Source organism: Vibrio mediterranei (assembly GCF_900088415.1).
Taxonomy (GTDB): domain Bacteria; phylum Pseudomonadota; class Gammaproteobacteria; order Enterobacterales; family Vibrionaceae; genus Vibrio; species Vibrio mediterranei.
The window spans coordinates 461,370-517,434 of sequence record NZ_FLLQ01000004.1 but is presented as its reverse complement, the minus strand read 5'-3'; the positions used below and the strand labels follow the sequence as shown (position 1 = coordinate 517,434).

Below are 56,065 nucleotides of genomic sequence, written 5' to 3'. Positions count from 1 at the left end.
CTTTTAGTTGGTGCAGGCGAAACCATTGAACTGGTGGCCAAGCACTTGGAAGGTCACGGTTGCAAGAACATGATTGTGGCTAACCGAACCAAAGAGCGAGCGGAAATATTAGCGAATCAGTTTGGCGCACAAGTTATTGCACTTAATGAAATACCTGATGTACTACCTAAAGCAGATATTGTCATTAGCTCAACTGCGAGCCCGCTGCCTATTATAGGTAAAGGGATGGTTGAATCAGCGATAAAACAACGTCGCTATCAACCTATGCTGCTTATCGACATCGCCGTCCCACGAGATATTGAATCGCAAGTGGGCGAGTTGAGTGACGCGTATCTATATACGGTTGATGATTTGCAATCTATCGTCGATAGCAATATTGAGCAACGTAAAGTCGAAGCGATTCAAGCAGAAGCGATTGTTAGTGAAGAAAGTGCGCAATTCATGACATGGATGCGTTCACTGCAAGCGGTTGATAGCATCAGACAATACCGAAAACACGCAAACGACACCCGACAAGATATACTGTCAAAAAGTTTACAAGCGTTAGCAGCAGGGGGAGACCCTGAGAAAGTTCTGCTTGAGCTGAGTAATAAATTAACAAACAAGCTTATTCATGCGCCGACAAAAGCGCTACAAGATGCCGCTGAGCAGGGAGATCCTGCTAAACTGATGGTCATCCGACAAAGTTTGGGTTTAGACCAAACTAAATAAGCCTTACCCTGAGAAAAGACTGCAATTATGAAAGCCTCCATTTTAGTTAAATTGGAAACTCTTGTTGAACGATATGAAGAAGTTCAGCATCTACTTGGCGATCCTGAGATCATTGGAGACCAAGACAAATTCCGCGCTCTTTCAAGAGAGTACTCGCAACTTGAAGAAGTGACCAAGTGTTTCCAAGCCTATCAGCAAGCGCAAGAAGATCTTGAAGCGGCTGAAGATATGGCAAACGAAGATGACGCAGAAATGCGTGAAATGGCACAAGAAGAAATTAAAGAAGCGAAAGCGACTATTGAGCGCCTAGCGGATGAGCTACAGGTGCTTCTTCTACCTAAAGACCCAAACGATGAGCGTAACTGTTTCTTAGAAATCCGCGCTGGTGCAGGTGGTGATGAAGCAGGTATTTTCGCAGGTGACTTATTCCGTATGTACAGCAAATACGCGGAGAAGAAAGGCTGGCGTATCGAAGTGATGAGCTCAAATGAATCAGAGCAAGGTGGCTATAAAGAAATGATCGCTAAAGTATCTGGTGATGGTGCTTATGGCGTGCTTAAGTTTGAATCTGGCGGCCACCGTGTTCAACGAGTTCCAGCAACAGAATCTCAAGGTCGTGTTCACACTTCAGCATGTACTGTTGCGGTTATGGCTGAAATTCCTGAAGCAGAGATCCCAGAGATCAAAGCGGCTGATCTTAAAATTGATACGTTCCGTGCATCAGGCGCGGGTGGTCAGCACGTTAACACTACTGACTCAGCTATTCGTATTACTCACTTACCAACAGGGACTGTGGTTGAGTGTCAAGACGAGCGCTCTCAGCATAAGAACAAAGCGAAGGCGATGTCTGTTCTTGCGGCGCGTATTATTGCCGCAGAAGAAGCAAAACGTGCAGCTGAAGTGTCAGATACCCGTCGTAACCTGTTAGGTTCAGGCGATCGTAGTGACCGTATCCGCACTTATAACTACCCACAAGGTCGTGTATCAGATCATCGCATCAACTTGACGTTATATCGTCTGTCTGAAGTCATGGAAGGTGACTTGCAGTCTCTTGTTGATCCGGTACTGCAAGAACACCAAGCAGACCAACTTGCGGCTCTAGCGGAGCACAACTAATCCATGTCATTGGATATGTCTATTGAAGCGGTGCTCAAACGAGCATCGCTTATTCTTTCTGGGTCTGGTAGCGAATCACCATCATTAGATGCGGCGGTCCTGTTGTGTCATGTTCTGGAAAAACCACGTAGTTATCTACTTACTTGGCCTGAAAAAGCATTAACGTCTAATGAAGCAGAGCAGTTCGAGGCGCTGTTAAATCGTCGTATCGCAGGCGAACCCGTGGCGTATATTCTTGGTGAACGAGAGTTTTGGTCGCTACCTTTAAATGTCGCTCCAAGCACGCTTATCCCAAGACCTGATACAGAACGCTTAGTTGAGCTCGCACTTGATAAGGCTCTCGTGAATGATGGTGATATTTTAGACTTAGGTACGGGTACCGGAGCAATCGCGTTGGCACTGGCTTCAGAACTGAAAACACGCTCAGTAATGGGAGTTGATTTTCAAACGGAAGCGGTAGAGCTCGCTCGAAGCAACGCGACAAAACTCAATATTACCAATTGTCAGTTTGCGCAGGGAAGTTGGTTCGAACCTGTCGATCTTGTGCACAAATTTAGCGTAATTGTTTCCAATCCCCCTTACATTGACGAAAATGATCCCCATCTATCTCAAGGTGATGTTCGATTTGAGCCATCAACGGCATTAGTCGCTGAGAATAATGGGCTGGCGGATATTGAGACCATCACGGCTCAAGCGCCCACTCATTTGCTTGAGGGCGGCTGGTTGTTGTTTGAGCATGGCTTTGAGCAAGGGCAAGCTGTAAGAGAAATCTTGGCAAGCAATGGCTTTTGTCATGTTGTCACTGAACAAGATTACGCCGGCAATGATCGTGTGACACTTGGGCAATGGAACCCATAACAGAAATACAATAAAGAGAAAGAGAGAAGCAGCATGTATGAAGGATTAAAGCATTTTCACTTGATGACCATCGCCATATCGGTGGTGTTGCTATCAGTACGATTTGGCTTACTGGTCGCTAACTCCCCGAAGGTGAATCATCCGTTTTTGAAACGCTTCCCTCACATTAATGATTCACTACTGTTGTTATCAGGCTTTGGTTTGATTGCAATCACAGGTTTTGTCCCATTTACGGCTGCAGCGCCGTGGATGACCGAAAAAGTCACCTGCATTATGGCTTATTTTGCGTTGGCGTTTTTCACGATTAAATTAGCAAAGAACAACTTATTAAGAACATGTGCGTTCTTAGGCGCATTGGGATGGTTAATGATGGCAGCTAAGATTGCCATGCTGAAAACACCATTCCTTATGGGGTAAGTAATGATTGAACTGTTTGACGAAGATTTTGATGCTATTGAGTTGGTTGAAGGAGCACTGATCTTAAACAAAGCGGTGGATCCAAATACTCAAGATCATTGGGCGGAATTAGAGCTAGCTCGTTTACTAGAAGAAGCCGAGCAGCAATTGTTCCATTTGCGCGATGATAAGCAGCGCTTAGACTCGCTGCTAAGACTGTTTTACACCGAGTGGCAGTTTAGTGGGGACCATGATGCGTATTTTTCCTCTGAAAATGCGTTTATCGATAAAGTCCTTGAGCGACGCAAAGGCATACCGGTTAGCCTAGGAGCTATCTTGCTCTACTTAGGGAGAAAGCTCGGTCTTCCTTTAGAAGCCGTAACATTCCCAACGCAGTTTTTGATTAAAGTCTGTTGGCCAAATGAAGCACCAAGTTACATCAACCCTTACGATGGGGAATATGTTAGCAAGAAGCGTTTACACGCTTGGCTAATTGGTAACGATGGTCCGTTGGTGAAGTTAGAGGCAAAACATTTAACGACAGTTGATAACCCAACGGTAATTGGTCGCTGGCTAGCTCTACTTAAAAGTGCACTATTGCGAGAAGAGAAGTACACGCTTGCATTGCAATGTACAGATCTGGCTTTGACTTTTGTTCCCGATGACCCTTATGAGATTCGAGATAGAGGCTATATTTATCAACAACTGGATTGTCATCAAATCGCGGCAACTGATTTTCAGTATTTCATCGATCAGTGCCCAGATGATCCGGCAATAGAATTACTGAAAACGCAGGTTTCGGCGATCAGTCGCTCACCTGTCACTCTTCACTAAATATTGAGATAACAAACATGGAAATGAAAACGGTACACGTAGGTGATATCCCGGTAGCAAATGATAAGCCGTTCACGCTTTTTGCTGGAATGAATGTGCTGGAATCACGTGATTTAGCGATGCAAATCTGTGAGCACTATGTGAAGGTGACAGAAAAGCTAGGTATTCCATACGTATTTAAAGCGTCGTTTGATAAAGCGAACCGTAGCTCAGTGCATTCTTATCGTGGTCCTGGCCTTGAAGAAGGCATGAAGATTTTCCAAGAGCTAAAAGACACCTTTGGCGTGAAAATCATTACGGATGTTCATACAGAAGAGCAAGCACAACCTGTTGCTGACGTGGTAGATGTTATTCAGCTACCAGCCTTCTTAGCTCGTCAGACTGACCTTGTTGAAGCGATGGCAAAAACAAATGCGGTTATCAACGTTAAGAAGCCTCAGTTTATGAGCCCTGGGCAAGTAGGTAACATTGTTGATAAGTTCGCTGAGTGTGGTAACGATAAAATCATTCTTTGTGAACGTGGCTCATGTCATGGTTACGATAACCTTGTGGTCGACATGCTTGGCTTTGGCGTGATGAAAAAAGCTTCTAACGGTAGCCCAATCATTTTCGATGTGACGCACTCACTACAAATGCGTGATCCATCGGGTGCGGCATCTGGTGGTCGTCGTGAACAAACGGTCGAGCTTGCAAAAGCGGGACTTGCGACGGGAATTGCGGGTCTATTTATTGAAGCGCACCCGAATCCAGATAAAGCACTATGTGACGGTCCGTCAGCACTACCTTTAGATAAGCTAGAACCATTCTTAGCGCAAATGAAAGCGTTGGATGATCTTATCAAAGGTTTTAAGCACATCGACATTAAATAAGCGTGCTTATTTCTGATATAGAAGCCAGTCATTTAGACTGGCTTCTTTTTTATGTTCACTAAATATGTTGAGCAATCGTTTCTTCTCAGAATTACAACCTCGTAACAGCTGAATCCCTCGCCATACATCAGTGCTTTAATTAACCTTATGTAGAATCACAAATTTATTCTGATGAGTTTATAACCTGATACTCAGCAACTTGTGACATAGATTACATAAAAGTGAAATGAGAATGTTATGTTCGTAGGGTTAATTTAAACTATCGCATATTTTGTCGATGTTTCTCTTTATGTCTATTCGTTACAAATCGGCAAATGTGTGGCGTTTATACAACGCTATAGGCAGTGGATCCCCAAAATTCAAAGGTATGAAAATGAAAAAAAGCCTTATGTTTAAGTCCGTACTAAGTGCGGCTATCATCGCGTCACTAGCAGGATGCGCAACCCAACCAGAGCAAGAATGGAATGCTGATGAGACTTATAAGCTCACTATTCTTCATACTAACGATCACCACGGTCGCTTCTGGGAAAACAAATATGGTGAGTACGGTATGGCAGCGCGTAAGACGCTGATTGACCAAATTCGTGCTGACGTTGAAGCGGATGGTGGCAGCGTACTGCTTCTATCTGGCGGTGATATCAACACTGGGGTTCCAGAGTCTGATTTACAAGATGCTGAGCCTGACTTTAAAGGTATGAGCATGATTGGTTACGATGCTATGGCACTTGGTAACCATGAATTCGACAACCCGCTAGAAGTGCTATTTAAGCAAAAAGAGTGGGCTAACTTCCCAATGCTGTCTGCAAACATTTATGACAAGAAAACAGGTGAACGCCTGTTTGATGCATACCACATTTTCAACAAGCAGGGCATTAAGATCGCTGTTATTGGTCTAACAACGGAAGACACTGCGAAGATCGGTAACCCTGAATACATCGGTGGTATCGAGTTCCGCGATCCGAAAGTAGAAGCAAAGAAACTGATCGCTGAGCTAAAAGAGACAGAGAAACCTGATCTAATTTTCGCAGTTACCCACATGGGTCACTACGAAAATGGTAAGCGTGGTGTAAACGCCCCAGGTGATGTTGCGCTTGCTCGTTACCTTGATGAAGGCGACTTAGACATGATTGTGGGTGGTCACTCACAAGAGCCGGTTTGTATGGAAGGTCCTAACGTCGTTAAGAAGAACTTCAAGCCAAGTGATGAATGTAAGCCTGACATCCAAAACGGCACTTGGATTGTGCAAGCGTACGAGTGGGGTAAGTACGTTGGCCGTGCCGACTACGAATTCAAAAATGGTGAGCTAGATATGGTCAGCTATGACCTTATCCCTGTAAACCTTAAGAAGAAAGTTAAGATCGATGGCAAGAAGCAACGTGTTCTTGTTGAAGATGAAATCAAGAAAGATGCAGAAATGGTGGCATTCTTAACGCCATTCCAGGAAAAAGGCCAAGAGCAACTAGGTGCGAAAATTGCTGAAACGAACGGTAAGCTAGAGGGTGACCGTAATGTTGTTCGCTTCCAGCAAACTAACCTAGGTCGTCTGATTGGTACGGCTCACATGGAACGTGCTAAAGCTGACTTTGCCGTCATGAACTCTGGTGGTGTACGTGACTCTATCGCTGAAGGTGATGTGACTTACAAAGATGTACTTATCGTACAGCCATTTGGCAACATTATTACTTACACCGATATGACAGGTGCTGAAGTTGTCGATTACTTGAACGTAGTAGCAACGAAACCTGTAGATTCTGGTGCTTATGCTCAATTCGCTGGCATTTCAATGACAGTGGGTAAAGATGCAGTATCGAATGTTGTTATCAATGGTAAGCCTCTAGACCCTAAAGCAACATACCGTTTCACTGTACCAAGCTTTAACGCAGCTGGTGGTGACGGTTATCCGAAGCTTACAGGTCACCCTGGTCACGTAAACACTGGCTTTGTGGATGCGGAAGTACTTAAAGAGTACCTAGAAGCAAACAGCCCAATCGATGTGAATAAGTATCAGCCTAAAGGCGAAATCATCTATAAGAACTAGACTTTTATTCCGGTTTAGTAGATAAAATAGAGCGGCGCCATTCGGCGCCGCTTTTCTATATTGACGACTCTAATCTCAAGAGTCGACGTTAACGGTAGCGACTATCAAGGATACGTTATGACACCGGCTATTAACCTTGCCAAAAAGAAAAAAATCACTCATACCGTTCATCAATATGACCATGACCCAAGGCATGAAAGTTATGGTTTAGAGGCGGTAGAAGCGTTAGGACAAGATCCTGAATCCGTATTTAAAACTCTACTGTTCGCCATTAATGGAGAACCGAAAAACCTCGCTGTAGCGGTGATACCTGTTGAAGAAAAGCTAAACCTAAAACTCGCAGCAAAGGCGGCTGGTGGGAAAAAAGCAGAGATGGCAGATAAAGATATCGCACAAAAAACCACGGGTTATGTGTTGGGAGGCATCAGCCCTCTTGGTCAAAAGAAGTTGTTACCGACCTTTATTCATATCTCAGCGGAAGCGAGAGCACAAATGTGCGTCAGTGCTGGAAAAAGAGGTTTGGAGATTGAGTTAGCACCGAGTGATTTGGCGATGCTAACGCGAGCGAAGTTTGTCAATTTATGTGAGGCCTAAGCAGGCCTCATTTGCACTGACTATTTCTTGAGAGATAGGGTACCGCCAACGCGCGTTCTCGGCTTACTTGGCTTAGATGAATCTGGTTTAGCAGCGACCGGTTTACGGTTTTGCGTCTTACCATGGTGATTACGAGCCTTATCTGAACGTCCTTGCTCTTGCTTGTGACGTTTGTTTTTATTCGGGCTACGACGAAACTCATCTGCACCGTGTCCAGAGAAGGTTTTCATTTTTTCACGCTTTGCTTCTGCTCGAGCGTCATGCAGCTTAGCATCGGTAGCCTTAGTGATATGACGACCTTTAGCATCTTTGCGTGATGCTTCTTCCGTGCTCACTGAACCTTCACAAAGGCGGTGAATCTCAGCCACTTCCTGGTCAGTTAAGTAGCGCCATTTGCCATTGGGAATTCCATCAATCGAGATGTTCATAATGCGGACTCGGCGAAGTTTTAACACTTCGAAACCCAGTGCTTCACACATACGGCGAATTTGACGGTTTAACCCTTGAGTTAGGGTAATACGGAAAGAAAATTTGGTTTCTTGCTCGACACGACAAGGCAGAGTTACAGTGTCCAGAATCGCAACACCTGAGCCCATCTTTTTCAAGAAATCACGAGTAACAGGTTTGTCGACACGTACTACATACTCTTTCTCGTGATTGTTACCCGCACGGAGAATCTTGTTAACGATGTCGCCATCGTTAGTTAAAAAGATAAGACCATCGGACGGTTTATCTAGTCGACCAATTGGGAAGATACGTTTGTGATGGCCAACGAAATCAACGATGTTGCCCGGAACATCACGTTCGGTTGTACATGTGATACCCGTTGGTTTGTTCAACGCAATATAGACTGGCTTCTCTTTGCTGCGAACTGGTTTACCGTCGATTTCAACATTGTCTCCTGACAACACTTTGGTTCCCATCTCAGGAATTTTGCCGTTAATAGTGACACGTTGTTGTTCGATCAGCTTGTCAGCTTCACGACGAGAACAAAAGCCAGTTTCACTAATGTATTTGTTAAGGCGTTTTCCTTCAGCAGCGTTAGGCATGCGCAGTATTCACTCTATATTGGTCAGACACAAAATTAAGGTCGCGTATTTTATACTCAACTGAGCGGTAAGTCACTTAACTCGTACGTTTTTGATGACGCTCTCGATTCTCAAGCTTCTTTTCTTGGCTCTTTCTTAGCATAACGTAGACCGCACCACTTCCTCCATGGAACCGCTGCGCACTATGAACGCACTGAACATCTTTTATCTGAGTTAGCCAATGTGCAAGATAACTCTTCATTAATGCTGGTGGGTTAGAGCGTTCGCCGCGCCCATGTACAATAAGCACAGTGCGGATGTCCATACGCATACACTGTTGCAGAAACTTCACCACTTCATCGCGTGCTTCTTTAAGCGTTCTCCGGTGCAAGTCGAGTTTTGCTTGCAGCGGATATTTACCCAGTCTCAGTTTGCGATAGACACCTTCCTGCATGCCATCACGCTTAAACTCAATTAAGTCGTCTGGTTTGATCATCGGAGCATAATCAATTGAAAGGTACTCAGGGTCTTGCTCAGAAAGCCAAAGCGCTGCTTCTCGCTTGGCCAAATGCGCGTCAGACACTTGGTGGGTCTTTTTAAGTTCAACGGTGTCGCTGTGAATCGGCTTCACATCGCCCATCATCTGTTGGAATAGATCTAGATCATCGTCTTGAGACATAACTTCATCTCGGATAAGCCATTTTAACTGGAGTATATACGAATATTAGCAAGAGGTGAGAGCAATAAAAAACCGGAGTGAACAGGCGATCCACTCCGGTGCATAGCGGTTTTCTATTCGAAATAGAAGCTAAGCGATTCTAGTGAGGAGATTTGTCATTCATTACTTTGTAGATGAAGAAACCACCGTAAAACAGCATCAAGCCCAGCGCTGCAAAGATAACTAGCATTGAAGATAAGCCCACTGCATTACCAAATAGGAGATCAAGCCAAAAGTCCATGTTTCCTCCAAAGTATTGACGACAGGGATAAGTTAACTTTTGGTGTTAAAATGAACACTGATCTGGATCAATTGTACTTTGAGTGTTAATAACCTGTATGTCACTGTGTGTATTTGGTCACATTTTTCGTGCTTCTGGCGATATGATGAGCAATCAAACTCAAATGCAAAGAAAGTTGTTATAAAAGCCTTGCTTCAAATGAATTTATCATTAATATACGCATCCGTTGTTGAGCAAAACTCAAGACAACAATCTCGGTGAATAGCGCAGCTTGGTAGCGCATCTGGTTTGGGACCAGAGGGTCGGGGGTTCGAATCCCTCTTCACCGACCACTTTCAAAAAGCCTCGCTTTCAAAGCGGGGCTTTTTACTTTCTAAGCATAATTTTAGTAGTGGAGAAGAACCCATGCGGGTCAGGGGCTGGATGGCCAGTCCCATCGAATCCCTCTTCACCGACCACTTTTCAAAAAGCCTCGCTTTCATAGCGGGGCTTTTTACTTTCTAAGCATAGTTTTAGTAGTGGAGAAGAACCCATGCGGGTCAAGGGCTGGACGGCCAGTCCCATCGAATCCCTCTTAACCGACCATTTTCAAGGAGCTTCGCTTTCATAGCGGGGCTTTTTACTTTCAAAAGAACCTCGCTTTTTAGCGAGGTTCTTTGCATTTCTGAGTATCAAACACTTCTTTAAGCTAATCTAGCTTTGCTGCCGAGTTTTACTACGACACCTTCCAAGCCAAGTACGGCAAAGATAATAGCGAAGAACGCGACAACGCCACCAAATGCTCCTGTAAAGGCCACATGCTGACCGAACAGCATAGCGATAATGCCCATGGCGAGAAACTTCGAGCCCACTAAGATGATGTAAGACGAAATACCACGTTTTAGCTTTGGTAGAGTTTTGTGCTTAAGAAAGTACGACGCCATAACTTTTTCAAGCGAGATAGCACCTTTAAGCATGCCGGTTAACACCACTGATGCGTATACTGCCACTTCAAGGCTTGCAATGAACACCCAGTCCCAAGAAGCATTGAGTACTAGCATTACGACAGTAGTGATAATAGAGCTGATGGTGATATCTTTAAGTACTTTCATTTTGAATCCTCGTTATGATTTCTGCTGACCCGATTAAGGTATCAATCACTGCGATTCACTATTTACCATTTTACGCCAATGAGAATTACACTCACTTAAAGTAGGGATGTTTGACCTTAATTATACTGTGGGTATAATTAAGGTAGTTTCGCTCCTAATTTAAATCCCCTTGAAGGGGGACTCCCTGAGAGCACCAAGATTTCTCATTTTAGATTTGTTCTACCACTGTGACACGGATCATTAGAGCAGAGATTGACTGATGGTTTGTCGTACTTATTACAAGGTTTTGTGTCTACGAGGTTTTTCAGTCGCTAGATAGCGTCAATAAACTGCGTGTTACCTTTCTTACACGGCGATAACGTCGTGTGCTTTCGAGTGCGAGTTCAGTGGAGTTTTTTCATCGATCTGAAAGAGATAGCTCTATATGAATGTAATTATCAACGGTCAAACGTATCTTCTGCGCGAAAACAAGAGCATCCTAGATGTCGCAAAAGATATTCAAGTTGATGTCCCTTCTCTTTGCTCCATCAGTAAGCACGACGACAAGCAGTCATGCGACCTTTGTGTCGTGGAAGTGGTGGGGAAAGGTATTGTTAAGGCGTGTGAGACAAAAATCCAAGATGGCATGACCATCGTTACTCAGTCCGCTCAAATTAACAACCTTAGAAGACAGGCACTCAATAAAATATTTGCGGATCACAATGCCGACTGTGAAGCACCCTGCAAAGTCGCATGTCCTGCACATGTCGATATTCAAACCTACCTACACCATATCGCACAAGGCGATCATCACGAAGCCGTAAAAATCATCAAAGACACGCTACCTATGCCGATTTCCATTGGTCGTGTGTGTCCTGCTTTTTGTGAACATGAATGTCGTCGTACCTTGGTTGACGAACCGCTCGCAATTCGCCAGCTGAAACGTCACGCTGCGGATATTGATTTATCGCTAGCCGAGCAATTTGAGCCGCCGAAACTCCCTTACAACGGCCACCGAGTCGCCATTGTCGGTGCAGGGCCAGGTGGATTGGCATGTGGTTATTACCTTAGCTACCAAGGTTTTGCTGTCGACATTTTTGAATCTATGCCAGAGGCTGGTGGCTGGCTTCGCTATGGCATTCCAGAGTACCGTTTACCGAAAGATATTCTGGATAAAGAAATTGAGCTGATGTGCCGTGGTGGGATGAGAATCCATACCAACACACTTCTTGGTAAAGATATTGCTCTTGATGAGCTGACAGACAACTATGAGGCGGTCTGCCTTGCTGTTGGAGCAACCAAAGCGGTCAATATGCCATATCCGGGCTCTGACTTAGAGGGCTGTGTACTTGGTGTTGATTTCCTAAAAGACCATATGACGGACAAAACCTTCACCATTGGCAAGAAGGTGGCCGTTATCGGTGGTGGTAATACCGCGATTGATTGTGCGCGAACTGCCATTCGCGAAGGTGCGGAGACGACCATCATTTATCGTCGCACTCGAAATGAGATGCCAGCCGAACTGCATGAAATTGAAGCGGCAGAGCTAGAAGGGGTTAAGTTTAAGTTTTTGACCAACCCTAAATGCAACCTTGCCGATTCACAGGGGCGTGTTGAGCATATTGAGTTAGAGATAATGGAGTTGGGTGAGCCTGATAGCTCTGGTCGACGTCGCCCTGTCTCCACTGGTAAAACTGAGACTGTCGCTTTTGATACTGTTATCTCAGCGTTATCGCAAAAACCGGACGTCGAGTTTCTTAAATCCGCCAAACATCCTTTGCCTTTGACCGATTGGGGTACTGCGTCTTCTGACGGTGATTCGATGCACCATGGTTACAATGTATACAGTATTGGTGATTTCAGGCGTGGACCAGCGACGGCCATTGAAGCTATCGCTGATGGCAAGAAAGCTGCCGATGCTATTGAGCGTTACATTCTTCAAGGTCACTTTAAACCTGAACCTAGAGCGTTTAATAGTCACAAGGCAGAGCGTTTGAGCGAAGTTCGCCAAACAGAATATCTGCAAGAAAAAGCCAAAGCACGAGCTAAAGCAGAGCAGTTGTCGGTAGAAGCCTGCCAAACAACCTATCAAGAGGTTGAACTAGGTATGTCGGATGAGAAGGCTATTGCTGAGGCTGCGCGCTGTTTAGAGTGCGGCTGTCAAGCAAACACTCAATGTGACCTTCGCGATTACGCCACCGAGTACAAAGTGGATTATCGAGAGATAAACATTAACCAGCGCAAAATGTTCCCAGTGGACAAAACCAGCGAGTTTATTGTTTTCGATGCAAACCGTTGTATTAGTTGTGGCTCCTGTGTTCATGCGTGTCAGACCGAATCGGTTCACGGTATTTTAAACTTTTCAGAAACTTCACACCGTCCTTCTTTCCCTAACGCTGCCACTATGGGCGACAGCAACTGCGTTCAATGTGGTGCGTGTGTTCAGGTGTGTCCAACGGGAGCACTGTCTGATAAGCGAGATAAATCCCACGGTCGAATCGAGATGCTGACACCGGTAAAAACCATTTGTACTTATTGTGGAGTGGGTTGTCGTGTTGAGCTGTACGTGGATGCGGCGAACAATAAAATTCGTTACGTCAAAGGGGATAAAACGTCTCCAGTAAACCAAGGTATGCTGTGTGTGAAAGGCCGCTTTGGCTTTGATTTCATCCAAAGTGAAGAGCGACTTTCTACGCCACTGATTAGAAAAGCAGGCGAATTGGTACCGGCCTCTTGGGATGAAACCGTGCAGTACGTCGCTGATAAGCTGAGTAAAATTAAGTCTATGTATGGCAGTGACAGCTTGGCCGGTTTCTCATCGGCAAAGACCACCAACGAAGATAACTACGCCTTCCAAAAACTGTTCCGTCGTGAGATTGGCACCAACAATATCGACCACTGTGCGCGGTTGTGTCACTCCTCGACAGTAACAGGTTTGGAAGCAGCGTTTGGTAGTGGCGCGATGACCAACGATATTCCAAGTATTAAACACTCGGACGTTATCTTTATTATTGGTTCAGACACCAGTGCTGCTCACCCAATCATTGCTTCTCATATCAAACAAGCAGTTGCGGACGGGGCAACCTTGATTGTGGCCGATCCAAAACGTATCGATATGGTCGATCATGCCAAATTGTATGTTCGTCATCGTCCAGGCACAGACGTTATGTTGCTTAACTCAATCATGCATGTGATCGATAAAAATGGCTGGCAGGATGATGCCTATATCGAAGAGCGCACCGAAGGTTACAGCGATTTGGTTGAAGAGATTCGTAAAGAGTCTTACTCACCGGCTAACGCTGCGTTGGTGACTGGCGTGGCTGCGTTCGATATCGAGCGATTGGCAGAGCTTATTGGTACGGCCAAAGTGACTTCCGTGTTCTACTCGATGGGAATCACGCAGCACACGACAGGTCACGACAACGTGCGCTCGATAGCTAATCTACAAATGCTTTGCGGCAACGTCGGGGTTGAAGGTGGCGGCATTAACCCTCTACGTGGTCAATCAAACGTTCAAGGCTCATGTGATATGGGGGCTCTGCCAACGGATTATCCAGGCTATCAGAAGGTCACTAATCCAGAGGTTCAGGCCAAATTCGCTAAGGCTTGGAATAGCGAGACCTTACCTACAGAGAAAGGTAAAACGCTGACGGAAATCATTGATGGTGCCTGTGATGGTGACATTAAGGCGTTGTATGTCATGGGAGAGAACCCTGTGCTCAGTGACCCAGACCAAGCACACGCCATTCATGGATTGAAGTCGCTCGACTTCTTAGTGGTTCAGGACATATTCCTAACGGAAACCGCGCAACTCGCGGATGTGGTTCTGCCGTCTTACTCGTTTGCAGAGAAGGCTGGACACTTTACCAATACAGAACGACGAGTTCAGCGTTTAGTGCCTGCGGTTCAAGCTCCGGGTGAAGCGAAAGAAGACTGGCGCATTATTCAAGAAATCGCCAATGCTATGGGCAGTGATTGGGCTTACCAAACGGTTCAGGATATTACTGAGGAAATCGCCGATGTAACACCGCAATATCATGGTATTCGTTGGCAGTCGATAGGTGGTAATGGTCTGCAATGGCCGTGTAATGAGGTTAAGCCATTTGGTACGCGCATCATGCACAAAGACCAGTTCGTTCGCGGTAAAGGGGCGATGAAAGCTATTCCATTCGAATATGCCGCAGAGCTCCCTGATGACGAATACCCGTTAATATTGACGACGGGGCGTCTTCTAGAACAGTTCCACACTGGTACTATGACTCGTAAAACTAAAGGGTTAGACAATCTTGCGGGACCACGCATTATGGTGAGTGTGGAAGAAGCAGAGCGATTAGGTATTACTAATGGTGAGACCGTGAAACTGGTGTCACGCCGTGGTGAAATTAGTGCGCCTGCTTTTGTCACTAAGCGAATGCAACAAGGTGTGGTATTTGTGCCGTTCCACTTTGCCGAGTCTGCAGCGAACAAGCTAACCAATACCGCTACGGATCCTTACGCCAAAATACCTGAGTTTAAAGTGTCGGCTGTCAGACTAGAGACGGTTACTCAGCCGGTTCATTAGGATCAGACCAAACCTTAGGGATATCGAAACGAGGCAAGCCATTTGGCTTGCTTCTTTGTCCTTGGCGCCATGCTTTCAGTTGGTTAACGTAGGTAAGAATGTGAGCGATGGCCACAAACAATTGATTAGGCACCATTTGGTCAACTTGGGTCGTATTGTAAATAGCTCGAGTAAGCTCAGCACTTTCCACCACTTCAACACTGTGTTTCGCTGCCAATTCACGAATGTATACCGCCACTTCATCTTTGCCTTTCGCAACAACAAAAGGTGCTTCGGCCTGAGTCAAATCATAAATCAAGGCGACGGCATATTGCGTAGGGTTAGTGAGCACCACATTGGCTTTTGGCACTCTTTCATTGGCACCTCGTTTGGCATTTTGAGTTTGGATTTGTCGGATTCGCGCCTTCACTTCCGGGCGCCCCTCTTGCTCCTTATGCTCATCTTTTACCTCTTGTTTAGTCATCTTCATTTGCTTAGTAAATTCATGACGCTGATAGGGGAAGTCAAAAAGGCCAAATATCAGAACAATAAGCAGCAAGTAACCAAGGTACTCTATGGTAATCGTAGCGACAGTGAACACCACAGTATCAAAGTGGGCACTTACCAGGTTAGTGATGACGGAGATATAGCTGGAAATCACCCAGTACAACAAACTGAAAAACAGCGTTACCTTAAACACATTTTTAAACAGCTCCACCACTGACTGTGTTGAGAAAATACGCTTTATCCCTTTTATAGGACTGATTTTTTCAAGCTTGGGCGTTAGTAATGAAGGGCTGAAAATCCACCCTCCCAATAAAGTAGAGCCAAATATGGCGGCGATAATTTGGTAAATCAATAGCGGAAAAAACAACATCACCATGGAAAAAAGGGCGGTGCCTAACAGTTCGACCGAAGTCATCCAATGGCTGATGGTTTGAGTATCGAATTGAAAACTGACTAAGAACAGCTCAATAAATGTTTGCTTAATCATATCGATATTCAGGACGTAATAGGCCACCACGCTGATAAGGGTGATAGAAGAGACAAACTCTTTGGCACGCGGAACTTGTCCCTCTCTGCGAGCTTTGGAGAGTTTATGTTGGCTGGGCTGTTCACTTTTATCGCCCGAATCTTGATGCTCAGACATTAGGTAGCCTCAACATGTAATGCAGGTGTTGGTTAAGCTCCAGAACTAAATCAAAGTAGTGATCGCCAATACCCGTTAAGGATGCCATTAACGCAAATAAGCCCAGTAACATGGTCATTGGAAAACCAAGTGCGAACACGTTTAGGGAAGGGGCCGCTTTATTCATCAGACCAAAAGTGATGTTACTAAGCAGCATCACCACTATCGCGGGCACTGCCACTAGCAAACCTGTCGCAAACATCCACGACACCATTTTGAGTACATAATCGATACTGCTGAAGGGGAAAGTGGAGTCAAGCGGCCAATAGGTAAAGCTCTCTTTGAACACCAACAGCACCACCAAATGCGCATCAAGGGATAGGAACAGTAGCATTGAGGTGATAAACATAATCCGTCCAATAATGGCGATACTGATGCCATTAGCTGGATCATTCATCACCGCCATCGCTAGTCCCATCTGCATCGAAATAGCTTGTCCTGCAATAGAAAAAATAGTGAAGAAGATCATAACGGCGAAGCCAACGAGGAAACCAAAAATTAACTGATACAGAGAAAACAATAGGGTATCGATACTAAATGGATTAAAGGGTGGCACTTCGTGGACCAGCGGAGCCAGCAGTAACGAAAAGATAAAAGCAAACAGTAGCTTAACTCTTACAGGAATCGCGTTGTCACCAAAGAAAGGCGCAATAAGAAATAGGCCCGTTAAACGGACAAATGGCCACCATAAAATACCAAGCCATTGAGTGATTTCAGTAAATGTAAGCTGCATCACGATTACCCAACTTTGGTCGGAATCGCATCAAAGATAAACAGAAATAGGTCACTGATTTCCTGTAGCAGCCAATGCCCCGCCAAAATGATGGACAGTAAGGTCACTAGAAGCCTTGGAAGAAAACTCAGCGTCTGTTCGTTGACTTGGGTAACAGCTTGGAAGATGGCTACCACTAAGCCGACGATAAGGCTGGGCACAATCAGCACAGAGACCATCAGGATGATGACCCATATGGCTTGACTGACCAGCGTGACGGCTTCTTCTGGGCTCATCCGCTAATCCAAAAACTATTGGCAAGGCTACCCATCAGCAAGCCCCACCCGTCAACAATGACAAATACTAAGAGCTTAAAGGGTAAGGAAACAATGAGTGGCGAAAGCATCATCATACCCATGGACATCAGTACAGATGCGACAACGAGATCGATCACTAAAAACGGCAGAAACAGCATGAAACCAATCTGAAACGCCACCTTTAACTCACTCAGCAAATAAGCGGGTAGTAATATTAAGAAAGGGATTTCTTCATCAGAGGCGAGGGTTTTCTCTCCGGCTATTTTCGTCACTTGCTCGAGCGCTTTGCGTTGGGTTTGGTCCAGCATATAACGGCGCAGTGGTTTTTCTGCCGAGGCTAAGGCTTCCATTAGAGTGATATCGTCGGTGGAATAAGGAACATAAGCCGTGTCGTATATCTTGGTCCAGACAGGGCGCATAATCAGCAAAGTAAAGATAAGTGCAATACCAATTAAAACCTGATTAGGAGGCGTTTGCTGTAATCCTAAGGCTTGGCGTAAGATCGCTAACACAATAACGATTCTTGTGAAACTGGTGCACATGATGACAAACGCTGGCACAAAACTCAGCATCGTCATCAAAATCAGAATTTGCAGCTTAACGCTGTATTCAGTCCCTTCGGATGTGTTGGTTTCACTTAATATAGTCAGCCCCTCTGCTTGCGCAGGAGAGAACCAAAAAGTAAGCACCATCAGTAAAATTCGTATTGGCATTGTCGTCCTTGAGCTCGCCCAAACAGCTACTTGCTAGGTTTTTTTATAATGCTCAACAACCTAACGCCATATTGACCATTCTTTGAGACGATTTCACCAGTACCAAATGCAGTACCATTGATTTTTATATCGACCGGGTCACCTTCGTGTTTCTCTAGCATGACTACGCTGCCGGCTTTTAAATTAAGCAGCTCGTCTAGGATTAACGTTTTACGAGCAACTTCTACCGTGATGTCGACAGGAATGCTTTTCAGTAGAGAGACATTGCTGACATCATTTTGCTCAGCTTCGAATTCAATATCGTCTGCAAGGTCGTCCAAATCCAAATCGTCTAGATCTGGTAACTCTTCGTGTAAGTTGAGGTCGCTCATTGAATTGTCAATGGGCGGAGTTTGTTTATCACTAGCCATCGATTTCTACTCCTAACTCAGAGTTAATAGATTGAAGTTTGCCAAAAAAAGTTGGGTGCCCATTTACTTTGACCGTTAAGTTTTTACATAAGGTCATAGGCATAAAATCACCGGGTTGCAGTTTAGACAACTCGTGTAACGTGCACTGTCCGTGGAGCATTACACACCCCAGTTCAACCGGTTGATATCGCAAATTGTTTAAGATTTCCTCTCTATCGAAAGTTTCGTTACTTTCCATCATGTCGCGTAGCTTCTTAACGTATCTGTCATCCAACATAAACGTGATGTCAATTTGTTGATCATCGAAACTGAAGGTGATGGTAGTACCAATGTCCGAAGGCTGATGATCTGTATGCTCAACAGCGTAATGGCTGGCATCAGCGGTAAGGGTGTTAGTGATCGCCATAGTGAGTTTTTGAAACAATCTCAAGTGGGTTTGAGTGAGAGTTGTGTCACTACTGTTTCTCTTCGATTTTCGGGTAGGTGAAGGAGTATTCAAGTGTTTGTATAGCAGAATATCGGCAGCTTGTGGCTCGATAAAGAAAAAAACATGACCGAAATCTTCGATGTTTAGCACTGTTTTGATGCTGTTTTTAGGTGGTTTGTGTGCCTCTGAAAAACTGGCTTTAACGTGTCGACAAGAGAAGTTAAATTTAAAAATATCAACAACTTCATTAGAGAAATGCCCGGCGTGTTTGAGCAGGAATTTACGCATCTTAATACTCGGGTTGCCGAATTCGGTTAACGAACATTTTTTCATGTCAAGTCCCAATAATTACTATTTGTGAGCGTTCTCAAATTTGACACGCTAATTATTCCTAACTATAGGTTATAGCATTCTCATTTCAACTTGGGTTGAGTGAGAAATACACAAAACTATAACGACCTATTTTGCTTTAATTTGGGTCGATGATGGATGAGGCTAGGGCATGATTCACTTAGACGATGCACTTGGGGTTCACCCCAAGATAGTGCAGTTTCGTTTGGACAGAGCAGCGGTATTAAGCTCGAATATTGCCAATGTGGACACCCCAAATTACAAGGCAATGGATCTCAAGTTTGATGCAGTATTGAGTGGTATTGGTAACAGCAAAGATTGGTATATCGATACCTCAGCACAATATCGGATTCCAGTGCAAAGAACGCGAGATGGCAATACCGTTGAGCTCGAAAATGAACAGGCAAGATTCGCCAAAAATGTGATGGACTATCACCAAAGCTTGGCATTTTTGCAGTCGAAAATTAACGGTATCAAAACGGCCATCAAGGGCCAGTAAGTGAATTGATTAGGTAGGGACACCATGTCATTCTTAGGTATCTATGAAACGGCGGGCTCGGCAATGAGTGCTCAGACCGTCAGGCTTAACACTATCTCCAGTAACTTGGCGAACGCCGATTCTGTTTCTGGTGACCCTTCAAAAGTTTATAAACCACTCAAACCGATATTTTCAGCGGTTTATAACCATTTCAATGCACAAGAAACCCAACATCAAGGTGTGGTACCAATTCGTATCGCCGACGTTGTTGAAGTGTCCTCGATGATGGAGGGGCGCTATGAACCAAACAATCCTCTGTCAAATGACGAAGGTTATGTTTACTACTCAGGAATCAATGTCGTCAATGAGATGGCAGATATGATCTCGGCGACTCGTAGCTTCGAAGCCAGTGTCGAAGTGCTTGGTAACGTCAAGTCTATGCAGCAATCACTAATGGGACTGTGGCGCAGTTAGCAGTGCCCTGCTATTGCGAATCAGTGATTTCTAAGGAACGTACCTATGACGACTATATCCGGAGCGGCGCAGGTCAATAATATTGAGTCTGCTTCAACATTGCCCCCTCAAGAAAACCCGAACAGTGCAGGGGCGTTAAAGAATGAATTCATCACATTGATGGTGGCGCAGATTGAAAACCAAGATCCGTTGAACCCGACTGATGGGACGGAATACGTTGCGCAGTTGGCACAGTTTTCTCAAGTTGAGAGCACAGAGAACTTAGTTCAGCTGATGCAAAACAACACTACGATGCTCGATAACTTGCAAGTTCTGAGTACTGCAGCCTTGGTGGACAAAACAGTCACCGTCAAAAGTGACCAACTGTCAGCATCGGGTGAGGGAACACATACAGGTTATGTTCAACTGCAGGCCGCTTCCAATACTGTGACTGTCGAGTTAGTGAATCATCTTGGGCAAGTGAAAACTGTTGCGTTAGGCCCCAATAGCGCAGGGCGTGTTGATTTTGCTTTTGATGCCAAAGCGATGGGGCTGAATGGCTCGTACCAAATGAACGTGATATTGGACAGTGGACAAAATTACCAGCCAGCGATTTATCAGCATGGCAAGGTTGAACAGGTGACAACACCGCTTGTAGGTGGAACAAGTCACCTGCAAGTGCAAGGAGTGGGTATGGTGGCGTTTTACGACGTGGCAGCCTTCTCTAATTAAGTTGTATTTTCGCAAGTATTTTTGGTCTTTGACCTTTTTTAAGTTTTTGTAAGTAAGATGACGGCTGTCGTTCTCCGCTAAACAGAGAGTTAGCGGAGATAGCCTCTTTTGAATGAAGAGGATGACATTATGAGCTTTAGTATTGCACTGAGTGGGCTAAATGCCTCTAACTCAGAGCTCAACACTATTTCCAATAATATTGCTAATGTTTCAACAACAGGCTTTAAGGAGTCGAGAACCGAATTTGCGTCGGTTTACAGTGGGAGTGAAGCTGGTGGCGTTGAAGTAGTCGGTGTGTCGCAAAACTTTGAGAAAAGTGGCACGGTAACGGGCACTGGGCGTTCACTTGACATGGCTTTAAGTGGCAATGGGTTCTTCGTTTTAGAAGACAGCAAAGGGCAAACTCTCTATACCCGCTCGGGTATTTTCAATATGAATGCCGATGGTGTTATTACCGCCAATAGCGGTGCCGCGCTGCAAGGTTACTCGGTGGATGGTAATAATAATCTGCTCTTGGGTTCGGTTGGCACAGTACAAATCAGCACGGCTTCATTGCAAGCAAGAGAGACTGACAGCATCGAGTTTGTGGCTAATTTAGATGCGCGAGAGCAAGTCCCTGCTGCGGCATTTGATTACAGCGATTCTTCTACCTACAACCACTCTTACACTACCCCAGTTTATGATTCGTTGGGCAATCCACACACAGTAAGTCAGTACTTTGTGAAAGGAGCTTCCAATGACTGGGATGTCCACGTCTTAGTGGACGGTCAAGCAATAGATGGGACTGATGCTCTGGTTCCGGCTGGCTCTCCAACCACCACCGATAGTGCTAACTTTACCTTTAACGCAGATGGAACCATTGCATCTGGGGGGAACTATAGTGTGAGTTTTGACCCCGCTAATGGCGCAAACGGTGTGACAGTCAATATAGATTTATCGTCGGTTACTCAGTTTGGTAGTGACTTTGTGGTGTCCAAAAATAGCCCTAATGGCTATACCTCTGGTGATTATGCCAGTGTTCGAATGGAGAATGATGGACGTATTTTTGCCACCTACACCAATGGACAATCTCAACTGCAAGGCCAAGTGGTACTCGCAGACTTTGCCGCCCCTCAAAACCTGATCAAAACCAGTGATACTGCATGGCTACAAAGCTTTAGTTCCGGAACTCCAGTTTTAGGTACAGCAGGCAGTGGCGTATTCGGTGATTTAACCTCAGGGGCTTTGGAAGGCTCGAATGTGGATCTGACTTCTGAGTTGGTGGCTCTAATGACCGCACAGCGTAACTATCAAGCCAACACCAAATCTATCTCAACCTCAGATCAGTTAACACAAGCGCTATTCAACGTGGTGTAGGACTATGAATCCAATACTGTTTAGTGCAGCGAAAGGTGCTGAGCGAACCATGCTCGCTCAGCACGTTCGCGCCAACAACCTCTCTCATGCCGACACGGTCGGGTTTAAGGCTCTGATGGAACACTCCTCACCAATGCGTTTGGAAGGCTCAGGGTTTTTGACTTCCGTGACTTCTAGAACCAACTCGTCAATTAATAACTTTGCGCAAGGTGAAGATATTCGCACCGAGCGCCCTTTGGATGTCTCTATTAATGGCGATGGGTTTATTACCTTAGAAGGCTTGGATGGCGAACCGAATGAACTGTATACCCGAGCGGGAAATTTTCGATTGGATGGCAATGGTCAGCTTTATCTTGGTGAGCGCCGTGTTATGTCGGTCGAAGGCCCTATGGTTCTGCCCGATTTTGAGTTTATTACCGTCACTGCAAATGGCCTGATCTCAGTGACTCCAATTGGTGGAGAAGCCTCGGTCGAAGTAGGTGCGCTCAAGTTAGTCAAGCCTGAATACGATGAAATGACCATGCATGCCAGCGGCCACTTTGTTCCTAAAGGAGGCGACGTGTTAGCTGAAGACTTTACGGTTCAAGTACGTTCCGGGTATCTAGAGGCGAGCAACGTATCAAGCCTCGAAGAGCTGGTCAGCATTATGTCACTCACTCGACAATACGAAATGCAAATTGAAGTCATGGCGTCGGCCGATGAAATCGCTCAGATAGGGAATAAGCTGCTTAAAGCCTAAGGAAGAAAATTATGCACAGTGCTTTATGGATATCCAAAACAGGGATGGCTGCACAAGATGCGAAAATGACCGCCATTTCTAACAACCTAGCCAATATCAATACGGTCGGTTTTAAGCGAGATCGTGTGGTATTCGAAGACCTGTTTTACAGCGTCGATAAGCAGGCGGGTACAGAAACCACCGAGCTGAATGAACATCCCACAGGTATTCAGTTAGGAAATGGCGTTCGCGTAGTGGGGACAGAAAAAGTCTTTACTCAGGGAAGTGTTCAAAACACCAACCAACAATTTGACTTAGCCATACTTGGTGATGGTTTTTTCCAAATAGAGAACTCGGATGGCGAGCTTCTTTACACGCGAAATGGACAATTTCAAACCAATTCAGATGGACAGTTGGTCAATACACAAGGCTATCCACTCATCCCTGAAATTGTCATTCCGCCAGAAGCTACGTTAGTGAGTATTACTGCTGATGGCGTAGCAACCGCAACGATTCCGGGGCAAGTAAATCCAGAGGCGTTAGGCCAAATTACTATAGTGAAATTCATGAACCCAGCGGGACTCGCTGCGCAAGGCGGCAACTTGTTTGCTGAAACGGAAGGCTCTGGGGAAGCGGTAGAGCTAGTAGCAGGAACCGAGGGGTCAGGGCAATTAAAGCAAGGCGCACTTGAGGGCTCTAATGTGCAAGTGGTGGAGGAAATGGTCGACATGATTGCTACTCAGCGAGCTTATGAAATGAGCGCAAAAATGGTCAGTGCAGCCGATGAAATGCTGCAATACATAGCTCAGCAGTCATAGCGCCAAAGGGAGTCAGGCATGAAGGAAGCTGAGATGGAAAAGCAAAAAGCGAATAAAGCGGGGCTTGCAAAGTCTCATGCGATTGGAGTGCTTTATTACATCGCAGTAGTCGCACTTCTGGTCGTGAATATGATTGGTTGCGCAGGTCGCCAGGATGAATTTATCCCACCGTCTCCCAATGATGAAGCGTATGCTCCGCCGGAGCTAGACTATCAGGTCACTCGAGTTAGCAAGGGCAGTTTGTATACCGGAACGACGGCCATGACTTTGTTTCAAGACCGCCGCGCTTATCGAGTGGGAGATATCCTTACCGTAGTGCTTGATGAGAAAACAGAATCTGATAAAAGTGCTTCGACTCAATATGGTAAAGATTCCAGCGCGACGATTGCTGCGCCGACTCTTGGCACGACGACCTACGCTGAAGGCAGCGCCGCTCTTGATGCAACACGAGATTTTGATGGTGCCGCTGCATCTACACAGGGTAATAGCTTATCAGGCTCTATTACGGTGACAGTATATGATGTACTGCCTAACGGCGTGCTCAGAGTTCGAGGGGAGAAATGGCTGAAACTCAATCAAGGCGATGAATACATCCGACTGACGGGGAATGTGCGAGTTGATGACATTCAAGCCGACAATACACTTTCTTCTCAACGTATTGCAGACGCGCGTATCACATATGCAGGCAGAGGCACTTTTGCCGATACCAATACCGCTGGCTGGCTGACTCAATTCTTTAATTCACCTTGGATGCCGTTTTAATGATGACGTTGAAATGGCGTTACCTCATCCATTTGTTGTTGCCTTTGTGGCTACTTAGTTGGGCACCATCAACTTTGGCCGCAAGAGCGATTGCTGAAGTAGCGGAGGTCTACGGCGACAGACAAAACCAACTGATTGGATATGGCTTGGTGGTTGGGCTAGATGGTTCCGGCGATAAATCGCAAGTGAAGTTCACCCAGCAGTCTGTGGTGAATATGATCAAACAGTTTGGCGTGCAACTTGACGACAGCACTAACCCTAAACTGAAAAACGTTGCCGCGGTGAGTGTTACTGCCGCGGTCGAGCCACATCAAGGAGCGGGTCAAACCCTGACCGTAACGGTGTCTTCGTTAGGGGATGCCAAAAGCCTGCGCGGTGGGACTTTGTTACTTACTCCACTTCGAGGTATTGATGGTGAAGTTTATGCGGTGGCTCAAGGTAGCTTGGTAGTTGGCGGGTTTAATGCTACGGGTGAAAACGGCACCAGCGTGACTCGAAATACCCCGACCGTTGGCCGCATACCCAATGGTGCGACCTTAGAACGAGAAATCTCAACCGGTATTGACCGGGATCCGACGATTCGTTTGCAGCTCAAACAGCCTAATTACGAAACTGCACTGAACATTTCCAAAGCGATCAATCAGACATTTGGTGGGCAAGTTGCGAAGGCGCTCAATAAAGGCCAAGTTGAAGTGTCCGCACCTATTGATAGCGAAGACAGAGTGATGTTTGTTGCGATGATTCAAGAGTTGCAAGTCGAAGAAGGTCGTCGTTTGCCTAAGGTGGTGTTCAACTCGCGAACAGGCACTGTAGTGATCAGCCAGAATGTGACGGTTTCCGAGGCGGCGGTAAGCCAAGGTGGAATTACCGTGACAATTTTAGAATCCGAGTCGGTGTCACAGCCAGGAGGTGCGTTCAATACTGCGGGTGAAACAGCCATTGTCCAAAATACTCAAATCAGCGTCGATGAAGATGACGGTACAACGATGGTGTGGCCTCGCGGTACCAATCTGCAAGAAATCGTCGATGCGATTAATAATATTGGCGCTACTCCAGAAGCGTTGATGCAAATCTTACAAGCACTGGATGAAGTAGGTGCTATCAACGGTGATTTGGTGGTGATCTAATGCTTGATTCAAACGCACTGTTTTTAATAACCCAATTACCTAGCCAAGTTCCTTTCACAGTAAAGCAGCAGTGTGAAATTAAGCCTGGGGTAGAGAACGTTGCATCCACCAAAGCTGACGTATCCGTAGTGGCGTCGTCATTACATTCGCCGAGCCCTGCACAAGCGCAAACCGCGAGTTTTGAAACCTTGATGGTTGAAAGTTCGCAACGAGCAGGACTGGCCACTTTCTCTGAACAACGTTCGGTTCCTGCTCATATGCAGGCGAGCCAACATGTCGCGAACTTCTATTTAGACAATCATGCCTTAGCCCGAATGAAACACGATAATTCTGGAGCGGGATTGCTGGCTGCTTCGCAGCAATTTGAGGCGTTATTTCTGCAACAAATGCTCACTCGTATGCGCTCTGCTAGCGAGGCTATGAGTGATGAAAACAATCCGCTGTCCATGAAATCGGATGGCATGTTTCAAGGAATGCTCGATGCCCAGTTGGCGCAGCGTATTAGCCGCCAATCCTCATTTGGGCTCGCCGAGATGATATTCAAGCAATTGTCATCGCAAGTTCCCAACCGTCCTCTAGATAAGGAGAGTAAATAATGGGAATGGTCAATATTGGACTCAGTGGTGTACTTGCCAATCGTGTGGCGTTAAACACGACGGCGCAAAATACCGCCAACGTGAATACACCGGGTTATAGTCGTCAGATAGTCAGTTTAGAAGCAACATCGTCTGGAAATTTCGTCAACGGGATCAATTTGGGGGCGGGTGTTGAAGTGGGCGATATTATTCGGATTGCAGAGCAGTCTTCCATTAATCGTTTACGCGAAGCTACCGAATCGGCGCAATATTCACAAAGCTATTTTGACGGTTTATCTAATATTGAAAATCTGTTGGGTGCTGACGGTTTGAGTTTAACGCAGGGTCTGAATGGTTTTTTTGCCGCGATTGATGAAGCCAGTGTGACTCCAGAGAACATCGCATTTAGACAACAAGTGCTAACTAACGCAGATGCGTTAGCACAGCAATTCAACTCAGTTTCAGCTCAACTTAGTCAGCAAGAGGCGGCGCAAAGCGAACGATACGGAGCCATCGTTTCTCATGTAAACAGCCAACTTGAAAGTCTCGCAGCTCTAAATCAAAAACTTCAAGAAGACGCACTGCTCGGTAAAGGTGTAGCAGGACTACAAGATGAGATGGACAAGCAGCTTAACGAGCTCTCAAAGTCGCTGGATGTGCAAGTGATATACACCGCGGGAGGCGTTGAGTTATCTACGCCTAATGGACAGCCGCTAGTTATTGGTGGTTTTTCGGCTTCACTAACTCGCGACTTTTCGAGTGGTGACCCTTACAGCACCGATCTTTCAATTACTTTCCAGTCAATGACGACTGCGGTTGATGACTCGCTAGGTGGAGAACTTGGTGCGCTAGAAGCCTTAAAGCTGAGCCAATACGAGCCGATTAAAGCGACGTTGGCCGATCTCGCAAAAGGGCTCGCTGACGGGGTCAATAATGCCTTAAATACGGGCTTTGATCTTAATGGAGCCGCTGGGCAAAGCTTGTTTACTTACACGACGGGGAGTGAGGCGCACTCGCTTGCCATCGACCCTGCGATTAGCGCACAAGAGCTTGCGTTCTCTTCTAGTGCAACGCTTTCCGGCAACGGTGATGTTCTCAAAGATCTTTCCATGCTATCTCAGACGCCGTTAACCAATGGGTCGGTTGTTGGTAAAACGCCCTATAGCGCTTATTCGGGGTTGTTGGGAGACATCGGTATTTTTACCCGACAAGCTGAAAGTGAAGCGACAGCAGCACAAATTAGCGTGGAAGATGCGCAAGTCGCCAGAGATAGTGTCAGCGCGGTGAACTCGGATGAAGAAGCTGCGAACATGTTGCTTTATCTCAATGCCTATGAGGCAAATATGAAAGTGATAAGTACGGCCAATCAAATGTTTCAGACCTTGTTAAAAGCGTTTTAGGAGAGCAGTGATGCGAGTAACGGACTCACAATTTAATGCGGTTATGCAGCGTTCGCTAATGGATAACAACATTCGTCTTAATAAAGTGTTTGAGCAGATGTCGACTGGGTTGAAGCTTAACCATCTCTCAGATGACCCGATTGCGGCGGTGCGCCTTGAAGGACTAAAAAAGACGGTCTCTGATAATCAGCAATACCAGCGCAATATTGAGAATGTGCAGTCTCAGTTGACGCGCTATGAAACCAATGTGAATACGTTAGAAGAGCTGTCCCAACAAGTCAATGAGCTACTACTTCAAGGTAAGAATGGTACGTTGGATGCACAAAGTCGTGCTGGGATAGTGTTAGAGCTGAAATCGCTGAAAACAGAGATGCTCACCACGTTAAATCAAGCGAATGAAGGAAGCTATTTGTTTTCAGGTACAGACATAACAAACCAAGCCATATCGACAACACCGCCTTATACCTTAAACAGCAATTCAGATTATCGTGAAACCAAAGTTGGCGATGACCAATATGTACCAAGCAACTTAACCATCACGGATATTATCGGCACCAACGCTATTTTTACTGATTTGGACAATGCAATCGCTGAGTTGGAAGTTCCGACAGCTGGGTTTACGCCAGCATTAGATAGTGCGCTCGATACTAATCAAGCTTTGCATCAGAACTTGTTGGTGTCTTTGACAGATATTGGTAGCCAATATAACGCCTTGGATAGACTCAAAGAAACCAGCATTGATATGGTGTTTTTTGCCGAAACGGTGCGCTCAGAACTTGAGGAGTTGGATTATGCACAAGCTTCGGTGGAACTTAACCAAGGTATGATTGCTCTAGAAGCCACGCAAAAAACCTTCGCGCGCGTCGCCGGTATTTCTCTGTTTGATTTGATATGAGAAGCGATATGGTTAAACCTCGTCATACAAGACTACCGAATTGGTTCGGGGCTCGACTACTGTCTATGTCTGGGGCCTTGTACTTAATTCGTTTGATGATGGTTAGCTTGATAATAGCTAAAGTGATGATGCCTGCTCAGGTTCTAGCTCAGCGTTATATTGTTCCGTTTGATAGTGTGCAATGGCAATTTAATCAATCTGTTGACCAATGTGTCTTGCAATCTTTCGACCCTCATACCGGTTTTTCGGTACAGTTTGTTCTACTGGCTGCCAACCCTTTAAAAGTCAAAGTGGAGAAACGTGGCGTACGCTCACTCCCTTCTTCCACTTCGTTTAACACCACAGAGCCAGTCTGGGGTATTTCTAAATCCTATACCACAACCACCATTGAAAAGATCCAACAACAAGGTTCCGCTTTAGTCACGGCAGATGGTGCGACGCTGCTATTAGAAGACATGGCTAGTGGTGCCTGGTTCAACATTAATGCTATGGATTTTGATATCTATTTCCCGACCACGAATTTCAGACCCGCACTGGATGAATTTAACCATTGCCGCTTTGGTTTGCCTCCCGTGAACTTTCAACATGCACGTCGCGTTGAATTGCATTTTCAAAGTGGTGCTGTGGCCTTAACGGAACTGCAAAAACGTACCATTGATGACATAAGTTCTCTGGTAAAGCGTGACTCTAAAATCGTTAAGATTTTGATAGATGGTTATACCGACAATTCAGGGGATTCCGTGGCGAATCTGCAAATTTCTAAGCAGCGTGGGTCAGATGTGGCACAGTGGTTCGTTGAAAATGGGGTGTCGAAAAAGATGATAGAAATACGCGGACATGGGGACCGTTACCCTAAATATGACAACACCACTGAAGAAGGTCGTGACAAAAATCGTCGCGTAGAAATTCGATTGGTACGTAAGTGATGCTGCGATGGAGAGCGAGTAATGGAAAAAATCAGCGCAATGCAATTACAACAAGAGCTAATTGGCAAAATGCACAATCAGCAACAAATCGCGACCAATCCATTTTCCAATCAAACGGTGGTATCGGCAGCGGTAAAGGGCATTATTCATGACAATACTCAAGTCAACCCAGCTTCAGAGAGTGCATTGCAGTTCAGCCACGCATTTAAAGGGATCCTGGATACGGTGGACAAATACCAAGCTCACGCGTCTGACAAGATAACTGCCGTAGAATTAGGTAAAAGTGATGACCTTTTAGGCGCAACTGTCGCGTCGCAAAAAGCGCAATTGTCCTTTAACGCATTGATGCAAGTGCGAAACAAAATGGTGTCGAACTTCCAAGACATCATAAAAATGCCCATTTAGGCTAGGGAACGGCGATGGCTGCAGAATTAGAAACAAAACCAGCGTTAGCCAACAATATGGGGGCGGCGAAAGAGAAGCTCAACAAAGCTTCTGGCTGGCTTAATACATTTTGGCAAAGCTCGCAACGCAATGTCATTATTATCACCATATTCGCCACCATAACGGCGGCGATCATTGTCATTATGCTGTGGACATCAGCAGAGCGGTTTCGACCACTGTATAGCAAGTCAGCCAACTTCGATTCTAGTCAAGTTCTGCAGCTTCTTGACGAAGAATCAATACGTTACCAGCTCAGCCAAGATGATGGTCAAATATTGGTTCCAGAAGGTGATGTGGCCAAAATTCGCATGATTCTGGCGTCAAAAGGGTTAAAAGAACAACTGCCAAGTGGCTTTGATTCGCTCGATAGTTCAAAAAGCCTTGGTGAAAGCCAGTTTATGGAGAATGCCCGTTACCGTCATGCGTTAGAAGGGGAGTTAGCACGCAGTATAACCACTATGAGTGCGGTCAGCTTAGCTCGGGTGCATCTTGCTATTCCGAAAGAAAGCTTGTTTATGCGTGAAGACGGAGAGCAACCAAGAGCGTCTGTTATCGTCCACATTATCAATGGAATGGATCTCAAACCGACTCAAGTTGAATCAGTGATCAATTTGGTATCTGGGGCTGTCATTGGTCTTAAATCGGAACATGTGAGAGTCGTTGACCAGCATGGCCGCTTATTATCTAACGATGCTACCGTTGGTGACATCACAGTCACTACAGGCAAGCAATCTGACTATAAACGTAACCTAGAAAGAACCTTAGTTGCGCAAGCCACAGATATGCTGACCCCAATTCTAGGTGCCAGTAATTTCCGAGTTCAAATCGCTAGTGATATTGATTTCTCACGCATAGAAGAGACAGAAGAGATTTATGCTGATCCAGTCGTGCGAAAGGAAACTTTGCTTAACGATATTAATGAATCCTCAATGGCTCTGGGTATTCCGGGGGCCTTGAGTAACACGCCCCCAGTGACCGACGGCGAGCCTCAGCCGGAGCCAAACGCTAAGGTGAATCGCAGCGAAACGTCACGAGATTATGCGGTGAGTGGCAAAGTACGTCATATCCAACATCAACAGGGCGTGTTACAAAACCTGTCTGTTTCTATTGTCGTCAATGACTTGGCTAACGCCAATCAAACCTGGACACCGGAAGAGCTTACTAATGTCGAAAATGTGGTTCGCTCTGCAATAGGGTTTAGCGAAACGCGCGGTGACACCATACACATCACACATTTCCCGTTTGTGGTTGCCAGTATTCCAGATCAAGCCCCCGTAGCGTGGTTTGAAAACACCAATATAATGCAGCCACTCAAGTATCTATTGGGCGTGATGTTGAGTGGTTTAATGATCATGGTGGTCTTGCGCCCGCTGGCTCAATATTTAACCAAGTCCGCTGAGCAGGAGGAGCAAGAAGCCGAGAGCATGGAATACGATGATGTGATTACCAAAGAAGAGCGCGCTGCAGAAGCGGCCTTACAGTCGAAACTGGAATCACTAGGCATTGATGCTACGGGTATCAAAGCGTTGGATGACAATTTGCCATCGGCCGATAGCCCGCTAGAGGTGCAGATTAAGCACCTGAAACTTATCGCTAAAGAAGACCCAAATCGAGTAGCCGAGATTTTGCGAACGTGGATTCAGGCATAGCAAAGGATTATCAGAGGGGACGTGTATGGATGACAAGCAAACTTATCAGTCTGTGGATGGTGTCGCCATGTTGGTATTGAGCATGGGTGAAGACATTGGATCTGAAGTTCTCAAAGGATTCACCCATGAAGAGATCAAACAGATTACTCATGCGATGAGTAAAATGAAAGACATTAAGGCTAAAGATGCACTGGTTTCGTTGTCCGGCTTTTTTGATGATTTTAGAAAGCACTCCGGCATTCTGGGTGGGACACGACAATATATAACCAATGTATTAGAGAAGACGCTCAACGGTAACTTGGCGCGGGATTTGGTATCCGAAATCTATGGTGATGAGATTCGTTCGCACGCAGAAAAATTAGCTTGGATTCCGCCTGATTTGTTGGTCAACGACCTCAAGAAAGAACACATTAATTTGCAGGCGTTACTGATTGCTCATTTGCCACTTGAGTACAGCGCTAGAGTCATGGACGAATATGATGAACAAGAGTGCCACGAGTTGATTCTGCAAATATCCAAAACACAGGTTTTGACCTCTGGGTTAATGGAGACGCTAAAGGACCTTATCGATCGTTGCAAAATCAACTATCACAGCGGTGGTTCAGCAAGCTTACAAGGCTCTAAGGTGGTGGCAAATCTTATTAATCGCTATTCCGGCGATAAGAGCAACTTATTCCAATTCCTTCACGACCACGATGAAGAAGCTGCTGAACTGGTAGAAGAGGCGATGTTTGACTTCTTCACTCTGTTTAATCAAGACCTTGAAACTATCAACCTCATTAATGAAAGAGTCAGTCTTGAGCTATGGGCCTACGCCCTTAAAGGGACAAATAAAGATTGCCGCCTGTACATCATCAACTCTATGCCACAGCGGGTTTCTACCGAGCTAAAAGAAAATTTGGTACGTATCGGTGCTGTGCCCGTAAGTCAGGTAGAACAGGCTCGAAAAGAAGTGATCGACATTGTTAAGCAGATGCAGTCTGAAGAGATAATCAAGCTCAACTTTGCCAACGAGCCACGATTGACCTAGTGGGAGAGGTAGGATGAAGTTAACCGGGATTACACAGAGGAAAAACCAGGTCAATCCAGCGAGTGCGGGCAAGATAAAACGTCCTGAAAAGCTTTCGACACACCAACCCTCATCAGTCTTGTTACACCAGCAAATGATGCAGATGAACCTGCAAGAACGCCCCAAGCTTATCGCAGAGGTGTCCGATTCGCACAAGATGTATAGCCGCTTAATGATGGCCGGAGAAGTTCTAAGAACAGTCGCTAGTGAACTTATCAAACTTAGACAGATTGCTGAGTTGGCACATTACAGTCCAGATCAAGCCAACCAAATCGATACCATCAAGAAGAAGTTACTGTTTTGGAGTCAAAAGCGCTTGTTTGGTCACTATGTCGTGGATTCTAGCTTTGCTCCTATTCAAACCGATAATCCTCTCATTGAATTTACGATACCAGGGCTCGATTTCCAACGAGAGCGTTTGCGAGATGAGGTGGTGTCGCTCTACATCAATAATCGGCTGGTGGCGTTAGCCTTTGAGCGCACAGAAGACCGTGAAGTCTTGTTAGAGCAGTTTAAGATGATGTTTGCGTATGCCCATTTGCAGTTACGACTTAATCAACAACAAGAGTTTGTGATTGGAATGCGAGATGAGCATTGGCGTGCGTGGGACGGCCAAGTTTTCGTTTCCGGACAGGGTGGGCGTTACGCTGAGGGAGCTCCGATAGCTGTTCAAGCTCAAGCCAGTTATCCAGTACTAGACACTATTGGTCGTTTACTAGTGAATGAATCGGGTGCGATACAACATATCGAAGCACTGCTTGAGCGCGTCAATAAGTTGTATTTAGCGCTTTCGAAAGTACTAAAAACAAAAAAAGTACGAGCAAATCAACTCATTGCTTTTTGTACCCACCCTGAATTAGAGCAGTTTGGCAGCTTTAAACAGCATTTAGCAAATAACCCAGAGCTATCGTTGAAGTCCATTCATCGTGGTTTTAGCGGCCCTAGCCGAGACAACGTTATCAAGTTACTAAGAAAAAGGTGAAACAGACGTGAAATTTTGCCGTTATAGTTAATTAGTAGCGAGCAAAGTGAGTAACGGGATATGAGTCAAATCAAGATCGACAATGTGAAGCATATTGTTCCGCATTCCCAAGTTGATGTGGTTCAAAACAAAAAGGTTGAGCCAGACCAAAAGGTCAAGGTGAAGCAGATAAACCTGTCACAACATGAAGTGGACTTGTTGGAAAATGCGAAAAGTTTTTTTGATGGAGTTGAAGATATTGATAGCGCCAAGGTTGAACAAATCAAAGCGCAAATAGCATCGGGGGAATTAGTGTTTGATATGGATGAGCTAGCGAAAGTTATAGCGAGACTAGACCATGGGCAATAAAAGCACGCTGATAGGCTACATTACCTATGGTCAGCATATTTTGGAGTTTTCTCGCCAGCTATCTTCTGGGCTAGACGATATTCGCGCGGCGATACTCAATCGAGAATATCAAAAATTAGAGTCGCTTAACCAAACCATCACTTCACTAACTCATCGATTGGCTGAAGCCGACCTAAAGCGCTACGCAATGGCAAAGCGGCTAGGTTGTCAGGACAGGCAATACACCAAAGTGATACAGGCAAAACTACAAGGTGGGGTGCTGCAACGAGTTCAAGCTTTGGATAAGCAGATTGAACAATCAATTGGACAATGTAAGACCAAGCTGGAGCGCCAAGGTAATATCATGCTGATGCAGCACCAAGCGATGGAGGAAGCGCTTGGAAAACATAAGTTAAGGATTAATGTCTAAGACCGGATTATTACTCATATTGCTTATCGCGTACGGCTGCATCACTAATATGCAAGCTGCTGTTGCTTCGAGTTCTGAGTTCGAGCAACACCTTTCCACTCGTATTCATTCGCTGATAGAGCAGACAGTTCGCTACCGCTACCCGCAACAGTATCAACTCGATGTCAGCATTCGTTTTTCAAAAGCTATTCATCAACTCCAACCATGCTCAAAACCAGTAGCAATTCATCATCGTAGTGAGATTAAACTGGGAAAGCAGAAGTGGACATTACGATGTGAAGCTCAGAGGTGGAGCTTATCTGCAACTTCGTCAGCCAGCCTCACTATTTGGGCTGTGACAGCCGATAAAGCTTTGCGAAAAGGCCAGCGCTTATCTCCCTCCGACATCGCAATAAAGCCGATTACGCTTTACACCGATAAAAAGGTATTTTTTAAACCCAGTGAAGTCGTGGGAAGTAAGCTGAAGCGCTCGGTGAATAAGGGGGAACTGTTGACCACATCACGTTTGTATCTTGATTACGATGTGGAGAAAGGTCAGGCCGTTGATGTGGTTTACCAGTCACAGACGATACGGTTAGAGACGTTGGGGACGGCACTTGAAAGTGGTTTAGTAGGCGACACGGTATCGGTTCAAAACCAGCAGTCAGGGAAACTATTGCGAGGTGTGGTGATCAAGAAAAACCGAGTGAGAGTGTACTAACGAAAAAACCTAGAGCAAAGATGATGCTCTAGGTTTTTGTTATGCTTTTCTGAGTAGAACTAAAGCCACTACAGTGTGAGCAGGTAATTCACTAATTCGTTGTACTCCTCATAACTTTTAATACCCGTCGGCTGAACGATGTATTTGTTGTTAACCAATACGCCGGGTACGCCAGTTAATGTGCTCGCATCAAACTGCTTATCAAATTTCTTCTGCATTGAGTTGACGACAAAACTGTTGTACGCCGAGTCAAAGGCTTTGCCATCAATACCATTACTGACAAAGATCTGTTTGAGCTCTTGCTCGTCAACTGGTCTTTTGCCTATTTCGTGGATCTGATTAAACATCGCAGGAACCATCTTATCTTCTACCTTTAAGGCAACCATGGTGGCGTACGACTTTGCCATTGGTACTGCCATATCATTGCCCATAAACGCAACGTGCACTTTCTCAAATTTAACGCCATCAGCTAGCGCAGGCTTGAGGTTTTCTACTACAGATTCGAATTTGTAGCAGTGTGGACAATAAAATGAAAAGAACTCGGTTACTTTGGGTGTGGCTGACTTTTTAACATCCAGTACTTTGTAGTGAGTACCTTGCTCAAATTTAGCCGCATGAACCGATACGCTGAGTAGTAGCGCAGAAAAAAGGGTAAACAATGCCTTCATAGGGATAACTCCGAAAAAAATAGGGTGCGAAATCTCGCGTTAAATGCTGGGGAAACGGAGTTATGCGATAGGAGGGCGGAAAAGGATTTGAACTCTGCCAACTGCTTTGCCTATGTCATCAATTGACATTAAGGCGAGCGACGTGGTGCCCGAGTTAAGTACGACCAATGATTGTCCACAAGGAACTTTAAGCAAACAAAATGAGGCACAGCATTGATGTGGACTAGCCATTTCCACTTTGTTTGATAGTGTGTTGTTAGAGACAACTGAGTTGGTGTGGCTATCGAGCGTTGAGAGAGAATGTGAAAAGGCTTCGTTTGACTCGTTACCGATCGCGACAAAACTCACCATCAGCATAACGACTGATAGGAACAGAGCTAGTGTAACGGTAAAGCAGCGAGAAAACATGGTCATCAAACAACGATTAGGACGCGAGCATCATACCCTAGGAACATTAAAAATACAGGTTTACCATCACAGTTTGACGCTGCGCTAATAGTGCTCTGACTCTTTACCAGACAATGACATAGAATTCATTCACCGCTGAAATACATGGTTCTTTTCTCCTTATCATGCAGCCACAGCAACAATAATTAGGAGAATTCCATGAACAAGAAAGCAGTGGCGCTGGCCGTAATCGCGATGTTGGTAGTGTCTGGTTGCCAAAAAGAGCAAGAAGCTCCAACAGAAGCCAAAATAACTTTCGTAGAAGCGGTGACCAAGGCAGTAAAAACGCCGCATCAAGAGTGTAATGATGTAGTGGTGACGAGACAGGCTGAAGTTAAAGACGAGAATAAACTCTTAGGGACGCTAGGTGGGGCGGCCGCAGGTGCTGCATTAGGTAATCAAGTTGGTGGAGGTTCAGGAAAAACCGTCGCAACAGCAGTCGGTACCGTAGCGGGTGCTATGACAGGAAGAAAAATCCAAGAAAATGCTCAGAAGAATGACACCATAAGTACAACAGAAAGACGCTGCACAACAAAATACACTACGTCTACCAAAGTGGTCGGCTACGATGTCACTTATGAAGTCTCAGGTGCTCCAACGACTATCCGAATGGATAGTAAGCCAAAGACGGATACTTTTCCGATTGTTTCAGGGCAAGTTGTTATTCCTCAATAAACGTCTCCGCCCCCCAAAAAATGAGTTAATTGATGCCGAGTTATTAACGTAACTCGGTTTTTTTTGACTCTACTCAACATCGCCAAGTACGTTTAACCCATACTCATTCGGAATTTCATTGTAGCTAAGCACGATAAGCTCTTTGGCAAAAGCCTTAGCTAATTTGGCCACCATAGGTCGTGTGGTGGGCGGAACAACGATAACGGGTGGCAGATTTTGGCTTTGCATGGTTTGTACTATGGTCGGCATACGATTTTGAAACTTCTGTAAGACAGAGGGCTCGACAGGGATGGCATCTAATGGAATGTTAGGGTCACTCTGTTGGCTAAGAGAAATCGCGGCCTTAAGCTCATTTTCCAGTGCAGAACCGATAATAAAGGCGTTAATGGTTTTGCTGTTGGGTGACACCAAATTCACGATGGTACGTTTTAACGCCACACGAATATTCGACGACAGCAGAATAGGGTCTTTAACGGTATCGATACTTTCGATAATAGTGTTCGCTATGGTTCGTACATTAATGATTGGCACTTGCTGAGCAAGCAACTGGCGAATCACTTGCATTTGTAGGTTAGGTGATATGACGTTGGCGAGGTTTTCCGCCAGTTCAGGGTGGTGAATAGCAAGTCGATGATTGATTGCCTTAACATCATCATAATTAAAGATATTATCGAGATGTTCACTGCATACCTTACTGACGTGAGTCGCAATTACGTCATACACCTCAATGACTTGAAATCCGAGGTTAATGGCTTTGGTTTTATCTGCTTGATTGATCCACAGAGCTGGAAGCTGATAAGCAGGGTCGACACCCACGATGCCATCTAGGTCAGGGTGATCAATTCGGTTGCCCACCGCCATGGACTTATCGGCATAGACCTCACCACGTTCTATTTCATCACCATCAATGCTAATTGCGTATTCTGAGGGTTTGAGCGCGAGATTATCGGTGATAATCACTTCTGGAATCACAAAGCCAATTTGTTCGCTCAGTGTTTTTCGGCTGCCGCGAATACTCTTGATCAGATTGCCTCCTTTCTTGTTGCTTGCAAGAGGCACCAATTTAAATCCCAGAGAGAGCGCTATCACATCGACATTGGGAATGATGCTCCAGTCAATCGTGCTTTCATGATTGGTGCGAGGTAAAGAGTCTACATCAGATTCAACCTGTTCAGGGGTAGCCTGAAACTTTGACTGACGCCAACCGACAAATGCTAGTAGGACAGTGAAAGTATAGAAAGCCAGATGAGGCATATTCGGTACGCTACCTATGACGAACATTACGCCCGCCGCCATATAAAGGTTGTTTGGCGAGGCGAGTAATTGCCTCTTTACGGTTTGTGCCATGTCATTATCATTGTCACTAATACGCGTCACGATAATGGCAGCGGAAGTCGCGAGTAATAGTGATGGGATCTGGGCGACGAGACCATCACCTATGGTCAGTAAAGCGTAGGTTTGAAACGCGTCTTCTGCAGAAAGTCCATGTTCAAAAATCCCGATCAGGACCCCACCAATCAGGTTGATGAAAAGGATCAATAGCCCGGCGATAGCATCGCCTCGAACGAACTTACTCGCCCCGTCCATGGCGCCGTAAAATTCCGCTTCTTCACCGACTTCTAAGCGTCGAGCTTTGGCTTCGTTTTGATCTATGGCTCCTGCATTGAGGTCTGCATCGATTGCCATCTGTTTCCCTGGTAGCGCATCAAGAGTAAATCGTGCAGATACTTCTGAGATTCGCTCTCCACCTTTGGTGATCACCACAAAGTTAATGATCATCAAAATCACAAACACCACAATACCCACAACGTAGCTACCGCCAATAACGACTTCACCAAACGATTGGATGACCTTACCCGCAGCATCGCCACCGTTATGACCCTCAAGCAAAACGATACGGGTTGATGCCACATTCAGCGTTAAACGAAGCAATGTCGCGACCAGAAGCAGGGAAGGAAAAATAGAAAAGTCGAGAACTCGAGTGACTGTGCTACTAACCAGCAGTACCACAATGGCCAGCATAATATTAAAGGTAAAAAACGCATCAAGCAGGATCGGAGGCAACGGCAGAATCACCATCGCGAGGATCATGAGTAATACGATTGGAATCGTTAACCTTGATGCCACTGCCTTAAATACGTTTCCCATAACAGCCATTTTTGTGGTTATTGTTGATTAAAATACTAGGATATTTTTCACGCACTTCTCATTTTTGAGTCTTGCAATTTTAAGGTTTAGTGATTTTTCTCGAAAAAAATGAAATGGAATTTTTCCACTGTCGTTAGCAATAACTGAACAGCAAACACAGATGGGGATCATCAGATGGCTATATCAGTACATACTAACTACGCGAACCTAGTCACGCAAAATACGTTGCAGTCGACTAATAACGCTTTGACAAAATCGATGGAAAGGTTGTCAACAGGGTTTCGTATTAACTCGGCAGCAGATGATGCCGCAGGGCTTCAAATCGCAAACAGATTGAACTTACAAAGCAGAGGTTTGAATGTGGCGATGCGAAATTCGCAAGATGCTATCTCAATGATGCAAACTGCAGAGGGCGCGATGGATGAGATGACTAACATCGCCTATCGAATGAGTGACCTTGCTACCCAAGCAGCAAATGGAACTTATACGGTCAATGACAGAGCAGCAATGGATGCAGAATTTCAGGAACTCACCAGCGAACTAAACAACATTTTTTCCACTACAAATTTCGGTGGGAATAAGCTTTTGGACACGGTCAGTGGTTCGTTTGGCCAAGGAGCTGTTGCTTTTCAGATTGGTAGTACAGCGACCGATATTTTAAGCGTTGATGTTTCAAGTGAGTTAACGAGTGTGTTTGCTAGCATATCTGGTAGTGGAGCAACAGCTGATGATAGAGCTGCAATTGCTCAATCAAAAGTAGATTTTGAGGCAGAGGCAAATCGTTGGGCAGAATCAGGAGGAGCGGCGGGAAACTCCGCATTAACGGATGGTGACACGTCTGGGTGGACCGCAGCGGCGGGCGGCCCTTACACAGATTATGCTGACCTTACAGCACAAGCTTCAGCGGGTAATGCAAATGCGATCACCGATTTGGCTCAATTAATGTCGGACGTTACTGGTAGTTTGGATACTCACATAACGGCGATAGCTGGTACAGCAGGAAACGCGTACAACACTGCTGGTACAGCTAACTTAGCAGCTGTTGAAGCTCTCAATCCGTCAGGTGGAATGGATATTACAACGGATTTGACTGCATCTGCAGCAATCACGCAGGTTAGTCAGTTGGTAGATGAGCTTGGGGCCGCTCGTTCTAAATTTGGTGCGAACATAAACCGTTTGGACCATACCATTACTAACTTGGGTAATATTACAGAAAATATCGATACATCACGTGGGCGTATTATGGATACAGATTTTGCCTCCGAGTCAGGGATGATGAGCAAGTCACAAATGTTAATGCAATCAGGAGCATCAATGCTAAGTGCATCGAAAATGGTACCTCAGTTAGCAATGAGCTTATTAGGATAACATTAGTAATAGCAATCCAAGGAGGGTAGAGCTGTACCTCCTTTGTGGTTAGATGAGGGAAGAATCATGAATGTCGACGCGGTTCAGCTCGCCAGCAATTTCGCCAACTTGGATTTACAACCATTTCAATTACGTTACAACCAAAAGTTGTCGACGATAACATCTCAAACATCAGCCATAACTAAAGTTAAGACGGCATTACAATCTCTCGAAGACAAAATCTACGAGTTTACTAAAACGGGCTCTAGTCTTACTCAAACCTCAACATCAACCTCTAGTGAAGACTACTTTTCATTAACGACCAGTCCAGGGGCTGAAGACGTTAATCTCGATGTCTTCATTAAGCAGATGGCCTCTAATCATCAAGTCGTATTTGATGCTAGTTCTACCGATCCTAGCGATGTGATGGCTACGGCTGGAAGTTTTTCAGTGACTCAAGGTGGAGTCACGACCAACATCAACATTATGGATGCCGATACAGACATTAGTGGTGATGTTACCTACAGTGAGTTTGTCACTTACTTCAACGATCAGTTTGACGGTTCAATTCAAGCAACGTTGGTGAAGTCGCAAGGGGCGATGAAAGTGTTGTTTGGCTCTGACAATGAAGGAGTTGATGCCAGTTTCACCTTATCTGCTGATGCGGCAAGTGGTTGGGATACTACGGTAGCAGCGGCAAGTGCGGCGCCGTTACAAGCTGGTCAAGATGCCATTATTACTCTCGGCAATGAATTTGGTACGGAGCTGACCAGCTCTAGCAATACTTTCGAAGACTTAATAGATGGTGTAGACCTCACGGTTCTCAAAGCCAACACCAGCGGTGATACCGCGACTAGCATCAGTATAGGTGATGATATATCCGCCACTGTAGCATCGCTACAAGAGTTTGTAGATGCCTACAACAAAGCCGTCAACGAAATTAGCAACCTGACTCAATCAGGAAGCGAAGATGAAGCACGCGGCGTGCTCGCTTCCGATAGCACAATACGCAATATCAAAAATCAATTATCCACTGTTATTAGAGCTGACTATGACGGAACTCGACTTTTTGAGTTGGGGCTGGAAATTGGTCGCGACGGCAAATTGAGTTTGGACTCGGGTACGTTTGAAAGTGCGGCTTCTAGCATCGATTTTGAAACACTATTTACAGGCACGGGTGGTGTGTTTGAGGCGTTTGAAGCGCAGTTAGAGAGCTATATCGACTTCTCAAACGGCTCGCTCAATCGCCGAATTGATACCTTGAACGATGAAAAAAGTCGTATCAATGACGCCCTATCCGCTTTAGATATGCGTTATGAAACCTACTATAACCGCTACCTTGCCCAGTTTACTCAATTGAACTCACTAAGTAGCCAATTAGATTCCGTTTCCGGACTTTTCACGGTTTAAGGAGAAACCGCCATGCTATTAGGAAAACAGCAACAAGCTAACTATGCCAATGTTCAAGTCGCTGCTAACGCATCGGTCTCATCGAGCTTTGAGTTGATATGTATGCTACATGAGCGTCTGATTCAGGAGTTAGAAAGCGTTAAATACGCGATAGAGCATAAGGATCTTGAGCTCAAATCCAAAGCTTCTCAAAAATCCATTGATATCTTAGTTGGGCTAGATGCTTCTCTCGATTTGTCGACAGGTGAAGCTTTGATTCAGAACATACATGCACTCTATGAGCATGGCATTGCGACTGTATTTGAAGCATCTAAGGAGATGAATACCGAGCTGATCGACAAGCTTATTGAAGTGATGACGGATCTCAAAGAGGGATGGGAAGGTGCAATGGAGTGGCTTGATGAAGCCCAGTCCTGAACAGGTAGAACGCCTTGCTCTCAAGTTAGAACAGGCGGTCAATAACAAACAATTTTCTGAGATAGAAAAGTTAAATCGTTTGCTCAAACAGGTGCTGCTAACCATAGAGCAATCACATCCAAGCTATCTGTCTCTGGTTGTGCGGTTAAAAAGTGTTCACAACCAATGCAGGGCATTAGTAGAGCATGAACAATTCATCCTTAAACAGCAGCTTAGTGACAATTCAAGTCTGCGCGAGCGAGATAAAGCGTATGCCCAGACACAAGTGAGAGCAGGAGAACAGTGATGGAACTGCAAGGGAATATGGCTTCAAAGAGTTGGGCGACCAATGGATTGGTTTTTGATTTGCTGTCGGCGGTGGATGCTACGGTGAAGAGCAATTCGACCTCTACTGCTCTCAGTTCATTGTCTTCTGAGCTTGGGGAAACCCGAATGACGCCACTCGCTCAATCATTTCAGACACTATTCTCAGTGCTTAATCAGGTGCAGCAGTCCTTACCTATTGAACAAGGCGTCGTAGTTTCTGAGGTCGATGTTCGCAGCGTGAATGAGAGCGCCAAGAATCCACTCAATGAGACGCCTTTGGAACCAGTAAGTCTGTTGATGCTTGAAAAGCCCGCGCAGATGCCAAATGCTAGCTTGCCTCTGCCAGCAGAGCAGGTACCGTTTCGACTAAATGAAGTTGCACGCTCAATCGCTGCTTCTATCGAAGTGCTAGCAGCGTCATCGCAGCCCTATAGTTTTTATTTTGAAGCTGACGAGTACGAAAATGATGAAGTGTTAGTGACTTCAAACGATACCTCTTTTTCTCAGCAGGTACTGAGTGCCGTGATATTGGATGTTAAGGACAAATGGCTACCAAAGGATACTCCTCAGACTAACCCCATTTTGCCCAACTTGGAGTCGTCGTTGCCTAGCATTGCGCCTAAGGCCAGCTCCATGAATCCTTGGACGCCAGCAAGCTTAAAGCTTAGTGCGCAATTACCTATTGGGGCAATCAACCATCAACCCGTCGAAGCGCTGTATTTAGTCAATGAAACGACAGCAAGTCGAGTTGTACAGACTATTGAGGTAAGTAAAGCGCTTGACGTGGATAGTCAAAGACAAATTTACCAAGTGCTGCGAGATAAAATTCAGCTTCAATTGGACACCATGAATCAAGCTGCTCGAATACGCTTTGATCCGCCTGAGCTTGGCAAAGTGGAGGTGCACGTAAAAGTTGATGGCGAGCGGGTCACAATACAAATGAGCGCCACATCCGCAGCCACGCGAGAGGCAATTTTAGCAACGTCAGAACGTTTGAGAGCGGAGCTTGTCGCACAAAATAGTGAGCTATCTGAGGTAAATATTTCTTTGGAACAATCGAACTCACAGCAGTTTCAATCTCAAGAACAGAACGAGCATTCAGAGCAAGAGGTTAACCCGAGAGCGAATGATCTTTCTGATCAAGATAACAGCGATGTTTTGGAATATCGTGCTTACATTGCGAGGGCTTAATGATGACTAAAATTATTGTCACTTTCGTCGTTACTCTCGCGCTTTCGATCACAGGTTTCTGGTTGTACCAAAGTAATAGGCTAAATATGGAGTCCTTGACCGCCTGGCTCTCGCCGAACAATCCTGAGCCGGCCAAAATGCAGCAGGTTGAAATTCAGCTGGAAAATGTACTGGTGCCAATTAACTTGGGCAATCGACAAAGCTTGCTTTTGCTTGATGTTTCTATGTTTACCCCACAGAAAAACGGTGCATATGTGTATGAGCAATTAAGCCGAATTAAGAACCGCATCATCAAAAAATTCAGCGTCAAAGAGGCCTCTTATTTCTACAACAAACAGTTTATCTATGTGATTCAAGATGATCTCAAAGATGACTTAGATGAGCTACCGAGCTTACAAGTTGGTGATGTACTTGTCACCAAAGCGGTATTTCAATAGGTCGCTACTATGTTGATGCAGCCCAAATACCAGCACACCCAAACTAACGACCAAGCAACGTTGCAGGAGTTAGAAAAATTGGTGCTGCAACAAAACATCAAGCTGATTAACGGACTGCTTTATCAATATCGCTACGCGGTTGATGAAGGGACGTTTGAGGATTTACGGCAAACGGCCATGATGACTTTGGTCATCGAGCTTAGGAAGTTTGACCATGTTGCTAATGATGATTTTCGACGGGCGGTGGCGGTACGAATTCGAGGTGAATTAGTCGATGAACTCAGGCGCCGCGACTATATGGAGCGAGATAAACGTCAATTGGTGAATCGAATCAAGCACGCTGAAAGACAACTAGTTCAGCAGTTGGGAAGACAGCCCACAACCAATGAGATTTGTCATCATTTAGGCATTGAAAGTAATGATTATCAACAAGCGATGACGTTAGTGGATGTGTTTGATGATATTGAGCTGGAAACGGTGGTGACAGCCGTTCCGGAGACGGACAGAGAAGTGCTTTTTAATGAGGTGAAACAAGTATTGAACACGCTCCCTGAGATGGAGCAGCGCATTCTTTACTTGGTTTATGTGAAAAGTTTAAGCACCAAAGAGACGGCGCTGGTCCTCGATATCAACGAAATCAAAGTGCATCGATTAAAACACCGAGGTTTGGACATTCTCAAAAGTAGAATGAAGGAGAGTGAAGTATGCAAAAACTAATCGGTATTGTTATCGTGCTTAGCGTTATTTTTGGCGGCTTCATTTTTCTTGGTGGGAAGTTTGAGTTTATCTTCAAGCTGTCGGAAATCATAATCATCTTTGGGGCAGCATTTGCTAGTTTGTTAATGTCTACCACGTCTGCAACGATGAAGCTGATGGCTCAGCAAGTTGGCATCGCTTTTCGTTCTACGCCTTATGACAAGGACTATTATCAACAGTTACTATCGTTAATGTTTGAGCTAATCAATACTGCGCGAGTTCAGAATATCAAAGCGTTAGATATCCATGTTGAGAACCCTGATTCAAGTAAAATTTTCAATAAGTATCCAAAGATCACGAGTGACGCTCTTACGACTCAGTTCATTATTGATTCATTTCGACAAGTGATTACTGGTAAGCAATCGCAACACGTGTTGGAAGCATTTCTAGAAGAAGAGATCGAGCATCTAGAGGATGAATACACCAAGCCTTCCGAGAAATTGCACGCTACCGCTGAGGCTATGCCGGGGCTTGGTATTTTAGCTGCGGTAATGGGGATCATTCTGACGATGCAAGGCCTTGATGGTGAGATCAGTGAGATTGGTCAGAATATCGCTGGCGCTCTGGTAGGAACATTTACTGGGGTTTTTGGTTGCTATTGTGTGCTTGGACCAATGTCTAGCAGTATCAAAGATGTTTCCGAGAATCAGTTAGCGCCACTACTGTGTGTGAAATCAATCCTGTCTGCTTACGCTCAAGGTCAATCGGCACACATGTGTGCTAATGCTGGACGCAAAAACATCGAAACTCGTTATAAACCGTCATTTGTTGAGCTAGAAAAAGCAGTCGAAGTGCTCAGACAGCAGCCTTCATAAGGCTAAGGAGCGAATGATGGAACAGCCAAACATCATCATCAATAAAAAAGGGCGCCGTAAGCGCGGCGAGCTGCAACACGGCGGATGGAAAGTTGCCATGGCAGATTTGATGATCTCACTAATGTGTCTTTTCCTTGTATTGTGGATACTGCAAGTCGTCGATGTTGATGACCAGAAGAAATTGTTGAATTACTTTGCCTATGGCAATGATCCCATCATGCACTTAGGAACTAACGAAAGTGGCGGTAACTCAATTAACCCACTGCCATTACCTCATGTGGCAACCTCTCATTATGACGCTGAACTGCATCGCATTAATGACACTTCTGTACTTGAGGGGGAATTTAATAGCCAACAAGAACTGGAAGTTTTGGCGCAGCGAGTCAAACAAGAGTTATCCAGTATTGATGCCCTTGGCAGCGTTAGTGTGTTAGTAACACCTCAAGGCGTAAAGCTAGTCATCGCAGACTCTGATAAAGGCCCGATGTTTTTCCGAGGTGGGGCTAAGGTAACGCCTTTCTATCAAGACTTATTGCTGAACCTAGCCGGATTACTAGAAAAAATCGAAAACAAAATGATTATCACCGGACACACGGATGCAAGTCGTTATAAAGGAAGTCGAATGACTAACTGGGAGCTTTCAAGCAATCGTGCTAATAGTGCTCGTTACTATTTGGATAAGGGCGGCCTTCAAGAGCGTCATATTTTTCAAGTAACGGGGATGAGTGATACAGCACCAATTGACTTTAACAATGCCAAATCCGGTATTAATCGCCGAATCGAGCTGTACATTTTAACCGCTGAAACTTTGGCACAACTGAACAAGGTTTACAAAGCCTTTACCTTAGATCAAGCGACCAGACCTTCGCCATTGGCAGAAAAAGAACTCGACATAGTTTTACGAGAATCTCAGCGTAAGGCGCTGCAACAAGCAGAATATAATCAGCCAGTTACATCATTTGAAGTGATGAACCGTTATGACTGAACTCATTCACTCAGTGCTGAACATGCGAAAGTGCTTAGCCTGGTTAGTGGTTATAGATTATGTATTAATTGGTTTTTACGTCTATTTGGCAACGAGTTTAGTATATTTTGATGTTTTTCTTATAGGGGTTTTGATCGCATTGTACAATATCCTATTGGTGACCGTTGTCGTCAATCAGCCGCCAGGCTTTATTTCACTGGATAGAGACAAGCACCTTGTTATCCCAATCTGCTTTGCAACTTTTCTTGGTTGCACCATCGTTGTTTTGACCGTTTTCTGGTGATTTTTTGGCTCTATTTCAAAGATTTTTGAGAACAGCGTTGCAAAAATAACCATTTAGGCCTAAGTTGTAATGGTAGTGTAACAAAAAGGAGAGTTTGCCTATGCATCAAGAAATGATTCAACCTTCCAACCTCGGCGTTATTAGTCGCACTTGCCTGTTCTCTCTCGGTACAGTGGTAGCCATTCTGGCTATGCTCTAATAACTTAGACTTCTTAGGGGACAGCCCAAACGCAGACACTTTGTTTAGTAGATGGGCGTTCCTCTAGGCAACGTAAATCGTTTATCCTTTTCTCTTCCTGTTATAGAACTTCTTTTTTCTAATACCCATACTTTTCGTTAATACCATACTTTTCGTTAATACCCACACTTTTCGTTTGTTTTCTATCCACTGCGACTCGCTATACTCTAAGTAATTGTTATTAAGACTTGTATAGAGCCGCCTATGTTTTCGCTGGATTCATTGTCCTTTTCTCATCGCTTTTTAGCTCTGCCGAATAGCTTTTACACCCAAGTTGAACCGACGCCTCTCGATAATCCTCGTTGGGTTGCTTGGAATCAAGAACTGGCAGGTGAACTCGGATTTCCAGAGCTGGTTGAAGACGAACAAGCCTTACTTGATGTACTCTCGGGCAGTGTATCGAATGAGCACATCAAGCCACTTGCAATGAAGTACGCGGGTCACCAGTTTGGTATTTATAATCCTGATTTAGGTGACGGTCGTGGTTTGTTGCTGGGTGAAGTCGCAGGAAAATCAGGGCAGACTTTCGATCTTCACCTCAAGGGCGCGGGACAAACGCCTTATTCGCGTATGGGTGATGGTCGGGCGGTACTACGCTCGACAATTCGAGAGTATTTGTGCTGCGAAGCCATGGCAGGGTTAGGTATTCCTACCACTAGAGCATTGGCAATGATGGTTAGCGATACGCCCGTGTATCGAGAACAAGTGGAGCAGGGAGCGTTATTGGTTCGCGCTGCCAACACGCATATTCGCTTTGGTCATTTTGAACATTTCTTTTATACCGGTCAGCATGAGCAGCTTCGCCTACTTGCGGATAAAGTAATTGAGTGGCATTTCGCTGATTGTTTAGACGCTGACAAGCCTTATGTTGCCTTCTTCGCTGAAGTTGTTCGATTAACCGCAGAAATGATTGCTCACTGGCAAGCCAAAGGGTTTGCTCATGGAGTGATGAACACCGATAACATGTCGATATTGGGTCAGACATTTGACTATGGCCCGTTTGGATTTATGGATGATTACGAACCGGGTTATATTTGTAATCATTCCGACTACCAAGGTCGTTATGCGTTCGACAATCAACCGTCCATAGCGATGTGGAATCTCACCGCGTTAGCTCATGCTTTGTCTCCACTTATCGATAGAGAAGACCTAGATCATGGATTGGAAACCTTTACGCCAATCTTGCAGACAGAGTACAGTCGCCAAATGCGTAACAAGTTCGGGTTGTCGACCAAGCAAAGTGAGGATGGAGATTTCTTTAATCGAAGCTTTGACCTCATGGAAAGTGAAAAAGTGGATTACACCCGATTCTTCAGAGCTCTATCGAATATCGATAGAACTGGCATTTCCCCTGTTGTTGACCTGTTTATCGATCGTGCTAAAGCGCAAGCGTGGGTAGAAAGCTACCTGCTACGTTGTATGTTAGAAAATGATTCCGAAGCTGAGCGCTGCCGAAAAATGCGTTTAGCGAATCCAAAGTACATTCTCAGAAATTATCTGGCCCAACAGGCCATAGAACTTGCTGAGAAAGGCGATTTTTCACTGGTTCATCAGTTGGCGGACTTACTCAAATTCCCTTACGAGGAACAAGCAGAACATGAAGAATTTGCCAAGCTTCCACCTGAATGGGGTAAACGTATGGAAATCAGTTGCTCATCATAAAGATGAATGAATTTGTTAACCCTTTATGGCTAAAAAGTATCATCATGTCATTTTTGTGACCTTGCGCAAATTCGAGCTGCAAATTTTATAAACGAATCAATAATAAAATTCCCTCTAAAGCCTTACACTATAGGGAGTAAGTGCAGACTTAAGGAAATAAAATGCAGGCTAAGACGCACATTTTGGTTGTAGATGACGATGAAGAGATCCGTCTCTTACTCGATGAGTATTTGACGAAATCTGGCTTTCAAGTTTCTACTGCTGAAGATGGGGTAGAAATGGAGCTGTTTATTAAGGCCAAAGGCTACCCGGATCTTATTCTGCTCGACGTCATGCTACCAGGAGACGATGGTTTTACTCTTTGTCAGCGTGTTCGACGAGACTCGCAAGTACCCATTATTATGCTAACCGCAGTATCCGATGAAACCGATCAAATTATTGGTTTAGAAATCGGTGCTGACGATTACATTGCGAAACCATTTAGTCCGCGTCAGTTGATGGCTCGAATTAAAGCGCTGTTGCGTCGGACCCATCTCAATGGTGATAAGGCAGAAGAAACGCCACCAAGAACGATCGATTTTGGTGATTGGCATTTGGATACTATTGCACATCGTATGACCAACAAGGTGAATGGCCGTACGCATGATTTATCCGGTAGTGACTTTGCGTTGCTAATGCTGTTTTTGTCGCGCCCGAACGAAATTCTTGATCGCGATACTATTTCGTTTGCGACTCGTGGTCGTGAAGCCTTGCCTTACGAACGAGGTATTGACGTTCAATTGAGCCGAATTCGAAATCGATTAGGCACCAGTAAAAACTTCCCACACTACATTAAAACCATGCGTGGTAATGGGTATATTCTGTCTGTTCCAGTGGAATATGGCCAATAACACATGTCTAGAACTCATTGGCTAAAGCGTTTTAGCCCTAACTCTTTAGTCGCGAGAACACTGCTGCTGACGCTGTTGGCAGTTGTGTGCTCTCAAGGTGTACTTACGGCAATTTGGTACCAAAAAACTAAGCAAGATGAACTATCTGGTATTCGTGATACCTCTGCTAGTATGGCGACCATGTTCGCCTCAACGGTGACCTTTTTCCAAAAACTCCCGATTAAATATCGCCATATTGTTCTCGACCAGATACGTAATATGGGTGGTACTCGTTTCTTCGTTTCATTCAATAAAGAAGAGCTTATCGTTGACCCGATTCCAGACACACCGCTTAAACTGGCGTCTATGGATTCGGTGACCAAAGTGCTGGAAGAGAAGCTGCCGACCATAGAAGCTGTGAAGGTGAATTTCTCGAAAGCAGAGAATTTACGACTGCTTAAAAACGATATTTTTATCAAGGATCTGCCTAAGTCTTGGGCACACCATACGTTAACGCTAGGTCCATTAGACCCGCCGATTCTGGTGGTACAATTGAAGCTTAATCAAGATGAGTGGATCTATATCGCGGCTTTATTGCCTTCGCCATATATCCAGCTCGAAGACACTATGCTGACTCAAGATCAAATGGTGTTCTTATTTACTTCTACAACCTTGTTGCTGATTCTGACCTTCCTTTTGGTTCGTGCTCAAGTTAAGCCTTTGAGACGATTGGCGAAAGCTGCGAATGAAATGAGTATGGATATCGATCAGCCACCTTTAAGAGAAGCTGGTGCTTCTGAACTCGTGACGGCAACACGTGCGTTTAACCGTATGCAGACACGTATTCGCCAGTATGTCTCGGACCGTGAACACCTGTTTTCCTCTATCTCTCACGATTTGAAAACGCCTATTACACGTTTGAGGTTGAGAGCAGAACTTCTAGATGATGATGTCAGGCGAGACAAGTTTAACCAAGATCTAGATGACCTTGAAATGATGGTGAAAGGCGCGCTGCAATGTGTGCGTGATACCGATTTACATGAAAACAATGCCTACATTGACCTCAATGAGATGATCCGCAGTGTTTCGGAGACGCATAACCAAGTGCATACGTTGGTTAGTTTCACCGCGCTTCCAATGGAGCCAGTGGTTGTTAAACCACTAGCCATTAAACGAGTGCTAACCAACCTAATCGATAATGCGGTTAAATACGGCAATAGAGCATTTGTCAGCATTGAAGAGAATCCCAAATGGATCATCATTACTATTTTGGATAAAGGGCCTGGTATCCCGGAAGCTCGCATCGAAGAAGTGTTCGAGCCATATGTTCGCATTGCAACGGATAAAGAGGGGCATGGTTTAGGCTTGGGGATCTGTCGCAGTATCTTGCACGGCCTTGGCGGCGATTTGATCATTCGTAACGCAGATTTTGGTGGGCTAGAAGTACAAGTGTTTATTCCGCCTAACCTAGAGGCCTAAGCAGGCTAGCTATTGAATTAACCTCAGACAGAGCGTTAAAGTCACTGAATCCAATAACTCGATATCACCAAAGTGATATCGATGCACAGATAACGGCAATGAATATGCGTAAATCACTACTAGCGTTACTGCTTACTTCCACAATTTTCCCTACTTTTCTGCAAGCGAGTGAAGTTGAGGTGTTGCACTGGTGGACATCAGGCGGTGAAGCTAAATCAGTTCAAATCCTAAAACAGAAATTGGAGCAGCGAGGTTACACCTGGAAGGATTTTGCCATTGCTGGTGGCGGTGGTGAGAGCGCTATGACAGTATTGAAAACTCGAGCGGTCTCGGGTAATCCCCCGTCAGCTGCCCAGATCAAAGGTGAGGATATTCAAGAGTGGGGAGGTTTAGGTTTTCTGACCAATCTTGATGATGTTGCCAAAGCTGATGGATGGGATGAAGTATTGCCACCTGTCGTAGCGGCAGGCATGAAATACGATGGCAAATATGTTGCTGTTCCAGTCAATATCCACCGAGTTAACTGGCTCTGGGTCAATCCACAAGTGTTAGAAAAATCGGGAGTGGATTCTGTTCCAGAAACTCTAGATCAATTCTTTGCTGCTGCGGAAAAAATCAAAGCTGCGGGCTTCACACCTCTTGCTAATGGCTCAGGCCCTTGGCAAGACACAACACTGTTTGAAACCATTGCCCTTGCGGTACTAGGACCTGAAGATTTTAGACAAGCGTTTGTTAATCTAGATATGGACACTTTGTCGAGCGACAAAATGGCGAAGGTATTTGAGACGTTCGGCCGAATGCGCGAATACATGGATGAGGACGTCCAAGGTCGAGAGTGGAACGTGGCAACCAACCGAGTTCTTAATGGTCAGGCTGCTATGCAGATCATGGGAGACTGGGCCAAGGGTGAATTTACCGCCGCAGGAAAAATCCCGGGTAAAGATTACCTATGCGTTCCCGCGCCGGGTACTAAAGGGCAGTTCATCCAGAATGTTGATAGTTTTGCCTTCTTTGATATCAAAGACGAAGCCGAAGTGAACGCCCAGAAAGCACTCGCCAGAACCATCATGGATAAGCAGTTCCAAGAAGTGTTCAACTTAAACAAAGGATCTTTCCCGGTTCGAACCGATATGGATATGCACGGTTTTGACAAGTGCGCTCTGGATTCTAGAAAAACATTTGAGCAAAGCATTGAAAATGGTGGTTTAGTACCAAGTATGTCGCAAAATATGGCGACAACGAGTTATGTACTGGGCGCGATTACGGATGTAGTTTCCAACTTTTTTAACGATCCAGAAGCTGACCCGAAGAAAGCTGCTCACAAATTAGCGAAAGCGGTTAAAGCGGCTATCTAGTAACTGCTTTTCCCGTTAGAAAAGCGGAAGTTACCATGGGTAGAAATGGGCTTGTTTCTACCCTTTTTCATTTTATAAATGTGTCACTTTCCACCCATTTCAAAGGCTGGTTCTACACTTGAAAATAGAAATCTATTATAACTCTTTGTAATTATAGCTTTTTTTTGATTGGCATCGTTATTGCTCTAACAAGATTATCAGTACCCATTGAAGGGACTGCATTAATCCAAAGGAGAATAATAATGTTAAAGCCTCTATCCCTACTGTCTGTTTCTGCTATTGCTCTAGCAAGTTTTAATGCCTCTGCGGCGTGTGATCCAGGTGAGATTGTGATTAAGTTTAGTCACGTAACCAACACCGACAAACACCCTAAAGGTATTGCCGCGTCATTGTTAGAAGAGCGTGTAAATACAGAAATGAACGGTAAAGCGTGTATGCAGGTGTTTCCTAACTCTACTCTTTACGATGACAACAAAGTTCTCGAAGCCCTTTTAAACGGCGATGTTCAACTTGCCGCTCCTTCACTTTCTAAATTCGAGAAATTCACCAAGAAGTACCGCATCTTCGACCTACCTTTCCTATTTGAAAACGTAGAAGCCGTTGATCGTTTCCAAAACTCAGAGTCGGGTGAAAAACTGAAGAACGCGATGAATCGTCGTGGTCTGCAAGGTCTGGCATTTTGGCATAACGGCATGAAACAAATGTCGGCGAATAAGCCACTTCTTGTTCCTGGTGATGCGAAAGACCTGAAATTCCGTGTTCAAGCTTCTGACGTGTTAGTTGCTCAGTTCGAACAGTTAGGTGCAAACCCTCAGAAAATGTCATTCAAAGAAGTGTATGGTGGCCTGCAAACGAAGGTTATCGATGGTCAAGAAAACACATGGTCAAATATCTACGGCAAGAAGTTCTTTGAAGTTCAAGACGGTGTAACAGAAACCAACCACGGTATTCTTGACTACCTTGTAGTGACTTCAAAGGAGTTCTGGGATGGTATGCCGGATGATACTCGAGAGCAGTTCGCACAGATCCTAAAAGAAGTGACTGAGACTCGTAACTCAGAGTCGAGCAAAGTGAACCTAGCCAATAAAAACAATATTGTTGAAGCGGGTGGTGTCGTGCGTACTTTGACACCAGAGCAACGCCAACAGTGGGTTCAAGCTCTGCAACCTGTTTGGAAAAAGTTTGAGAAAGACATTGGTGCGGACTTGATCGAAGCCGCTCAAGCATCAAACCAACAATAACCTCGATATTCATTGTTAAGGGCCCTACGGGAAGTGGGGCCTAACCCTCTGTCCCTACTATTACAAAAGCGATGTATCACATGGAACAGTCTCTTATTTCTCGTATTGGTAAAGTGACCGATGCTTTTGAAGAAACGCTGATTGCTTTCTTCCTTGGCGCGATGACTTTGCTCACTTTTGCTAACGTTATTTCTCGTTATGTATTTAACGATAATATCCTTTGGGCTCTTGAACTTACCGTATTTATGTTTGCCTGGATGGTCCTTGTCGGCGCGTCCTATGGTGTTAAAAAGCACTTTCATATCGGTGTGGATGTTGTCATCAACATGGTATCGGAGGATAAACGCAAACTGTTTGCCATTGCCTCGGTATTAGCTTGTTTGGTGTTCTCTATCTTATTGCTAATCGGTTCGTGGAACTACTGGTACCCCTTTGCCACCGAGCGAGCTTGGTATGAAACCGACGATATTCCTATGCCTGAGGTTTTACAGTTTTTAGCAGACTGGCTAAATGAAGGTGAACGTTACGAAAAACTGCCGCGCTTTATTCCTTATATGGCACTGCCAATAGGTATGGCATTACTGACCTTTAGATTTGCTCAAGCCGCTTACCAGATAATGACGGGTAAGTTGGACCGACTGATCGCAGGTCATGAAGCTGAAGAAGATCTAGAAGCGTTAAAAGCGGAAATGCAGGACAACGCGTTTGACAGTGTTAAAGACAAGGATAAATAAGCATGGATATTCTATTACTCTTCTTAATGGTGGTAGGCTTCATGCTAATTGGCGTGCCTATTGCCGTATCACTGGGTTTGTCCAGTATCTTGTTCCTACTAATGCACTCGGACGCATCGTTAGCATCTGTAGCGCAAACCTTGTTTAACGCCTTTGCAGGCCACTACACGTTACTTGCAATTCCATTCTTTATTCTGGCATCGAGCTTTATGTCGACGGGTGGTGTAGCAAAGCGCATCATTCGTTTTGCGATTGCTATGGTCGGTTGGTTCCGCGGTGGTCTTGCCATGGCATCAGTGGTGGCGTGTATGATGTTCGCAGCGTTATCGGGTTCATCGCCTGCAACAGTGGTAGCGATTGGTAGTATTGTTATCGCGGGTATGATCAAAAATGGCTATACCAAAGAGTTTGCAGCAGGGGTTATTTGTAATGCTGGTACTTTAGGGATTTTAATCCCGCCATCCATTGTAATGGTGGTCTACGCTGCGGCAACGGACGTTTCTGTAGGCCGTATGTTCCTTGGTGGCGTTATCCCAGGCTTGCTTGCGGGCTTGATGCTAATGATCGCCATTTATATCGCTGCAAAAGTAAAAGGATTGCCAAAGCAACCATTTGTAGGTTGGAAGGAAGTTTTCGATTCCGCTCGTGAAGCGAGTTGGGGTTTGCTGTTAGTAGTGATCATTCTTGGCGGAATTTACGGTGGTGTATTTACACCAACAGAGGCCGCAGCGGTCGCAGCAGTGTATTCATTTTTGATTGCTAACTTTATCTACAAAGATATGGGGCCATTTGCTGACAAGGAAAATACCAAGCCAGCGATAGTTAAAGTGTTCCAAGCTTTTGTGCATAAAGACACCAAGCATACTCTGTTTGAAGCAGGGAAGCTGACTATCATGCTTCTGTTTATCATTGCTAATGCTCTGATCCTTAAGCATGTATTAACGGAAGAGCGTATTCCTCAAATGATCACTGAGTCAATGCTTTCTGCGGGTCTTGGTCCAATTACATTCCTCATCGTGGTGAATGTCCTATTGCTTATTGGTGGTCAGTTTATGGAGCCATCTGGCTTGTTGATCATCGTGGCGCCGTTAGTTTTCCCTATCGCCATTGCACTGGGTATCGACCCGATTCACCTTGGCATTATGATGGTAGTGAACATGGAAATAGGGATGATAACTCCGCCAGTAGGCCTCAACCTGTTTGTCACCGCAGGGGTGGCGAAAATGTCGATGATGGGTGTGGTGAAAGCTGCTCTACCTTGGGTTGCGGTTATGTTCCTATTCTTGATAATTGTTACTTACGTACCATGGGTTTCCACCTGGCTTCCGACCACACTAATGGGGCCAGAAATCATTACCAAGTAACTATTTATTAACGACAAAAAAAGAGGAGGTCGTTAGACCTCCTCATCTATATGCTTAATATTCTGCGTTCTTGGATCCGGCTGAGACCGTCTTTCATAAAAAACACGTCTGCTTTGTTTTTTCCTTCTATCTACAGTCTCGCTGGTGCGATGCTCAACGTAAAAAATACCATCGATTTCTACCGTATCAGAAATAAAGGGAACCTTTGTTTTTTCGCCCATAATTGCCTCCCTACGTGTTCTTATACTCAATTGTTATGCAACGT

At 45.1% G+C, this 56,065-nt stretch carries 59 protein-coding genes, 1 tRNA gene and 2 pseudogenes (1 of these 62 running past the window's edge); 48 read left to right on the top strand and 14 right to left on the bottom strand.

Going from position 1 to position 56,065, the window contains the following annotated elements; all coding sequences use genetic code 11:
• From hemA to ybaK, 8 genes are all read left to right on the top strand, one after another.
• A protein-coding gene (gene hemA / locus VME0621_RS14825; protein ID WP_038229713.1) for a glutamyl-tRNA reductase crosses the window boundary here: on the top strand, positions 1–711 show its 3' portion. 549 nt of this gene lie to the left of the window's left edge; only the last 711 of its 1,260 coding nucleotides appear in the window; its start codon lies off the left edge, out of view; its stop codon occupies positions 709–711.
• 27 nt (positions 712–738) lie between these two features.
• Positions 739–1,827: a peptide chain release factor 1 gene (gene prfA, locus VME0621_RS14820; RefSeq protein WP_038229716.1), complete on the top strand. Its 1,089-nt coding sequence runs from the start codon at positions 739–741 to the stop codon at positions 1,825–1,827.
• A 9-nt stretch (positions 1,828–1,836) separates the two neighbouring features.
• Complete coding sequence (prmC, locus tag VME0621_RS14815; protein WP_174522836.1) at positions 1,837–2,685, top strand: peptide chain release factor N(5)-glutamine methyltransferase; 849 nt, start codon at positions 1,837–1,839, stop codon at positions 2,683–2,685.
• A 33-nt stretch (positions 2,686–2,718) separates the two neighbouring features.
• On the top strand, positions 2,719–3,102 hold the full coding sequence (locus VME0621_RS14810) for a SirB2 family protein (RefSeq protein WP_006075551.1): 384 nt from the start codon (positions 2,719–2,721) through the stop codon (positions 3,100–3,102).
• Positions 3,103–3,105: 3 nt separating this feature from the next.
• Positions 3,106–3,915 carry a SirB1 family protein gene (locus VME0621_RS14805; RefSeq protein WP_062462682.1) on the top strand — a complete coding sequence of 270 codons (810 nt, stop codon included), beginning with the start codon at positions 3,106–3,108 and terminating at the stop codon, positions 3,913–3,915.
• Positions 3,916–3,932: 17 nt separating this feature from the next.
• Positions 3,933–4,784 carry a 3-deoxy-8-phosphooctulonate synthase gene (gene kdsA / locus VME0621_RS14800; protein WP_062462686.1) on the top strand — a complete coding sequence of 284 codons (852 nt, stop codon included), beginning with the start codon at positions 3,933–3,935 and terminating at the stop codon, positions 4,782–4,784.
• Positions 4,785–5,157: 373 nt separating this feature from the next.
• Positions 5,158–6,822 (top strand): bifunctional UDP-sugar hydrolase/5'-nucleotidase UshA, encoded by a 1,665-nt coding sequence (ushA, locus tag VME0621_RS14795; RefSeq protein WP_038223381.1) that lies wholly within the window; start codon positions 5,158–5,160, stop codon positions 6,820–6,822.
• A gap of 117 nt (positions 6,823–6,939) precedes the next feature.
• Entirely contained in the window at positions 6,940–7,416 is a 477-nt protein-coding gene (gene ybaK, locus VME0621_RS14790) for a Cys-tRNA(Pro) deacylase (RefSeq protein ID WP_038229724.1), read from the top strand.
• 182 nt (positions 7,417–7,598) lie between these two features.
• Here the strand turns inward: ybaK and rluF are convergent.
• The 3 genes and pseudogenes from rluF to VME0621_RS14775 all read right to left on the bottom strand — a co-directional run.
• Positions 7,599–8,465: pseudogene (rluF, locus tag VME0621_RS14785) on the bottom strand (23S rRNA pseudouridine(2604) synthase RluF); the annotation flags it as partial.
• Between the two features lie 76 nt (positions 8,466–8,541).
• A complete protein-coding gene (gene smrA / locus VME0621_RS14780; RefSeq protein WP_006075558.1) occupies positions 8,542–9,123 on the bottom strand; it encodes a DNA endonuclease SmrA in 582 nt (193 codons plus the stop codon).
• Between the two features lie 139 nt (positions 9,124–9,262).
• Complete coding sequence (locus VME0621_RS14775) at positions 9,263–9,403, bottom strand: DUF3149 domain-containing protein (RefSeq protein WP_038229728.1); 141 nt, start codon at positions 9,401–9,403, stop codon at positions 9,263–9,265.
• A 255-nt stretch (positions 9,404–9,658) separates the two neighbouring features.
• Here VME0621_RS14775 and VME0621_RS14770 point away from each other — a divergent pair.
• Positions 9,659–9,735, top strand: a tRNA-Pro gene (locus VME0621_RS14770).
• Between the two features lie 351 nt (positions 9,736–10,086).
• Here VME0621_RS14770 and VME0621_RS14765 read toward each other — a convergent pair.
• Positions 10,087–10,494 (bottom strand): hypothetical protein, encoded by a 408-nt coding sequence (locus VME0621_RS14765; protein ID WP_062462689.1) that lies wholly within the window; start codon positions 10,492–10,494, stop codon positions 10,087–10,089.
• Positions 10,495–10,918: 424 nt separating this feature from the next.
• On the opposite strand from VME0621_RS14765, the gene fdhF reads away from it, so the two are divergent.
• Positions 10,919–15,034, top strand: coding sequence for a formate dehydrogenase subunit alpha (gene fdhF, locus VME0621_RS14760; protein WP_062462692.1), 4,116 nt, complete (start codon positions 10,919–10,921; stop codon positions 15,032–15,034).
• On the opposite strand, the gene flhB is transcribed toward fdhF, so the two are convergent.
• From flhB to VME0621_RS14730, 6 genes are read right to left on the bottom strand one after another with little or no spacing between them, the layout of a single operon-like run.
• A complete protein-coding gene (gene flhB / locus VME0621_RS14755) occupies positions 15,015–16,163 on the bottom strand; it encodes a flagellar biosynthesis protein FlhB (protein WP_062462695.1) in 1,149 nt (382 codons plus the stop codon). The genes fdhF and flhB overlap by 20 nt on opposite strands.
• Positions 16,156–16,935: a flagellar biosynthetic protein FliR gene (fliR, locus tag VME0621_RS14750; protein WP_006074298.1), complete on the bottom strand. Its 780-nt coding sequence runs from the start codon at positions 16,933–16,935 to the stop codon at positions 16,156–16,158. Before fliR ends, flhB begins: the two co-directional genes overlap by 8 nt.
• Positions 16,936–16,940: 5 nt before the next feature.
• Positions 16,941–17,210 carry a flagellar biosynthesis protein FliQ gene (gene fliQ / locus VME0621_RS14745; RefSeq protein ID WP_006074299.1) on the bottom strand — a complete coding sequence of 90 codons (270 nt, stop codon included), beginning with the start codon at positions 17,208–17,210 and terminating at the stop codon, positions 16,941–16,943.
• Entirely contained in the window at positions 17,207–17,944 is a 738-nt protein-coding gene (gene fliP / locus VME0621_RS14740; protein ID WP_062462698.1) for a flagellar type III secretion system pore protein FliP, read from the bottom strand. Before fliP ends, fliQ begins: the two co-directional genes overlap by 4 nt.
• Before the next feature lie 26 nt (positions 17,945–17,970).
• Positions 17,971–18,354 carry a FliM/FliN family flagellar motor switch protein gene (locus VME0621_RS14735; protein ID WP_051868279.1) on the bottom strand — a complete coding sequence of 128 codons (384 nt, stop codon included), beginning with the start codon at positions 18,352–18,354 and terminating at the stop codon, positions 17,971–17,973.
• The gene (locus VME0621_RS14730) at positions 18,347–19,114 is read right to left on the bottom strand and encodes a FliM/FliN family flagellar motor switch protein (RefSeq protein ID WP_038229740.1); all 768 of its coding nucleotides are present in this window, start codon (positions 19,112–19,114) and stop codon (positions 18,347–18,349) included. The genes VME0621_RS14735 and VME0621_RS14730 overlap by 8 nt, the downstream gene beginning before the upstream one ends.
• Before the next feature lie 169 nt (positions 19,115–19,283).
• Between VME0621_RS14730 and VME0621_RS14725 the strand changes: the two genes are divergently transcribed.
• The 19 genes from VME0621_RS14725 to flgA all read left to right on the top strand — a co-directional run bounded on the left by VME0621_RS14725 (position 19,284) and on the right by flgA (position 34,973).
• Entirely contained in the window at positions 19,284–19,631 is a 348-nt protein-coding gene (locus VME0621_RS14725) for a flagellar basal body protein (protein WP_006074303.1), read from the top strand.
• A 24-nt stretch (positions 19,632–19,655) separates the two neighbouring features.
• Positions 19,656–20,084, top strand: coding sequence for a flagellar basal body rod protein FlgC (gene flgC, locus VME0621_RS14720; protein ID WP_006074304.1), 429 nt, complete (start codon positions 19,656–19,658; stop codon positions 20,082–20,084).
• Between the two features lie 45 nt (positions 20,085–20,129).
• The gene (locus VME0621_RS14715; protein WP_038229744.1) at positions 20,130–20,795 is read left to right on the top strand and encodes a flagellar hook capping FlgD N-terminal domain-containing protein; all 666 of its coding nucleotides are present in this window, start codon (positions 20,130–20,132) and stop codon (positions 20,793–20,795) included.
• Positions 20,796–20,924: 129 nt separating this feature from the next.
• Positions 20,925–22,151 carry a flagellar hook protein FlgE gene (flgE, locus tag VME0621_RS14710; RefSeq protein WP_038229746.1) on the top strand — a complete coding sequence of 409 codons (1,227 nt, stop codon included), beginning with the start codon at positions 20,925–20,927 and terminating at the stop codon, positions 22,149–22,151.
• A 4-nt stretch (positions 22,152–22,155) separates the two neighbouring features.
• Positions 22,156–22,890, top strand: coding sequence for a flagellar basal body rod protein FlgF (locus VME0621_RS14705; RefSeq protein WP_062462701.1), 735 nt, complete (start codon positions 22,156–22,158; stop codon positions 22,888–22,890).
• An 11-nt stretch (positions 22,891–22,901) separates the two neighbouring features.
• On the top strand, positions 22,902–23,687 hold the full coding sequence (flgG, locus tag VME0621_RS14700) for a flagellar basal-body rod protein FlgG (RefSeq protein WP_038229751.1): 786 nt from the start codon (positions 22,902–22,904) through the stop codon (positions 23,685–23,687).
• 129 nt (positions 23,688–23,816) lie between these two features.
• On the top strand, positions 23,817–24,449 hold the full coding sequence (gene flgH, locus VME0621_RS14695) for a flagellar basal body L-ring protein FlgH (RefSeq protein ID WP_051868310.1): 633 nt from the start codon (positions 23,817–23,819) through the stop codon (positions 24,447–24,449).
• Positions 24,449–25,576, top strand: coding sequence for a flagellar basal body P-ring protein FlgI (locus VME0621_RS14690; protein ID WP_062462704.1), 1,128 nt, complete (start codon positions 24,449–24,451; stop codon positions 25,574–25,576). The genes flgH and VME0621_RS14690 overlap by 1 nt, the downstream gene beginning before the upstream one ends.
• Positions 25,576–26,172: a rod-binding protein gene (locus VME0621_RS14685; protein WP_231892945.1), complete on the top strand. Its 597-nt coding sequence runs from the start codon at positions 25,576–25,578 to the stop codon at positions 26,170–26,172. Before VME0621_RS14690 ends, VME0621_RS14685 begins: the two co-directional genes overlap by 1 nt.
• Positions 26,172–27,551, top strand: a complete 1,380-nt coding sequence (flgK, locus tag VME0621_RS14680; RefSeq protein WP_062462707.1) for a flagellar hook-associated protein FlgK — start codon at positions 26,172–26,174, stop codon at positions 27,549–27,551. Before VME0621_RS14685 ends, flgK begins: the two co-directional genes overlap by 1 nt.
• Positions 27,552–27,561: 10 nt before the next feature.
• Positions 27,562–28,446, top strand: coding sequence for a flagellar hook-associated protein FlgL (gene flgL / locus VME0621_RS14675; RefSeq protein WP_006074313.1), 885 nt, complete (start codon positions 27,562–27,564; stop codon positions 28,444–28,446).
• 8 nt (positions 28,447–28,454) lie between these two features.
• Positions 28,455–29,372: an OmpA family protein gene (locus tag VME0621_RS14670; RefSeq protein ID WP_062462710.1), complete on the top strand. Its 918-nt coding sequence runs from the start codon at positions 28,455–28,457 to the stop codon at positions 29,370–29,372.
• Positions 29,373–29,393: 21 nt separating this feature from the next.
• The gene (gene fliE, locus VME0621_RS14665; RefSeq protein ID WP_062462713.1) at positions 29,394–29,777 is read left to right on the top strand and encodes a flagellar hook-basal body complex protein FliE; all 384 of its coding nucleotides are present in this window, start codon (positions 29,394–29,396) and stop codon (positions 29,775–29,777) included.
• A gap of 14 nt (positions 29,778–29,791) precedes the next feature.
• On the top strand, positions 29,792–31,465 hold the full coding sequence (gene fliF, locus VME0621_RS14660) for a flagellar basal-body MS-ring/collar protein FliF (protein ID WP_062462716.1): 1,674 nt from the start codon (positions 29,792–29,794) through the stop codon (positions 31,463–31,465).
• Positions 31,466–31,490: 25 nt separating this feature from the next.
• Positions 31,491–32,495, top strand: coding sequence for a FliG C-terminal domain-containing protein (locus VME0621_RS14655; protein ID WP_006074317.1), 1,005 nt, complete (start codon positions 31,491–31,493; stop codon positions 32,493–32,495).
• Positions 32,496–32,508: 13 nt separating this feature from the next.
• A complete protein-coding gene (locus tag VME0621_RS14650) occupies positions 32,509–33,516 on the top strand; it encodes a hypothetical protein (RefSeq protein WP_062462718.1) in 1,008 nt (335 codons plus the stop codon).
• Positions 33,517–33,576: 60 nt separating this feature from the next.
• Positions 33,577–33,864: a flagellar biosynthesis anti-sigma factor FlgM gene (locus tag VME0621_RS14645; protein WP_038229765.1), complete on the top strand. Its 288-nt coding sequence runs from the start codon at positions 33,577–33,579 to the stop codon at positions 33,862–33,864.
• Entirely contained in the window at positions 33,854–34,273 is a 420-nt protein-coding gene (locus VME0621_RS14640; protein WP_062462721.1) for a hypothetical protein, read from the top strand. Before VME0621_RS14645 ends, VME0621_RS14640 begins: the two co-directional genes overlap by 11 nt.
• Positions 34,266–34,973, top strand: a complete 708-nt coding sequence (flgA, locus tag VME0621_RS14635; protein ID WP_062462725.1) for a flagellar basal body P-ring formation chaperone FlgA — start codon at positions 34,266–34,268, stop codon at positions 34,971–34,973. Before VME0621_RS14640 ends, flgA begins: the two co-directional genes overlap by 8 nt.
• 68 nt (positions 34,974–35,041) lie before the next feature.
• Here the strand turns inward: flgA and VME0621_RS14630 are convergent, their stop codons facing one another.
• Positions 35,042–35,641 (bottom strand): thiol:disulfide interchange protein DsbA/DsbL, encoded by a 600-nt coding sequence (locus VME0621_RS14630; RefSeq protein ID WP_038229769.1) that lies wholly within the window; start codon positions 35,639–35,641, stop codon positions 35,042–35,044.
• A gap of 60 nt (positions 35,642–35,701) precedes the next feature.
• Positions 35,702–36,055, bottom strand: a complete 354-nt coding sequence (locus tag VME0621_RS14625) for a hypothetical protein (RefSeq protein WP_062462728.1) — start codon at positions 36,053–36,055, stop codon at positions 35,702–35,704.
• Positions 36,056–36,247: 192 nt separating this feature from the next.
• On the opposite strand from VME0621_RS14625, the gene VME0621_RS14620 reads away from it, so the two are divergent.
• Positions 36,248–36,763: a glycine zipper 2TM domain-containing protein gene (locus VME0621_RS14620; protein WP_038229773.1), complete on the top strand. Its 516-nt coding sequence runs from the start codon at positions 36,248–36,250 to the stop codon at positions 36,761–36,763.
• A 69-nt stretch (positions 36,764–36,832) separates the two neighbouring features.
• On the opposite strand, the gene VME0621_RS14615 is transcribed toward VME0621_RS14620, so the two are convergent.
• Positions 36,833–38,920 carry a flagellar biosynthesis protein FlhA gene (locus VME0621_RS14615; RefSeq protein ID WP_062462730.1) on the bottom strand — a complete coding sequence of 696 codons (2,088 nt, stop codon included), beginning with the start codon at positions 38,918–38,920 and terminating at the stop codon, positions 36,833–36,835.
• Positions 38,921–39,085: 165 nt separating this feature from the next.
• On the opposite strand from VME0621_RS14615, the pseudogene VME0621_RS27070 reads away from it, so the two are divergent.
• The 18 genes and pseudogenes from VME0621_RS27070 to VME0621_RS14530 all read left to right on the top strand — a co-directional run.
• Positions 39,086–39,829 (top strand): annotated as a pseudogene (locus VME0621_RS27070) (flagellin N-terminal helical domain-containing protein); the annotation flags it as partial.
• A 24-nt stretch (positions 39,830–39,853) separates the two neighbouring features.
• Complete coding sequence (locus VME0621_RS27065) at positions 39,854–40,279, top strand: flagellin (protein ID WP_370736773.1); 426 nt, start codon at positions 39,854–39,856, stop codon at positions 40,277–40,279.
• 66 nt (positions 40,280–40,345) lie between these two features.
• Complete coding sequence (gene fliD, locus VME0621_RS14605) at positions 40,346–41,668, top strand: flagellar filament capping protein FliD (RefSeq protein ID WP_062462737.1); 1,323 nt, start codon at positions 40,346–40,348, stop codon at positions 41,666–41,668.
• Between the two features lie 12 nt (positions 41,669–41,680).
• Positions 41,681–42,085 carry a flagellar export chaperone FliS gene (fliS, locus tag VME0621_RS14600; RefSeq protein ID WP_006074328.1) on the top strand — a complete coding sequence of 135 codons (405 nt, stop codon included), beginning with the start codon at positions 41,681–41,683 and terminating at the stop codon, positions 42,083–42,085.
• Positions 42,069–42,371 (top strand): hypothetical protein, encoded by a 303-nt coding sequence (locus tag VME0621_RS14595; RefSeq protein ID WP_062462740.1) that lies wholly within the window; start codon positions 42,069–42,071, stop codon positions 42,369–42,371. Before fliS ends, VME0621_RS14595 begins: the two co-directional genes overlap by 17 nt.
• Positions 42,371–43,582: a flagellar hook-length control protein FliK gene (locus VME0621_RS14590; RefSeq protein WP_062462743.1), complete on the top strand. Its 1,212-nt coding sequence runs from the start codon at positions 42,371–42,373 to the stop codon at positions 43,580–43,582. Before VME0621_RS14595 ends, VME0621_RS14590 begins: the two co-directional genes overlap by 1 nt.
• On the top strand, positions 43,582–44,019 hold the full coding sequence (locus VME0621_RS14585) for a flagellar biosynthesis sigma factor (RefSeq protein WP_231892944.1): 438 nt from the start codon (positions 43,582–43,584) through the stop codon (positions 44,017–44,019). The genes VME0621_RS14590 and VME0621_RS14585 overlap by 1 nt, the downstream gene beginning before the upstream one ends.
• Before the next feature lie 9 nt (positions 44,020–44,028).
• Positions 44,029–44,736 (top strand): sigma-70 family RNA polymerase sigma factor, encoded by a 708-nt coding sequence (locus tag VME0621_RS14580; protein WP_038229781.1) that lies wholly within the window; start codon positions 44,029–44,031, stop codon positions 44,734–44,736.
• Positions 44,724–45,590, top strand: coding sequence for a flagellar motor stator protein MotA (motA, locus tag VME0621_RS14575; protein ID WP_038229783.1), 867 nt, complete (start codon positions 44,724–44,726; stop codon positions 45,588–45,590). Before VME0621_RS14580 ends, motA begins: the two co-directional genes overlap by 13 nt.
• Before the next feature lie 13 nt (positions 45,591–45,603).
• A complete protein-coding gene (locus VME0621_RS14570) occupies positions 45,604–46,575 on the top strand; it encodes an OmpA family protein (RefSeq protein WP_231892943.1) in 972 nt (323 codons plus the stop codon).
• Complete coding sequence (locus VME0621_RS14565) at positions 46,568–46,858, top strand: hypothetical protein (RefSeq protein ID WP_038229787.1); 291 nt, start codon at positions 46,568–46,570, stop codon at positions 46,856–46,858. Before VME0621_RS14570 ends, VME0621_RS14565 begins: the two co-directional genes overlap by 8 nt.
• 442 nt (positions 46,859–47,300) lie before the next feature.
• Positions 47,301–48,758, top strand: a complete 1,458-nt coding sequence (locus VME0621_RS14560; protein WP_062462749.1) for a protein adenylyltransferase SelO — start codon at positions 47,301–47,303, stop codon at positions 48,756–48,758.
• Between the two features lie 161 nt (positions 48,759–48,919).
• Entirely contained in the window at positions 48,920–49,648 is a 729-nt protein-coding gene (locus VME0621_RS14555; protein ID WP_006074338.1) for a response regulator, read from the top strand.
• A 3-nt stretch (positions 49,649–49,651) separates the two neighbouring features.
• Complete coding sequence (locus tag VME0621_RS14550; RefSeq protein ID WP_038229791.1) at positions 49,652–51,106, top strand: ATP-binding protein; 1,455 nt, start codon at positions 49,652–49,654, stop codon at positions 51,104–51,106.
• Between the two features lie 98 nt (positions 51,107–51,204).
• Positions 51,205–52,461, top strand: a complete 1,257-nt coding sequence (locus VME0621_RS14545) for an ABC transporter substrate-binding protein (protein ID WP_062462752.1) — start codon at positions 51,205–51,207, stop codon at positions 52,459–52,461.
• Positions 52,462–52,703: 242 nt separating this feature from the next.
• On the top strand, positions 52,704–53,702 hold the full coding sequence (locus tag VME0621_RS14540) for a TRAP transporter substrate-binding protein (protein ID WP_031493103.1): 999 nt from the start codon (positions 52,704–52,706) through the stop codon (positions 53,700–53,702).
• Between the two features lie 80 nt (positions 53,703–53,782).
• On the top strand, positions 53,783–54,436 hold the full coding sequence (locus tag VME0621_RS14535; RefSeq protein ID WP_006075544.1) for a TRAP transporter small permease: 654 nt from the start codon (positions 53,783–53,785) through the stop codon (positions 54,434–54,436).
• A gap of 2 nt (positions 54,437–54,438) precedes the next feature.
• Positions 54,439–55,800 (top strand): TRAP transporter large permease, encoded by a 1,362-nt coding sequence (locus VME0621_RS14530; protein WP_006075545.1) that lies wholly within the window; start codon positions 54,439–54,441, stop codon positions 55,798–55,800.
• Positions 55,801–55,832: 32 nt separating this feature from the next.
• Here VME0621_RS14530 and VME0621_RS14525 read toward each other — a convergent pair whose 3' ends face one another.
• On the bottom strand, positions 55,833–56,021 hold the full coding sequence (locus VME0621_RS14525) for a hypothetical protein (protein ID WP_006075546.1): 189 nt from the start codon (positions 56,019–56,021) through the stop codon (positions 55,833–55,835).
• Positions 56,022–56,065: the final 44 nt, after the last annotated feature.

What these genes read in the sequence shown, in the direction of transcription:
- VME0621_RS14540 (WP_031493103.1), top strand. Translation starts at nt 52,704, where the DNA reads ATGTTAAAGCCTCTATCCCTACTGTCTGTTTCTGCTATTGCTCTAGCA.
- VME0621_RS14705 (WP_062462701.1), top strand. Translation starts at nt 22,156, where the DNA reads ATGAATCCAATACTGTTTAGTGCAGCGAAAGGTGCTGAGCGAACCATG.
- VME0621_RS14645 (WP_038229765.1), top strand. Translation starts at nt 33,577, where the DNA reads ATGAGTCAAATCAAGATCGACAATGTGAAGCATATTGTTCCGCATTCC.
- VME0621_RS14715 (WP_038229744.1), top strand. Translation starts at nt 20,130, where the DNA reads ATGACGACTATATCCGGAGCGGCGCAGGTCAATAATATTGAGTCTGCT.
- VME0621_RS14545 (WP_062462752.1), top strand. Translation starts at nt 51,205, where the DNA reads ATGAATATGCGTAAATCACTACTAGCGTTACTGCTTACTTCCACAATT.
- VME0621_RS14550 (WP_038229791.1), top strand. Translation starts at nt 49,652, where the DNA reads ATGTCTAGAACTCATTGGCTAAAGCGTTTTAGCCCTAACTCTTTAGTC.
- fliS (WP_006074328.1), top strand. Translation starts at nt 41,681, where the DNA reads ATGCTATTAGGAAAACAGCAACAAGCTAACTATGCCAATGTTCAAGTC.
- VME0621_RS14640 (WP_062462721.1), top strand. Translation starts at nt 33,854, where the DNA reads ATGGGCAATAAAAGCACGCTGATAGGCTACATTACCTATGGTCAGCAT.
- VME0621_RS14775 (WP_038229728.1), bottom strand. Translation starts at nt 9,403, where the DNA reads ATGGACTTTTGGCTTGATCTCCTATTTGGTAATGCAGTGGGCTTATCT.
- VME0621_RS14525 (WP_006075546.1), bottom strand. Translation starts at nt 56,021, where the DNA reads ATGGGCGAAAAAACAAAGGTTCCCTTTATTTCTGATACGGTAGAAATC.
- VME0621_RS14560 (WP_062462749.1), top strand. Translation starts at nt 47,301, where the DNA reads ATGTTTTCGCTGGATTCATTGTCCTTTTCTCATCGCTTTTTAGCTCTG.
- fliD (WP_062462737.1), top strand. Translation starts at nt 40,346, where the DNA reads ATGAATGTCGACGCGGTTCAGCTCGCCAGCAATTTCGCCAACTTGGAT.
- flgA (WP_062462725.1), top strand. Translation starts at nt 34,266, where the DNA reads ATGTCTAAGACCGGATTATTACTCATATTGCTTATCGCGTACGGCTGC.
- fdhF (WP_062462692.1), top strand. Translation starts at nt 10,919, where the DNA reads ATGAATGTAATTATCAACGGTCAAACGTATCTTCTGCGCGAAAACAAG.
- VME0621_RS14810 (WP_006075551.1), top strand. Translation starts at nt 2,719, where the DNA reads ATGTATGAAGGATTAAAGCATTTTCACTTGATGACCATCGCCATATCG.
- VME0621_RS14670 (WP_062462710.1), top strand. Translation starts at nt 28,455, where the DNA reads ATGGTTAAACCTCGTCATACAAGACTACCGAATTGGTTCGGGGCTCGA.
- VME0621_RS14555 (WP_006074338.1), top strand. Translation starts at nt 48,920, where the DNA reads ATGCAGGCTAAGACGCACATTTTGGTTGTAGATGACGATGAAGAGATC.
- VME0621_RS14625 (WP_062462728.1), bottom strand. Translation starts at nt 36,055, where the DNA reads ATGACCATGTTTTCTCGCTGCTTTACCGTTACACTAGCTCTGTTCCTA.
- flgC (WP_006074304.1), top strand. Translation starts at nt 19,656, where the DNA reads ATGTCATTCTTAGGTATCTATGAAACGGCGGGCTCGGCAATGAGTGCT.
- smrA (WP_006075558.1), bottom strand. Translation starts at nt 9,123, where the DNA reads ATGTCTCAAGACGATGATCTAGATCTATTCCAACAGATGATGGGCGAT.
- fliF (WP_062462716.1), top strand. Translation starts at nt 29,792, where the DNA reads ATGGCTGCAGAATTAGAAACAAAACCAGCGTTAGCCAACAATATGGGG.
- VME0621_RS14535 (WP_006075544.1), top strand. Translation starts at nt 53,783, where the DNA reads ATGGAACAGTCTCTTATTTCTCGTATTGGTAAAGTGACCGATGCTTTT.
- VME0621_RS14655 (WP_006074317.1), top strand. Translation starts at nt 31,491, where the DNA reads ATGGATGACAAGCAAACTTATCAGTCTGTGGATGGTGTCGCCATGTTG.
- VME0621_RS14530 (WP_006075545.1), top strand. Translation starts at nt 54,439, where the DNA reads ATGGATATTCTATTACTCTTCTTAATGGTGGTAGGCTTCATGCTAATT.
- VME0621_RS14580 (WP_038229781.1), top strand. Translation starts at nt 44,029, where the DNA reads ATGTTGATGCAGCCCAAATACCAGCACACCCAAACTAACGACCAAGCA.
- VME0621_RS14805 (WP_062462682.1), top strand. Translation starts at nt 3,106, where the DNA reads ATGATTGAACTGTTTGACGAAGATTTTGATGCTATTGAGTTGGTTGAA.
- VME0621_RS14565 (WP_038229787.1), top strand. Translation starts at nt 46,568, where the DNA reads ATGACTGAACTCATTCACTCAGTGCTGAACATGCGAAAGTGCTTAGCC.
- VME0621_RS14690 (WP_062462704.1), top strand. Translation starts at nt 24,449, where the DNA reads ATGATGACGTTGAAATGGCGTTACCTCATCCATTTGTTGTTGCCTTTG.
- VME0621_RS14595 (WP_062462740.1), top strand. Translation starts at nt 42,069, where the DNA reads ATGAAGCCCAGTCCTGAACAGGTAGAACGCCTTGCTCTCAAGTTAGAA.
- ushA (WP_038223381.1), top strand. Translation starts at nt 5,158, where the DNA reads ATGAAAAAAAGCCTTATGTTTAAGTCCGTACTAAGTGCGGCTATCATC.
- fliQ (WP_006074299.1), bottom strand. Translation starts at nt 17,210, where the DNA reads ATGAGCCCAGAAGAAGCCGTCACGCTGGTCAGTCAAGCCATATGGGTC.
- flgG (WP_038229751.1), top strand. Translation starts at nt 22,902, where the DNA reads ATGCACAGTGCTTTATGGATATCCAAAACAGGGATGGCTGCACAAGAT.
- flgH (WP_051868310.1), top strand. Translation starts at nt 23,817, where the DNA reads ATGATTGGTTGCGCAGGTCGCCAGGATGAATTTATCCCACCGTCTCCC.
- VME0621_RS14585 (WP_231892944.1), top strand. Translation starts at nt 43,582, where the DNA reads ATGATGACTAAAATTATTGTCACTTTCGTCGTTACTCTCGCGCTTTCG.
- kdsA (WP_062462686.1), top strand. Translation starts at nt 3,933, where the DNA reads ATGGAAATGAAAACGGTACACGTAGGTGATATCCCGGTAGCAAATGAT.
- VME0621_RS14615 (WP_062462730.1), bottom strand. Translation starts at nt 38,920, where the DNA reads ATGGCTGTTATGGGAAACGTATTTAAGGCAGTGGCATCAAGGTTAACG.
- fliP (WP_062462698.1), bottom strand. Translation starts at nt 17,944, where the DNA reads ATGCCAATACGAATTTTACTGATGGTGCTTACTTTTTGGTTCTCTCCT.
- VME0621_RS14620 (WP_038229773.1), top strand. Translation starts at nt 36,248, where the DNA reads ATGAACAAGAAAGCAGTGGCGCTGGCCGTAATCGCGATGTTGGTAGTG.
- flgL (WP_006074313.1), top strand. Translation starts at nt 27,562, where the DNA reads ATGCGAGTAACGGACTCACAATTTAATGCGGTTATGCAGCGTTCGCTA.
- VME0621_RS14735 (WP_051868279.1), bottom strand. Translation starts at nt 18,354, where the DNA reads ATGGCTAGTGATAAACAAACTCCGCCCATTGACAATTCAATGAGCGAC.
- VME0621_RS14685 (WP_231892945.1), top strand. Translation starts at nt 25,576, where the DNA reads ATGCTTGATTCAAACGCACTGTTTTTAATAACCCAATTACCTAGCCAA.
- VME0621_RS14730 (WP_038229740.1), bottom strand. Translation starts at nt 19,114, where the DNA reads ATGAAAAAATGTTCGTTAACCGAATTCGGCAACCCGAGTATTAAGATG.
- VME0621_RS14570 (WP_231892943.1), top strand. Translation starts at nt 45,604, where the DNA reads ATGATGGAACAGCCAAACATCATCATCAATAAAAAAGGGCGCCGTAAG.
- VME0621_RS14590 (WP_062462743.1), top strand. Translation starts at nt 42,371, where the DNA reads ATGGAACTGCAAGGGAATATGGCTTCAAAGAGTTGGGCGACCAATGGA.
- VME0621_RS14650 (WP_062462718.1), top strand. Translation starts at nt 32,509, where the DNA reads ATGAAGTTAACCGGGATTACACAGAGGAAAAACCAGGTCAATCCAGCG.
- VME0621_RS14765 (WP_062462689.1), bottom strand. Translation starts at nt 10,494, where the DNA reads ATGAAAGTACTTAAAGATATCACCATCAGCTCTATTATCACTACTGTC.
- flhB (WP_062462695.1), bottom strand. Translation starts at nt 16,163, where the DNA reads ATGTCTGAGCATCAAGATTCGGGCGATAAAAGTGAACAGCCCAGCCAA.
- fliE (WP_062462713.1), top strand. Translation starts at nt 29,394, where the DNA reads ATGGAAAAAATCAGCGCAATGCAATTACAACAAGAGCTAATTGGCAAA.
- prfA (WP_038229716.1), top strand. Translation starts at nt 739, where the DNA reads ATGAAAGCCTCCATTTTAGTTAAATTGGAAACTCTTGTTGAACGATAT.
- VME0621_RS27065 (WP_370736773.1), top strand. Translation starts at nt 39,854, where the DNA reads ATGTCGGACGTTACTGGTAGTTTGGATACTCACATAACGGCGATAGCT.
- flgE (WP_038229746.1), top strand. Translation starts at nt 20,925, where the DNA reads ATGAGCTTTAGTATTGCACTGAGTGGGCTAAATGCCTCTAACTCAGAG.
- fliR (WP_006074298.1), bottom strand. Translation starts at nt 16,935, where the DNA reads ATGCAGCTTACATTTACTGAAATCACTCAATGGCTTGGTATTTTATGG.
- motA (WP_038229783.1), top strand. Translation starts at nt 44,724, where the DNA reads ATGCAAAAACTAATCGGTATTGTTATCGTGCTTAGCGTTATTTTTGGC.
- flgK (WP_062462707.1), top strand. Translation starts at nt 26,172, where the DNA reads ATGGGAATGGTCAATATTGGACTCAGTGGTGTACTTGCCAATCGTGTG.
- VME0621_RS14725 (WP_006074303.1), top strand. Translation starts at nt 19,284, where the DNA reads ATGATTCACTTAGACGATGCACTTGGGGTTCACCCCAAGATAGTGCAG.
- ybaK (WP_038229724.1), top strand. Translation starts at nt 6,940, where the DNA reads ATGACACCGGCTATTAACCTTGCCAAAAAGAAAAAAATCACTCATACC.
- VME0621_RS14630 (WP_038229769.1), bottom strand. Translation starts at nt 35,641, where the DNA reads ATGAAGGCATTGTTTACCCTTTTTTCTGCGCTACTACTCAGCGTATCG.